This is a genomic window from Arthrobacter glacialis, from assembly GCF_002909415.1.
Taxonomy (GTDB): domain Bacteria; phylum Actinomycetota; class Actinomycetes; order Actinomycetales; family Micrococcaceae; genus Specibacter; species Specibacter glacialis.
In genome coordinates this window covers 1-57,671 of sequence record NZ_PPXB01000005.1, presented here as the reverse complement: position 1 = coordinate 57,671, position 57,671 = coordinate 1, and the positions used below count along the sequence as shown (strand labels likewise).

Genomic DNA, 57,671 nt, shown 5'->3' with positions numbered 1-57,671 from the left:
GGGAAAATGAAATGAGCACCACAACCTCAACCGTGGCGTCCCACACCGCTGCTGCCAAGTCGGTGGCCCGACGCCGGGAAACCTGGGCAAGCGCCCGCACGTACATCAGTGCCGCCGTCATCGTCATCTGGTGTCTGCTGCCTGTTTACTGGATGATTGTCACGGCCTTCCGCGAAGTTGGCTACACCTACGACTCGACACCGTTCTTTACGCACGTGACCTTGGACAACTTCAAGACGGCGTTCTCCTCTGAGATGGGCAACCACCTGGACCGGGCGCTGTTGAACTCGCTGTTCATTGCCGGTGTCACCACCATTGTGGCGTTGATCTTTGGTGTGTTCACCGCGTACGCGCTGGCCCGGCTGACTTTCCGGGGCAAGTACTTGGTGCTGGGCGTTATCCTCGGGGCATCCATGTTCCCGGGCGTTGCGATCGTCACCCCGCTGTTCCAGCTGTTTGGCAACATTGGCTGGATCGGCACCTACCAGGCTCTGATCATTCCGAACATCTCGTTTGTGCTGCCGCTGACCGTCTACACGCTGACGTCCTTCTTCCGGGAAATGCCCTGGGAGCTGGAGGAAGCTGCCCGCATCGACGGATGCACCCAGGGCCAGGCATTCCGGCGGATCATCATGCCGCTGGCGGCTCCGGCAGTGTTCACCACCGCGATCCTGGCCTTCATTGCGGCCTGGAACGAGTACTTGATTGCCAGCATCCTCTCCAATGACGCCACCCAAACGGTCACGGTTGCCATCGCTCGCTTTGCCGGAGCCGAGCCCCACCAGGAACCGTATACGGCAGTCATGGCGGCGGGCACCGTGGTCACCATTCCGCTGGTGATCCTGGTGCTGATATTCCAGCGCAAGATCGTGGCAGGACTGACCGCAGGGGCGGTGAAGTAGGCCATGGAAGGCACCACAGGCAAGCAGTCGAAGCAGCCGGAGAAGCGCGAAGGCCTGCACATCCCTACCAGCAAGCAAAAGAGTGCCGAAGACTTTGACATCATCATCGGCTTTCTCGGGTTTTGGGCGGTTGTGCTCTTTGCTGTGACGGTCTGGCTGGAGATCACGGGGGAGCCGGCACTCATGTGGGCGCTAGGATTGTTGCTGGTTTGTTTGGGACTGTGGGGCATGATCCGGCTTCGCCGGAAGCTGCCTGCACGGAGGGGCAGACGACCGCAGTAGCGCATGTCCGACGTCGGGCACTATTGCCGAGTGCCCGACGGCACCGGCTGGGGATGAGTGAAGGGAGCCAGGCATGAGAGTCAGCATTGACGACGTTGCAGCACGCGCGAAAGTCTCCACCGCCACAGTCTCCCGAGCACTGAGGGGCCTGCCGAAGGTCAACCCTGCCACCCGCGCGCGGGTCCTGGCCGTGGCTCAGGAAATGGGTTACGTGCCGTCGCCGTCGGCCACGAGATTGGCCACGGGGCGGACAAGAACTGTGGGAGTGCTGGTCCCGTTCATCGACCGGTGGTACTTTGCGCATGCACTGGAGGGAATTGACCAGGAACTGCGTGAACATGGCTACAACCTGCTGCTTTTCAGCCTGGGCGGCTACCGGCACGGCCAGCAGCGCCGCTTCACAGAGCAGATGGTGCGCAAGCAGATCGACGCCCTGGTGGTGCTGTGCCTGGGGCTTTCATCAGCAGAACTTGGCGAGCTCAAACTCACCCACGTGCCAATGATTTCGGTGGGGGGTCCGGTGGAGGGCTGCCACGGCGTTCACATAGATGACGCGGCGGCAGCCTCCGCAGCCACCCAACACTTGATTGACTTGGGACACAGGAAGATAGCGCACCTAAGTGGGGGGATCAACGACGAGGAGAATTTCGTGGTCCCCACCCTGCGCTCGGAGGCTTTCGAAGCAACCTTGCGCCGGGCTGGGCTGCAATTCCGCCCCGAATGGAATGTTGCCGGGGACTTCACCGTCGGTGAGGGTGCCGCTGCGGCCGCGCGATTGTTTGAGCTGCCCGGGGAACGACCCACAGCCATTTTTTGCGGCTCCGATGAGATGGCGCTGGGACTGATGTTTGAGGCCAAGCGACGTGGAATCCGCATTCCGGAAGACCTCTCCGTGATTGGCATTGACGACCACGATTTCTCCGCCCCTGCGGGGCTTTCCACCATGGCACAGCAACCCGTGCAGCACGGGTTGCTGGCCGCACAAATGCTGCTGGCTGAGCTGGACGGAAAGCCCGGTGCCATTCATGAGGAAAACATGCCGTTTAAGTTGATCCAACGCGACTCCACCGCGCCTCCAGCCTGAGATTCTGCCGTGGCTTATGCGCAGCGCCAGCAGCCAGGCAGGACGTGGAGGGGCCCACAACGCCGAGGGCCCCTGGCTGAGCGAAGCCAGGGAGGGGTTGGGTGGGCCCACAACCCCGAGGGCCCTTGGCTGAGCGAAGCGAAGTTAGGGAGGGGCTGGGGACTAGTTGGCTCGGGCCAGCTGCCTGATGGGCATCCAACGGTTGCTTAGTCTGCGGTACGCAGCAGCGGCGGCCGTGAAATCGCCGTCGGCCAGGCATTGCAGGCCCATGTGCACATCCGCGGGGGAATCGTCGGGGTGAAGACGGTTGGCCAGAGGTCCGTAGTCCAATTCCACCATGCCCGCCTCATTGAAACCGGACAGCCAGGTGTTAAGCTCGTCGAGCTCGCCGAAAAGCTCCAGATCCGGCGCCATGGCGGCCAGCATCCGCAGAGTCCGTTGCGCCCGGGCGGTGGCTACCGTGAGCGGCACCTGGGCTCGAACAGTCAGGATCCGCCCGTTGGATTCCACCACTTCCATGCGGTCATTGGCGTAGACCAGCACGAACCAACTAAAAGGTACTCCCCAGGTGGAGGTGCGGGTTTGCAACGGCAATTCCAGCAGCGGAGCGGCCGTGGCAGCACCGAGCCTTTCCGCCCACTCATCTTGGGAGAGCAGCAGTGTAGCCAGTTGGGACATGGTGCCACTGAGCAACTCTGCGGCGCCCGCAATAGATCTTGCAACCACCTGATTGGGTGCGTAAAGCAACGGCTCGCCCTCACCCAAGGTCAGGACGCGCACCCGCTCCCCGGCCGTCGTCGGAAGCGGATTGGGACCGGACCGGCTGACCCGGCCCAAGGAATCGGCCAATTCGGCGGCATCAACGCTGACAGCGTTTTGTTCGGCATCCAAATGGTCCTGCAGGTAGGCGAACTCGGCGCTGGTGTACGCCTCGCGCGGCAAATAAACGCGCAGGCTGGAGACAAAGGGGAGCTGCACCCCGCCCAAGTACAAGCCCGCCGCCATGGTTTAGTCCAGCTCCACAATGACCGGGGCGTGGTCCGAGGCGCCCTTGCCCTTGCGTTCTTCGCGGTCAATTTCAGCCGCCGTGACACGGGCCGCCAGTGCAGGGGAGGCCAGCACAAAGTCAATGCGCATGCCCTCGCGCTTGGGGAAGCGCAGCTGTGTGTAGTCCCAGTAGGTGTAGACGCCCGGACCCGGATTTGAGGGACGGACGACGTCGGCAAAACCTGCCGCTTCAAACGCTGAGAACGCTGCCCGCTCGGGTGCGCTGACGTGGGTCAGGCCCTGCTCGATGAAGAAGTCGATGTCCCAGACGTCGTCGTCCTGCGGGGCAATGTTCCAATCACCCATGAGCGCAATCTGGGCGTTGGGGTCCTCGGCGAGCCAGCCCGTGGCCTGGTTCTTGAGCTCATCGAGCCACTGAAGTTTGTACGGCATGTGCTCGTCATCCAGAGCGCGCCCATTGGGCACGTACAGGCTCCAGATGCGAACGCCGTTGCAGGTTGCGGCGATGGCCCGCGCCTCCTGGACGGGATCCTTGCCGCCCTTGCCGAACGCGGGCTGGTTCACAAAGGTGCGTTCTACATCCGCCAAACCCACGCGGGAGGCGATGGCCACGCCGTTCCACTGGCTGAAGCCAAAGTGGGCCACCTCGTAGCCGTTGTTTTCAAAGAGCTCCCAAGGGAAGTTCTCGTCCTTGCACTTGGTTTCTTGGATGGCCAGCACATCGGCATCGGTGCGGCGCAGCCACTCCTCCACACGGTCGGCACGGGCACGCAACGAGTTCACATTCCAGGTAGCAATCTTCACGTACCAAAGCTATCAAGTTAACCCGCCCAAATGGCCCGTACCGGCCCATTTGCCACGCGTCACGGTGCGCGGCAAGTGGTGGAAAAGGTGCTCAAAAGTGGGCGAAGACACCCTTGTTATACCCTGACAATCCAGTTTGATTGCCTAAGGTCACAAAGCCATAACGCTTGCCTCGTCCCGGCAGGGCGCGCGGACGGTACCAATGGAGGGTCGTCCGGTGCCCTAAAGCGGCGATTATTGCGCTGATAGTGAAAGTGTCTTTGTTAGCGTTGAAGACGAACCAGTACACCGACAAGCCTGCGGGCAACTGCTCACACTTTCGCAAAATACTTGCGAAAAATGATGCAGCCAGACTCAGGCGCTCGAACTGGCGGTAGGGATAGCTTCCCGTTCTCCGCACATTGAATGCGGAACCGTCTTTCCTTGCTGCTCCGGCCGGAGCATGCGTGGAAGCGAAGAGTTTGACGCGTAACAACGCCTGCAGCACGAGAACACCAATTGCGGCGCTGAAACCACCGAAGACGAGCGAAAGCTGAGTCGTTCGGGGCGGAGCGCTGCGTAGATGGGTACTACGTGTCCGAAGCAACACACAACGCAAGTCATCAAGAATCAACAACACAGGACGGCACCGAGGCAGAAAACGCCCTGAGCGTGCGCAACGTCTACAAGGTGTTCGGTAAGCGGCCAGCCGAAGTCATCAAACGCCTGAAGTCGGGCAAGAAGCGTGCCGAACTCACGGCGCTGGGCACAGCCGCCGTCATCGACGCCAGTTTTGACGTCAAAAAGGGCGAGATCTTCGTGGTCATGGGCCTTTCCGGCTCTGGAAAATCCACCTTGATCCGCACTCTGAACGGGCTGTGGGCACCCACCCAAGGTTCCGTGGTGGTTGGTGGAACAGACATTTCCGCCATCAGTGACAAGGAACTGCGCAAGGTCCGCCAAGAGAAGATCTCCATGGTCTTCCAGCATTTTGCCCTGCTCCCGCACCGCACAGTGATGGAAAACGCCGCCTACGCGTTGGAAATTCAGGGCGTTGCCAAGGCAGAGCGCACAGCCCGGGCCGAGAAGGTTTTGTCCATGGTGGGGCTTGGTGGATGGGGCGAAAAGTACCCCTCTGAGCTCTCCGGCGGCATGCAGCAGCGTGTGGGTTTGGCCCGCGCCCTGTGCGCCGAGACTGACATTCTGCTCATGGATGAGGCATTTTCCGCCCTTGACCCGCTGATCCGGCGCGAAATGCAGGAACAGCTGGTGGTATTGCAGGCTGAGCTTGGCAAGACCATTGTTTTCATTACCCACGACCTCAACGAGGCCATGTTCCTGGGCGATCGGATCGCCGTCATGCGCGACGGCGAGATCGTCCAGATTGGCACCCCGGATGAGATCCTGACCAATCCGGCCAACGACTATGTGGCCCAATTTGTGCAGGACGTGGACAGGACCCGTGTCCTGACTGCCGGTGTCGTCATGGAACCGCCGCTGGCTGTTGTCACGATTTCCGGCGGCCCCCGCAACGCCTTGCGAACCATGCGCGACCTGCAGGTTTCGGCGGCCTTTGTGGTGGACCGGCGCCGCAAATATCAGGGGATTGTCCGCGACCGCGATGTCATGGCACAGGTGGAAAAGCGTGCCACCGACTTGGCCGCCGTGGTGCGCAACGGCATTGAACCCGTCAGCCCCGAGACCGCCCTGAACGATTTGTTTGGCCGCGCCGTTGAGAGTCCCATTCCGCTGCCTGTGGTGGACGACGACGGCCGCCTGGTGGGTGCCCTGCCCCGGGTAACGCTGCTGGCGGCGTTGGGCAATGTGCCCTCAACAACGGGCGAATTCCCTGTGGTTGAGGTGGCTGTTGCGCCCATCCCGGAACAAATGGTGACGGCCGCTTTGGCTCAGTATGAAGGAGTGGCAAAATGACCCCCGATTTTCGGATTCCCTTGGGCGACTGGGTTGAGGTTGGCCTGGACTGGCTGACAACATCGCTGGAGGGCTTCTTCGCCCTGATTCGCAGTATTTTGGTTGGCGCCTATGACGGGCTTGAGTGGCTGCTTGCCGCACCGCCCTACTGGGCAGTCATTGTTGTTTTTGCCGCCATAGCCTGGTGGGCCAGTGGTTGGAAGCTCGGCGTGGGCACCATTGTGGGCTTTGCTGTGATTGTTGGCGTGGACCAATGGTCAAATGCTATGGATTCTTTGGCCCTGGTCATCATCGCAACCGTGGTGGCAGTGGCCATCAGTGTTCCGTTGGGCATTTGGGCGGCCAGCTCCCTGCGGGTGTCGGCGATTGTGCGGCCCATTATGGACTTCATGCAAACCATGCCCGCCATGGTTTACCTGATCCCGGCACTGGTCATGTTCCGGGTTGGCGTGGTGCCGGGCATCGTCGCCACCATCATCTTCTCCATGGCACCAGGTGTCCGCCTCACTGAGCTGGGCATCCGTGGCGTGGACAAGGAAGTGGTTGAAGCAGGGCATGCTTTCGGTTCCAGCCCAGGACGCATCCTGCGCCAAATCCAGCTTCCCTTGGCCCGGCCCACCATCATGGCTGGCGTCAACCAGGTCATCATGCTCTCACTGTCCATGGTGGTCATTGCCGGCATGGTCGGTGCCGGCGGCCTGGGTGGAGACGTTGTTGCCAGCCTGAGTCGCATCGATGCGGGACTGGGCTTCGAAGCCGGCATCGCCGTCGTGATTCTGGCCATCTTCCTTGACCGGGTCACAGCCAGTTTCGGCAAGAGCAAGACCCGCTCCAGCACCAAAGCCGCCTAACTGCGGCCACAAGAGTTTTACAAACCAATCGCGGCAGCAATGTGTTTAGCGCTGCCAATGAAAGGAATGAACAATGAACAAGAAATTTATGGGGTTCGCCGCCATCGCGGCAACACTGGCCTTAGGTCTGAGTGCGTGTGGATCGGGCGCTGAGGCGGCCACCGTGGAGAACGGTGACAAGAAGGATGTCTCCATTGCCGTCTTCAACGGCTGGGATGAAGGCATCGCGGCCTCGGAGCTGTGGAAAGTGATTTTGGATCAGAAGGGCTACGACGTCACCTTGCAAAGCGCCGACGTCGCACCCGTGTTCTCTGGCCTCTCCACCGGCGACTACGATCTGACGCTGGACACCTGGCTGCCTGTCACCCACGCCGACCTGCTGGAGGAATACGGCGAGAAGATCACCGAACTAGGGCAGTGGAATGACGAAGCATCGCTGACCATTGCCGTCAACGAAGACGCACCCATCAGCTCCCTCGACGAACTTGCGGCCAACGCAGACAAATTTGGCAACAAGATCATTGGCATTGAGCCCGCAGCCGGCCTGACCAAGGTCACCACCGAGGAAGTCATCCCCGGCTACGGCCTGGACAAAATGGAGTACATCACCTCATCCACTCCGGCCATGCTCTCCGAACTGAAAACGGCCACCAGCAAGGGTGAAAACATTGTAGTCACCCTGTGGCGTCCGCACTGGGCCTACGACGCCTTCCCTGTGAAGGATTTGAAGGACCCCAAGGGCGCACTGGGGGAGGCTGAAGGTATCTACGGTTACTCCCGTCTGGACTTCGACACGGACTACCCGGTTCTTGACGGTTGGTTGAAGAACTTCAAGATGGACTCGGAGACGCTGTATTCATTGGAGAACGCCATGTTCAACGGCACCGACACCAAGGATTACACGCCGATCATTCAGAAGTGGATCAGCGAGAACCAAGACTACGTTGACTCACTGACCGCATAGCGGCCAGCTGGCGCTACGAGCTATTTCCACCAGGAGTCAAGAAGTGTCACAGGCGTAGTGCGCTTGTGGCGGGACTGGCGGAAACGGCGCTCGATCGACTCGGCGGCTGCCTCGGGGATGTCTTTTCCCTCGAGGTAGTCGTCGATTTCGTCATAAGTGATCCCCAGCTCGTCTTCGTCGGTACGGCCCGGGCGGCCGTCCAGCAGATCGGCCGTGGGGACCTTGTTGTACAACTGTTCCGGGGCGCCCAACTCGTGTAGCAGGGCCCGGTTCTGGCGCTTGTTCAGGGTGAACAGCGGCAGGATGTCCGCCCCGCCGTCGCCGAATTTGGTGAAAAATCCGGTGACGGATTCAGCAGCATGATCTGTGCCAATGACCAGCAGGTTGTCGTGGCCTGCCAATGCGTACTGGGCGATCATTCGGGAACGGGCCTTGATGTTGCCCTTATTGAAGTCAGAGACATCCTCTGTGGCGGTCTTGGCGAACTCAGCCTCAAAGCCGTCCACAGCCGGGGCAATATTAAACGTCTGCGCCGTCTTGGGGTTGATGAATTCCAGTGCTCTTTGCGCGTCAGCTTCATCATGCTGAACACCGTACGGCAGCCGCACGGCAATGAAATTGGCGTCGATGCCCTCCGCCGCCAGCTCCTCAACGGCCAATTGCGCCAAACGGCCGGCCAAGGTGGAATCCAGCCCGCCACTGATGCCCAACACAAAACCCTTGGTGCCCGTGGCCTTGAGGTAATCCTTCAGGAACGTCACCCGCCGTGTGATTTCCGACTGGGGGTCGATGACCGCCTGGACGCCAAGTTCGCCAATGATCTGTGCCTGTAGTTCGCGCATGTGACTAGCGTAGCGTGCGCGTATTTCGGCGGTGTTGCGTGCGCGCAATTACAGTGACGCCGACGCCGCTCAGAACACCAACCCGTGCTTCTCCACGAGCGGCATGGTCCCCTCGAAATCCAACTCGCATCCGTACGCAGCGGCAATCGGGGTGAGCGTCTCAGGGTCGTATTCACCACCGGGCTCGCCGAGCCGCCGGAAAAGCTTCTCAAGTCCGCCCGGTGAGATGATCTCGAGCACGCGGAGGGTGTCGTCGCCGGCGTTCCAGAACGTGTGCCAGCGTCCTCGCGGTTTCGACACAAGGTCGCCGACGGTCGCGGTGATCTCCACCCCGTCTTCGATCACTCCAAGCGTGCCGTCGAGTACAAAGGTGTACTCATCCTCTCGGCTGTGCCGATGCAGCGGTGCGGCGAGGACCCGCGGCGCCAGCACGTGTTCGACCATCGTGACAAGCCCGCCCGACGCGGCACTTTCCAGGAGGTACCGATCAAGCAACCCGGGTTCGCCGGTGACGTCGCCCTCTCCGGCGCGAAGCACGTGAGGGCCGGGAGCTGGTGTAGTCATGACTCAGACTTTACGCCCACAAATCCGGCTCCGGAATAGCCGAAACAGGGCAAATTGCACCATCCGCCTAGGTCCAATGCCGAGGCCCGCGAACGCATTTTGGCTGACGTTTCGGGCAGCTGCCAGTTGCGCCCAAGCGTGCGTTCGGTGCCAGCGTGTACAGCTTGCCCAAACAGCCCCCGGTAGAATAGTTGCCATGACACAGACTCTCGCTGCCGATCGTGCCCGCCTGCTCGAACTCGTCAAGGAACTGGCCGTTGTTCACGGCAAAGTGATCTTGTCGTCGGGCAAGGAAGCCGACTACTACATTGACCTGCGCCGCATCACCCTCCACCACGAGGCTTCCCGTTTGGCTGGCCGCGTCATGCTGGCGATGCTGGATGACGCCGGCATCGAGTTTGAAAATGCCGGCGGCCTGACCATGGGCGCCGACCCCGTCGGCACAGCCCTCATGCACGCAGCTGGCGACGCTGGCCGCGCCATTGACGCCTTCGTGGTCCGCAAAGCCCAGAAGTCCTACGGCATGGGCCGCCAGGTTGAAGGCCCCAGCGTTGACGGGCGCAACGTGGTAGTCCTCGAGGACACCTCCACCACGGGCGGCTCCGCCCTGACAGCCGTTGAAGGCGTACGCAAGGCAGGCGGCAACATCGTCGCCGTCGCCGTGATCGTTGACCGCGACACAGGCGCCAAGGAACGCATTGAAGCCGAAGCCGGGGTTCCGTACCTGTTCATCTTCGGCAAGGACGAGCTCGGCCTGGACTAAGCCTTCCCACACGCTTCGGTGAGGCAACAGCGCAGGTGGCGGTCCGGCACCGAACCCAGCCCGTCCGGCAACCCGAACCGGCATCGAACATGAAGTTTGAAAGGATCCACGTTGGCCAAGCTTTACTTCCGTTACGGCGCCATGAACTCGGGCAAGTCCACGGGCTTGTTGCAGGTGGCGTTCAATTATGAGGAGCGGGGACAACGGGTCCTGCTTGCCAAGCCTGGTGTTGACACCAAGGGTGCGGGGGAGATTGTGTCCCGGCTCGGCATGTCACGTGATGTGGACTTCCTGCTCCAGCCCGGAGACGACGCCCGCGCCCAATTTGCCGCCCATGCTGCTGGCGATGACCCCGAGGCGCTCGTGCAGCATGTGGATGTGGCACCCGTGGCGTGCCTGCTCATTGACGAGGCCCAATTCCTCACCCCACAGCAGGTCGATGACCTGTTCAGGATTGCAGTGGAGGACGGCGTGCCGGTTATTGCCTATGGCATTCGCACGGATTTCAAAACTCGTGCTTTCCCGGGAGCGGCACGCCTTTTTGAAATTGCGCATGCTCTGGAAGAGCTCAAGACCATCTGCCGCTGCGGCCGCAAGGCCATCTTCAACACCCGCCGCGTGGGGCAGGACGTGGTGTTCGACGGCGAGCAGGTAGCCATCGATGGTGCCGACGTTTGGTACGAGTCGCTCTGCGGAAAGTGCTATTTGGAAGCGTCCGGCGGCAGGCTCTGATCCTCAGTTGGCCAAAAAATCCTGGTGGACGTGCACATTGCTGTACGCCCACCAGGATTTCTTGTGCACTTTTGAGTCAGCTGCTCACTTAGACCGCGTGGGCACTTGTCCCCATCGCGTCGACTTGCGCTGACGCATAGGCTCGGGACATGGCGCGGCCTGTCGAGGCCGTGCGACTGAAGGAGATCACCCCCATGTCAATGCAGCCGCCGTGGCCGGGCCAGCCCGTAGAGAATTCTGAGAACAACGCGCAGCTTGGGCAACCGGCGCAAAGTGGCTATCCGCAACCCGACAATCGTCAAAGCTACCCGCAGGGCCAACCCCATCCTGGTCAGTCGCAGCAGCCGGGCCAGTTCCCGCAAGGGGCAAACCCTTATGCGCAGCCATACTACGGAGCCCCTAGTGGCATGCCGCCATTGCCCAAGAAGAAGTCTGTGCTGCCTTGGATTCTTGTTGGTGGTGGGGTGGCGGTTATGGCCGTCACGATTGTTGTGGTGGTGTTGATCGCTGGCATGTTTAGTGGAGGTAAATCAGCAAACGTGGTGGAGGCCACCACCACTTCCGCCTACTTCCAGTATCCAGAGGGCTGGATTCAAAACAGTCAAAACGTCACCGTAATCAATGAGGACGGCAGCAAGCCCGCAGAGCGTTTCAGTGCCATCAACACCGAAAAGGATGCATCAGCCCTTTTTGTCTATGAGGCAGGAGCCCGTCCGGAGGGCGCCGTCACTCAGGAGAAAATTCACAAGGCAATTGACCAGGGCTTTGCGGCCCAGCTGGACGCCTCGCAGGATGAGCTCATCTACATGCGCGGCACCTCCGGCTTTGGCTGCGTGGGGGACTTTGCATACACCCAGGAACCTGCCACCGTCGAGCGAGATGGCATGTACGGCTACAGCTACGGGTATACGTGCCTGAGCTACAAGGGAGCCATTGAAGGCGAATACTTTGTTGCCTACGACAATTCAGGTGTTTCGCACAGGCTTACAGTAGAGGCCCTGGCTTCCGAATGGAACAACAACAAGCAGGCCTTGACGGCCATCATTGCTTCATTGAGGCCAGCAGCCTAGTCAGTCTGTGCGCGGCCGCCCAGCAACCATGTGAGGATGGGCGGCCACGTCAAGGTGGGGGAGGGGCTAAATCTCCGAGATGAGATCCGCCACGGAGTTCATGACCTGGTCCGGACGGAACGGGTACGCGTCAATGTGCTCGGGCTGGGTGATCCCGGTCAAAACCAGCACCGTGTGCAGCCCGGCCTCCATCCCCGCGATGATGTCCGTATCCATGCGGTCACCGATCATGGCTGTGGTTTCCGAGTGGGCCTCAATCCTATTCATCGCGGAGCGGAACATCATGGGGTTGGGCTTGCCCACAATGTACGGTTCCCGGCCTGTTGCCTTGGTGATCAAAGCAGCAACGGCGCCGGTGGCGGGCAGCGGACCCTCGCGGGACGGGCCGGTGGCGTCCGGGTTGGTGCAGATGAAGCGCGCACCATTGCCAATGAGGCGGATGGCCTGGGTGATGGCCTCGAACGAGTAGCTGCGGGTCTCACCCAACACCACATAGTCCGGGTTCTGGTCGGTGAGAATGAAGCCGGCCTCGTGCAGTGCCGTGGTCAATCCGGCCTCGCCAATGACGAAGGCGCGCCCGTGCGGCATCTGCGATTTCAAGAACTGGGCTGTAGCCAGGGCCGACGTCCACAGATTCTCTTCCGGAACTTCAAGCCCCGAGGCTTTCAACCGGGCGGCCAGATCCCGAGGGGTGAAAATGGAGTTGTTGGTCAGCACCAAAAAGCGCTTGGACGTGTCCACCCAACGCTGGATCAGCTCGGCTGCACCGGGGACTGCCTTATTTTCATGGACCAGCACGCCGTCCATGTCCGTGAGCCAGCACTCGATGTCTGCGGGCTGGCGATTCTGCGCCTTGCTCATAGTTCCTCCTGATGGGGGATGGATCTCTCTAGCACCAGTCTTGCAGATTCGCCCGTATACCGTGGAAACAGCGGCTGGGGAATGCGCCGGCGGCGCAGCGGCTAAAGTTAACCGGTGAGTAATTCCAGCGACACCACTTCCCCCGCGCCCGAGAACTCAGCGTCCACCGAGGCGCCTGAATATGTTGAACCGCACCACGAAGTGGGTGTTGGGCCGTGGGAAGGAGAGCTGCCGCAGGGGGACCATTGGGATCCGGAACTGTTGGCCGGGGGAGACCGCCGCAACGTGCTGGATCAGTACAGGTACTGGACCATGGAAGCCATTGTTGCCGAGCTGGACACCCGGCGCCATGACTTCCATGTGGCCATTGAAAACTGGCAGCATGACATGAACATCGGCACAGTGGTGCGCACGGCCAATGCGTTCCTGGCCAAGGAAGTGCACATCATTGGCAAGCGCCGGTGGAACAAGCGTGGCGCCATGGTCACCGACAGGTACCAGCACGTCCGCCACCACCCCACAGTTGCGGACTTTGTGGCCTGGGCGCAGGGTGAGGGCCTGGCCATCATCGGCATCGATATTTTCCCGGACTCGGAAAAGCTGGAGACTTACGAGCTTCCCCGGAACTGTGTTTTGGTGTTTGGCCAGGAAGGCCCAGGGCTGAGCGAGGAAGTTCACGCGGCGGCCCAAACCACGCTGTCCATTGAGCAATTTGGTTCCACCCGCTCCATCAACGCAGCGTCCGCGGCTGGCATCGCCATGCACGCTTGGGTGCGCCGACACGTGTTTAACCAGCCCGTCTCCTAGGTGGGCCGGGCCGGCGTCGTACGGCAATAAATGTCCACAAGCTGGGCGGTAACTTCATCTTCTTCGACACCGTGAGCGCAATCGCTAAGATGGGAGAAGCCATGCGGGAGGCTGGCCTGTCGTCAGCCTCTTAGTACCGTTCAGCCCATAGGAGCTCTCAATGCCCATTGCAACACCGGACAAGTATGCCGAAATGATCGACCGCGCCAAGGCTGGCGGCTTCGCCTACCCGGCGGTCAACGTGACGTCATCCCAGACGCTCAATGCAACCCTGCAGGGCTTCGCCGACGCCGGCACCGACGGCATCATCCAGGTTTCAACAGGTGGAGCAGCCTACTGGTCCGGCGCCAGCGTCAAGGACATGGTTGCCGGTTCCTTGGCCTTCGCCGCGTTCGCACGCGAAGTTGCCAAGAATTACCCGATCAACGTGGCCCTGCACACCGATCACTGCCCCAAGGACAAGTTGGATGGCTTTGTGCTGCCCTTGCTGGAAGCTTCCGAGCGTGAAGTAGCCGCCGGCCGCGACCCCATCTTCAACTCCCACATGTGGGATGGTTCCGCCGAGACCCTCGAAGAGAACCTGCGCATTGGCCGCGAACTGCTGGCCCGCACCCACGCAGCCAAGATGATCCTTGAAGTTGAGATTGGTGCTGTTGGCGGCGAGGAAGACGGCGTCGAGAACGCCATCAACGACAAGCTGTACTCCACCATTGAAGACGGCCTGGCCACTGTTGAAGCCCTGGGCTCCGGCGAGAACGGCCGTTACATCACGGCCTTGACCTTCGGCAACGTGCACGGCGTTTACAAGGCCGGCAACGTGAAGCTGCGCCCGGAGATCCTGAAGGAAATCCAGGCAGCTGTTGGCGCCAAGGTTGGCAAGGCTAGCCCGTTCGACTTGGTCTTCCACGGCGGTTCCGGCTCCTCCGACCAGGAAATTGCTGACGCTGTTGCTTACGGTGTCATCAAGATGAACATCGACACGGACACCCAGTACGCGTACACGCGCCCCGTGGTTGACCACATGTTCTCCAACTACTCAGGCGTCCTGAAGGTTGATGGCGAAGTCGGCAACAAGAAGCTTTACGATCCCCGCGTCTGGGGAGCCTCGGCCGAAAAGGGCCTGGCAGCACGCGTTGTTGAAGCTGCTTCGCAGCTCGGCTCCGCAGGCAAGACGTTCAAGTAAATGTCGGACGATTTCCGCAAGAACCTCCTCGGCCCGGAGCCCACATTGCTCCCGGTCGAAGAAGATGTCCAGGCACGTTTGGATGCGGGGGATGAGGCAGTGGATTTGGCTGCCGCCAATCCCACGTCCTCGCTTTTGTGGGCCATTTTGGCTGACGAGGCGTATGCGGAGGGACGGACCATTGAGTCCTACGCGTACGCACGCACCGGTTACCACCGCGGCCTGGATTCGCTGCGCCGCAATGGCTGGCGCGGCACCGGCCCGGTGCCGTACGCCCACGAAGGCAACCGCGGTTTCCTGCGTGCGCTGTACGCGTTGGGTCGTGCAGCGGGAGCCATCGGCGAGTCCGATGAAGCAGCCCGCATTGCTACGTTCCTGAACGACTCCGATCCGCTGGCAACCGCCGCGATCGAGGCCGCTCTGTAGCGTTTCGGTTCAAGGCATCTAAAAATGCCACCGATCCCGCTTTATGCCACCGATATACCGGTGGCATTTTGCGGGATCGGTGGCATTTTTGTTTGGTGACTGGGGCAGCTCGCGTGAGGGACGGTGGTTAGTCCCAGATGTTGTCCCCGCGCAGTGTTGCGTCAACGCCGCCGTCGATGTAGATGGTCTGCCCGGTGGTGTGCGTGTTTTCTACGCTGGTCAGCCAGGCGAGCAGCCGGGCCAGCACGATGGCCTCCGAATGGTAGTTCAACGGCATGGGCATGCTGTCATCAACCATCTTCCGGCCCTCTTCGGTGGCGAGCATCTTCTCGGTCATCGGCGAGATGACTGTGCCCGGGGCAACGGCGTTAAGCGGGATACCAGCCCCGGCCCACCGCTTGGTGATGGATTCGCGGCGCACCCAGCGGCTCAGGGCGCGCTTGCTGGAGGGGTAGTTCAAGTATCCGGAGCGGGGGCCCTCGGCGGCCAAAGCGGCGCCGATTTCCAAGGCTTTGGCTTCGTCTCCTGACAGCAGAGCCTCGACGAGTTCAGGAGAGTTGGTCTGCAGGGACGCAGCAGAGCTGACGACGGCGGCACGCGGCGCCGGGCTTTTGGCCAGGACGGGGGCCAGATACTCGAGGAATTCGGTGACGCCGAAGTAGTTGACGCTTACTGTCAAGGGGATCGGTGCTGCGATACCGGCACAGGCGATGACGGCGTCAATGCTGCCCCCGGCCAAGTCGATGGCACTTTCGGCGGCGGACTTACGGCCCGCAGCTGTGCTGAGGTCGGCTTCAACTTCGGCGCCCTTGAGGTCAACGCCGATAACTGTCTCGCCGCGTTCACGCAGCAGGGCAGCGGTTGAGGCGCCGATTCCAGATCCTGCGCCGGTGACAATGTATGTGCGGGGAGTGGTGGTGCTTGTCATATCAAAACTCCTTGGGAGTTGTTGCTTGGATAAAAATTAGGGCTTGTTGCCCAGCCGTGCGGACAACACGATGGTGGATTTCTCGAATTTCGCCAGGAGGCGCGTGAACTCTGCGCGGTCCGGTTCCGGCCAGCCGTCCAGGAGCTGGTCAACCAAACCATTGCCGGCCCGGACCAACGCAGCGGCAACTTTGTGACCGGCAGCGCTCAACTGCACCCGTTGCGCCCTGGCATCGGCGGGGTCGGCGACTCGCTCCACGAGGCCAGCGCTGGAAAGCCGGCCAACAATTTTGCTGATATTCGAGGCTCCGGTCACCATGCTGGTCGCCAGGTGGGAAGGTCGCAGTGGCCCGTTGTGCGAAAGCATGGTGATCATGGTGATGGCGCCTGGATCAAGGGCCACGCCTTCGCGTGCGGCCACTGCCGTGAGAAATTCCGGCGCCGTCCATTCGGCCAGCACGCGACTCAGTGAGGCGATGAGCGCGGCACTGTCAGCGGTGACTTGCGTGCTCTTGTCGTTGGAAAGCACTTTTCTCCTTAAACGGCCATGGATATAATGTCCTGAAGACAGTATATCGCTTAAGATGCCGCAAGAACAGCACTGCTGTGCCATGGCGTTCTCGCAGCGGAAAACAATGCGGGGAGGCTCCGGCGTCGTCCACCCAGTGCGGTCAATGTGCGTGAGCTAGAGCATTCCGGTAAACTCAGGAGGTAAGACCCCCTTGACTGACTGCCTTCTTCAGCAATTGCAGAGGAAGGCCGGTGGTTTCCAAGGGGCATTTTCGTGCCCGGACACTGCACGGTGGAACAACCACCGGCCTCTGCAGTGCCCGGCTCAACTTATGAGCAAGGGGGAGGGTCCCATGCCAGCAATCGTAATCGTCGGCGCCCAGTGGGGTGACGAAGGTAAAGGCAAGGCCACAGATCTTTTGGGTGGTTTGGTCGACTATGTAGTGAAGCCCAATGGTGGAAACAACGCCGGGCACACAGTGGTCGTAGGCGGTGAGAAGTATGAGCTCAAGCTCCTTCCTGCCGGAATTTTGAGCCCCAACGCAACACCCATTATTGGCAATGGCTGTGTTGTGAATCTCGAGGCGTTGTTTGAGGAAATCGAGGGCCTTGAGGCCCGCGGCGCGGACACGTCCAAGCTGCGCATTTCCGCCAACGCCCACCTGGTGGCCCCGTACCACCAGGTATTGGACAAAGTCACTGAGCGTTTTCTGGGCAGCCGCGCCATTGGCACCACGGGCCGCGGCATTGGCCCGGCGTACATGGACAAGGTGGCCCGCCTTGGTATCCGGGTTCAGGACCTCTTTGACGAGTCGATCCTGCGCCAAAAGGTGGAAGGCTCCCTCAAGCAGAAGAACGAGCTGCTGGTGAAGGTCTACAACCGCCGCGCCGTGGAAGTTGACGAGGTGGTGGAGTACTTCCTGGCCTTCGCCGAGCGCGTGCGCCCCATGGTTATTGACGCAACATTTGTGCTCAATGAGGCCCTTGATCGCGGCGAAGTAGTGCTCATGGAAGGCGGCCAGGCAACGTTCTTGGACGTTGACCACGGCACCTACCCGTTCGTGACCTCCTCCAACCCGACCGCCGGTGGCGCGTCAGTTGGTTCAGGCATTGGCCCCACCCGCATCACCCGCGCCGTGGGCATCATCAAGGCTTACACCACGCGTGTTGGTGCCGGCCCGTTCCCCACGGAACTCTTCGATGACATGGGCCTGTACTTGCAGACCACCGGTGGCGAGTTTGGTGTGAACACCGGCCGCCCGCGTCGTTGTGGCTGGTACGACGCCGTCTTGGCTCGCCACGCTTCCCGCGTCAACGGCTTCACGGACTACTTTGTCACCAAGCTTGACGTGCTGACAGGCATCGAGCAGATCCCCGTTTGTGTCGCTTACGACGTTGACGGTGTCCGCCACGATGAAATGCCCATGACGCAGACCGAGTTCCACCACGCCAAGCCCATTTTCGAGTACTTCCCAGGCTGGACCGAGGACATCACCACGGCCCGCACCCTTGAAGACCTGCCCGAGAATGCACGCAACTACGTGCTGGCGCTTGAAGCCATGTCCGGCACCCGGCTCTCGGCCATTGGTGTTGGCCCGGCCCGCGACCAGACCATCGTGCGCTACGACCTCATCAAGGACTAATAGCCACTGCCAAAAGGCGTGTTCGACGGACGGAACCCAAGTTCCGGCGTCGAACACGCCTTTTGTTTTGCCCAGCTTTGCCACTCCCCGTGGTCTGCCGGGCACCAACACGACTAGGCTTGATGGCAGATGGTGTTGGCTGGTCGAAGGAGATGTCATGAAGGTCAGCGTTGGGCAGCTCAATCCGGGCGGCGAAGTTGCACAGAACCTCGCCACCATGCGCCGACTCTGCGTTGCTGCGGCACAGGAGGGCAGCAAGCTGATCCTGTTTCCGGAAGAAGCCATGTTCTCCGTGGGCCGGGTATCCGGGGACTTTGCCACGGCCGTTGACGCCCACTGGACCACCTTTGTGCAGGGCATATCCATGATGGCCGCCGACGCCGGCATTGCCGTCATTGCCGGCGGCTATGAATCCAGTGGGGAAGCGCGCCCCTACAACACCGTTGTGGCGGTGGATGACGACGGCGGGATCCTAGGCACATACCGCAAGCTGCACCTTTACGATGCGTTCTCCTACCAGGAATCGTCAAGGATCAAGCCCAGTGACCGCGGCATCACCGTGGTGGACATTGGTGGATTCAAGGTGGGCCTGATGACCTGCTATGACCTCCGATTCCCCGAGCTGGCCAGGTCCTTGGCCGTGGCCGGGGCGGAGCTGTTGTGCGTTTCGGCGGCCTGGTTCAAGGGCGAGCACAAGGTTGATCATTGGGAGACGCTGCTGAAGGCCCGCGCCATTGAAAACACGTGCTGGGTTGCCGCGGCTGGAACCTCCAGCGATCACTGTATCGGCCATTCCGCGATCTTGGACCCCATGGGCATTCCGGCCGACTTCCTCAACGAAGAACCCGAAGGCATTGCCACAGCAGATGTCACGCATCGGCGACTAGAGGAAGTCCGCGAATTCCTGCCCGTTTTGCGCAACCGGCGTTTTGAAAGCAGCACATTGGTGGTCCCGGCGGGCTAAGTCACCGTTGACGAAAGATATCGCTGTGATTAGTGTCGGGACTAAGGGCAGGAGGAAATCATGAACGACTCCAAGATTTGGGCGGTGTTGGAAACCATGTTTCCAGTGGCGTTGGAAGACGTGCCGCTGGACGGGCAATGGCTCAAGCCACCGTTCGCCGATGACGCTGCCGGCCGGGCAGTTGTCTGCAATGATGGTGACTTTCAGTTTGTGGTGGTGGACCGTACCAACGGATCGGTGCGCTACGTCTGCGAGGACGACGAATCACTCATAGCGTCGTCTCTGGAAACACTGCCAAAGATTGTGGCTGCCTGGGGCGCCATTGACAGGGACACGGTGGGGCCCGAGGATGACGAGGACTTTTCAGCCGTCAAGAAGTCCTTTGAACAGCAACTGAAGGTGCTGGATCCGCCCGCTGCGGCGCCCAATGAATTCTGGGCCCTGTATGCCGAGGAACTCACCAGCGATGACTATGTGGATGTTGATGAGATCGAAGAAGACGACGACAGTGACTTCTTCGAAGAGGTGGAAGAAGTCCGCTCCGACGCTTAGTTCCCCGTGCGCGAACCGCCGTAACCTTCAGCCACATCTGCCCCCGCAGCCACTAGGCTCAAAGCATGGCTCAGCTTAACGACCCAGACGTGATCCGCCGGCTCCTGACTACTCCGGGCCGGTGGGCGGTGGTGGGCCTGTCCAACAATCCGTTGCGCGCTGCTTTGGGTGTTTCCCATTTTCTCCAGCAGCATCTTGGCCAGGAGATCATCCCCGTGAGCCTGAAGGGCGACGACGTTCACGGCGCCAAGGGCTACACGAAGCTTTCCCTGGTCCCCGGAACCATTGACGTGGTGGATTGCTTCGTCAATTCCAGCAGGGTTGGTGCCGTGGTTGATGAGGCCATTGCCGTTGGTGCCAAGGCTGTCTGGCTGCAATTGGGAGTTGTGGATGAGCAAGCAGCGCAGCGCGCCCTGCTTGCCGGGCTAGATGTTGTCATGGATACCTGCCCCAAAATCGAGTCAGCAAAGCTGGGCCTCTAAGCCGCAAGCCCCGAATCCCAGGAAGAACTGTATGCCTCGCCACCTTGACTATTCCCGCCACCAGGGCCGTTTGATTGCGCTTGTCATTCTTGTACTGGCGCTTGCCCTCGTGGCAACAGGCGTCTGGTGGGTGACTACCATGCCTTCCAGGCAAGCCAGTGTCACGCCAGCGGGTCCGGCCTCTTCAGATCCGGCCGCTTTAGCTACTGCCGCTTCGGGTACTGCCCAAAGCGCCTCGGCGAAAAGTGCCACGCCAAGCCCAACCTCAGCTCCGGCGTCGCCCATGCCAACAGCAGCCCCCGCCATCAATCCGGCAACCGGGCGCGTTGACACCTTGGATGGACTCGTCCCGGACTATGTGCTGCCGCCCATTGAAAACGGCATGGTTCCTGTGCTGACAAAGGTTCCCACAGAGCAAAAAGTGGTTTTCTTGACCATTGACGACGGCGCTGTGAAGCGGGACTCGGACCTGGCCTTGTTGGAGAAAAACGGCATCAAGGCCTCACTTTTTCTGGCCAACACGTTCGTTGCCGGGGATCCGCAGTTCTACAAGAAATACACTCAGGCCGGGCATCTGATTGAGAATCACACCATGAGCCACAACCTGGCCTTCATTCACCTGAGCTACGAACAGCAAAAAGCCGAAATTTGTGGCATGGCGGACTTTGCGGAACAGCAGTATGGGCGCCGTCCGGTGTTCTTTCGCCCGCCGGGCGGTCCCTACACGAACTCTGTCCGCCAGGCCGTGGCTGAATGCGGCATGAAAGCCGTGGTTGATTGGGAAACCAAGGCAAATTCCGGCGGAATGGACTATCAGGTGGGTGCTGGGCTGCGCCCCGGAGACATTGTGCTCATGCACTTCCGCCCGGAATTCCCGGCGGACCTTGACGCATTCTTGAAGGCTCAAAAGGCTGCCGGGCTCAAGGTTGTGCTGCTGGAAGATTACCTGGCCACGAAGTAGTCGGCAGCAGGTAGCGTTAACACCATGACGCGCATTGTTTACTACACGGCCTCAACGATCAATGGTTATCTGGCGGACCAGCACCACTCCCTTGACTGGCTGTTTGCCGTTGAGGGGGAGGAAGGGCCGGACATCGCCGCGTTCATGGACACCATGGGTGTTTTTGTGGAAGGCTCGTCCACTTACGAGTGGGTGCTCAAGCATGAGAACCTGCTCGCCGAACCGGCCAAATGGCGGCAGTTCTACGGCACCAAGCCCACCTACGTGTTCACCTCGCGGACCCTGCCCGTGCCCGAGGGGGCTGACGTGCGCTTCGTCAACGGCCCCGTTTCGGCAGCGCTTGAGGAGATCAAGGAAGCCTCCGGGGACCTCGACGTCTGGGTTGTGGGCGGTGGAGACCTCGCCGGGCAGTTTCTGGACATCAACGCCTTGGACGAACTCGTCATCACCCTGGCCCCCGCCACACTGGACGGCGGCGCGTTGCTACTGCCGCGTACCGTTGGCTCCGACAGGATCAAGTTGCGCAGCGCGGCGCAGCACGGCCCATTCGCCATGCTTCACTATGACGTTCTGCCGTCCGGCGGCGGTTCCTCCGCGGCCGGTTCCTCCGCGGCCGGTGCCGGGCAGTGAGCCTGCGTGCGGCGGAGCTACGGGCTGCGGCGCTCGCATTGACCGGCTGCTTTGAAGACTTTCCCTTCGGTGAGGACATCAGCGTCTTCAAGGTCAGGGCGCCCAGCAGCGGCGGGGAGCAGTGGACAGCCAAGATTTTTGCGCTGGGCAATTTGGATGCCACGCCGCTGCTGATCAGTTTCAAATGTGACCCCGAGCTGGCGCCGGCCTTGCGCGCCGCCAACCCGGGAATCACCGCCGGCTACCACCTGAACAAGCGACACTGGAACACTGTGGACACCTCTGCCGTAGATGCGGTCATGGTGTTGGAGATGATGGAAGACTCCTACGATTTGGTGGTGGCGGGCCTGCCTAAGAAACAACAACTTGCATTGGAGTGGAGCGCATATGTCGCCAAAAGCTAGTCGCGGCACCCTTGACTACCCGTATCTGGGGCTGACTCGTTTGGTGGCGCAAAAGACCGCTGAGTCCGCGCACTGGCCAGCAGGGTTTGCCCATGTGGACAAGACCCTCGCCGTGGGTGCCGGGCAGGAGGCCTTTGTGGCGCTGACCGAGGGGATTATGACTTGGCAGATCCAGCGCCGGTCCGGCCTGCAGGTCAGCGCTCCGCCGCGCGCAGTGGCGGGTGCCACGGTGGTGAGTGGATTTGGCGTGGGAAACCTTCGCCTCCCGGTGCCGTGCGAGGTGGTGTGGGCCATGGAACCGTGCACCGTCCAAGGCCCCGATGGGTCTGACATTCAGATGGCCGGCTTTGGCTACGGCACCTTGCCGGGGCATCCGGCGCTGGGTGAGGAGGCCTTTATTGCCATGAAGACCTCCGACGGCGGCGTCTACTTTAGGCTGTTGGCCTTCAGCAAGCCGGCTGGACTCATCTACGCCTTGGGCTCCCCGGTGACCAAGCTGACCCAGGCGGGCGTCACCCGATCCTACCTGCAGGCTGCCCGTGGGCTGGTGGGCGGCTTCTAGAGGCTCTTCACCTCGCGGGCTAGTGGGGCGTAACAATTCATCGGACATAGGACATCCACGTTTGGCATGGATAACATGGACTAGCCGTTCGGTGAGGTAAGTCACATGCCCTAGTTCTGGGGCCGTGCGGATCCGTCTTCCTTCTTGAGGAGTATTTGATGCGCAAACTAACCATTGCCGTGGCCGTTTCGGCCCTAGCGCTTGCCGGGGCGGTGGTTCTTCCTGTGGGTGCTCAATCGGTTCAGGCGGCAGCCTTGCCCACGGCTGTTGCACCCGGCGCCTATTCCCTGACCAACGTTTCAACCGCAAAGAACCTCCACGTCAACGGCGTCTCCATCTCTACCGGAGCCAAGATTGTTGAGGATGCCCCGCGGGGAACTGCCGGCCAGTCGTGGTGGGTGGCGCAGACTGCCCCCGGTGTGTACAAGCTCAGCAGCAACAACAGCGGATTGTGCCTGCAGGATGCAGCAACTGCCGGAGCCGCACTGACACAGGAAAACTGTGCCGAAATGCCCAGTCAGCGCTGGCGGATGACCGCCGGGGCGGACGGCTACACACTGGTCAATGTTGCTTCGGGGCGGGCCGCAGATGTTGCCGATGCGGCGGCGCTTGATGTGGTTTCAAATGTGGCAGGAGCTGCCGCCACTCAACGCTGGGCGCTGGCAAAGAACAGCATCACCCGTGTCACGGCATGGGGAACAGCCTTAACCGATGGTGGCCCGTCGCTGACGGACAAGACCATCCGCATGGTGGTCCGGCCCAACTTGGCCGGCAACGCGCAGCGGATCACTTTGTCCAACCGTTTTGGCACGGCACCACTGGTGGTCGGCTCGGCAACTGTTGGCTATCAGGGCACCGGGCTCACAGCCACGGCAGCCCCGTCCGCGTTCAAGTTTGGCGGTGCCACCACAGTCACCATCCCCGCCGGTGGGGAGGTTGTCAGCGACGCGTTGAACGTGCCGGTGAAGACCGACACCAACCTGTTGGTCAGCGTTTTTGTTTCCGGGACCATTCCGGTATCCACCTATCACAACCTCGGAATCGTCTCCAACGGCATTGCTGACGGCAACCACGCTGCGGACACCGCCAACGCCAGCTTCACCCAGGGAGCCTCGCAGTATTTCTTCCTCAAGGGCATTGACGTCATTTCCGCAACGGCGAAGGGTTCCACGGTTGCCTTGGGGGACTCCATCACCGACGGTTGGGGGTCCAGCACCAACGGATTTAACAACTGGCCGGCGCAGCTCGCCGACAAGATCAACGCCCGTGATTCGTCCATCGCCATGGTCAATGCAGGCATCAGCTCCAACCGGGTGACCTTTGAGGCTGGCGGTGCCAAGAACCGAGGCATGGCCGCCACCACGCGGTTCGCCTACGACGTGGCCGCCGTTCCTGGCGTGACATCCGTGTTCCTTTTTGAAGGCATCAATGACATTCCCGACGGCGCCAACAGCGATCGCCTGATCGCGGGGTACCGCAACATCATCGCGCAGGCGCGTGCCGCAGGATTGAAGGTGTACGGCGCCACCATGACACCCACCAAGGGTGTGGCCTCCTTCACCGCAGCCCGCGAAATGGTGCGCACCACCACCAACAACTGGATCATGACCAGCGGAGAGTTCGACGCCGTGGTGGACTTCTCCGCGGCGGTCGCCGACCCGGCCGATCCCGAGCGCATCCTTCCCGTCTACGAGAGCGGCGACAAGATCCACCTGAGCGTTGCCGGGTACGCGGCACTGGCCAAGGCAGTTGACGTTGCGCCATTCACCCAGGCGTTCGCGCCAGCGGCGACAGGCCCGGCGGTTGCAGTTGCAGCCGGTTCTGCGGCATTGATCACTGGTTCGGGTTTTGCCGGCGGTGAGGAAATCAGCTTTGCCGGTGGTTGCGTGGCAGTTCCGGCCACCGTCAAGGCCAACGCGGCCGGGGTTTTCGCGGCCAACGTCAGCATCGCGGCAAGCTGCCCCGCTGGCACTGTCACGGTGGCTGCAACAGGTGCCGTCTCAAAGGCGCCGGTGGTGGTGACGTTTGCCGTGACCGCCGCCCCGACGGTTGATCCCACTGTTGATCCCACTGTCGCGCCGACTGTGGCTCCCACCGCCACCCCGACTGTTGGCCCTACGGTGGCTCCCACTTTCACAGCGACGGTCGCGCCGACTTCCGCTCCTTCGGCCCCGGTGGTCGGTGAGCCCACCGTTTCATTGAGTGGCACCTCGGCGGTTGCCGGAGGTGAGTTGACGATGACAGGAAGCAACTTTAAGCCGGGCACTACTGCTACATTTACCTTGCATTCGGACCCTGTTGTCTTGGGAACCGCGGTGGTGGCCCCCAACGGCGTCGTCACATTGACGGCGAAGCTGCCAACCGCCGTTCCCGCCGGTGTGCATACGCTGATCATTACCGGCACCGATGCGAATGGTGAAACAGCTGAAACCAGCGCCGAGTTGACGGTTGCCGCAGCTGTTGGCACGGCATCGGCAACTGGTGCATCCACAGCCAGCACCACCATGGCTGGAAACCAGAGCGTCAGCCACCAGGCTGGCAATAACCTGGCCACGACAGGTGCAGGAACCACCCCGTTTCTGCTCGGTGGCCTAGCAGTCCTGCTGGCCGGTGCCCTGTCGGTCGTCAGCCGACGCCGGAACTCTTCCCACGCCTAATCGGCGCAACACACCGACTATCCAGAATATGAAACCCCGGTCATCTCTCGTGAGATGACCGGGGTTTTGGGTTCCTCGGGCGCGTGGGCCCAGGATCGAGAAACGTCCTCCCCGCTGAACGGGCAGTAGTTGTTGATGTTTTTGAAAAACATCAACAACTACTGCCCGTTCAGGATTGTTGCTGTGCGGAGGCCGGCAGTTCCTTTATGCTGAGCGGCGTCGGCGGGCGGTTGTCAGCAGGATGAGCATGGCTCCCGCCATCAAGACGATGCCTGATCCGGCCAGCCACGGCAGGGCGTCAATTCCAGTCTCCGCCAGAGGTGCTGCGGGGGAGTGCTTGACGGTGGCGGCCGGTGTCGGGCTGGTGGTGGCCACAGGTGCCAGGCTCGTCACGAGGGTGAACTCCTTGGCGTTGCTGCCTGCCACGTTCGTTGCGGTGATCGTGAAGGTGGCCGAAGCAGCCGCGGTGGGGGTTCCCGCGATCTCGCCTGTAGCGGCATCCAGTGTCAGCCCTGCGGGCAGCTCGCCTGCGGAGACAGTGAAGGTCAACGGTGCGGTGCCCGTTGCCTCAAGCTTTGCTGAGTAGGCAGTGCCGACCGTTGCGCCAGCGAGTGATTCGGTGGTGATGGCTGGTGTCAGGCTGGTGGTGATCGTGAATTCTTTGGCGTTGCTGCCTGCCACGTTGGTTGCGGTGATGGTGAACTCGACAGAACCGGCGGTGGTGGGTGTGCCAGTGATGGCGCCTGTTGCGGCAGCCAATGAAAGTCCTGCGGGCAGCTCGCCCGTGGAGACAGTGAAGGTCAGCGGTGGGGTGCCCGTTGCTGCAATCGTTGCTGAGTAGGCCTCATCAACCGTGGCGCCGACGAGGTCTTCGGTGGTGATCGTCGGTGCCTGAACGGTCGTGATGGTGAACGTCTTGGCGTTGCTGCCCGCCGCATTCGTGGCGGTGATGGTGAAGGTTGCGTCACCGGCTGTGGAGGGTGTTCCCGTGATGGCGCCTGTTGTGGTGTTCAGGGTCAGTCCGGTGGGCAGGCTGCCTGTGGTCACAGCGAAGGTGATGGGACCGGAGCCGGTTGCAGCGACCATAGCGGAGTACGCTGTGCCGACGGCAGCTTGGGCCAAGGAGGTGGCAGTGATGGCCGGCGCTACCGAAAGTACCGCTAACTTATTGTCTGCCCGGGTGGCATAGACGGTGTTGGTGGCTGTGTTCAATGCGATGGCACGCGTCTTCGCACCCAAGGGGACCGTAGTAGCCAGTGTGTTGGTGGCCCCATCGATCACCGACACCGAGCTGCTTTCGCCGTTCGCGACAAAGACAGTATTTCTTCCTTCATCCACCTGGATGCCGAATGGTCCAGCGCCCACGCCTATGGTCTTGACCACTGTGCGGGTGGCACCATTGAACACCGCAACCGTGTTGCTGCCCAATCCGGTTGCGTACACGGTGTTCGTGGTCTCGTTGATGGCAACTCCGAATGGATTGGTTGCCACGGTGATGCCGGGTTTCACCGCGCGCGTTAGGCCGTCGATTTCAAACATCTGACTACCGACGTAATCGACGGTGTAAATGGTGTTCGTGGTCTCATTCACCGCAATCGCGGTGGGTTGTGTTGGCCATCCGCCCACAACGATGTTTGTCACAGCATGCGTCAAACCATCGATCTGCGACACCGAAGAACTCAGATTGGCCACATAAATCTTGTTTGTTTTCTCATTCACGGCGACCGCGTAGGGCCAAAGTCCAGCGCTGATGGAGGTCACCGATCCCGTCGCCCCATCGATCTCCGACACCGTGCCATCGCTCGTATTGACAACGTAAATCTTATTGGTGGTCTCGTTCACTGCCATCGAATTGGGCTGATCGCCTACGGGAATGGTGGAGGCCACAGCTCCAGTCGCCCCGTCGATCACTGACACAGTGTCGTCGATTGAGTTGCCGACATATACCTTGCCGGTCTTTGAATTCGTTGCAACAGCCCACGGCAGGGTTCCGACATCGATGATTGAGCTGAGCTGATAGCTCGACGGCGCAGCCTGAGCTGGGAGTGGAACGAGGGCTGCAAGGAGGACGGCGCCCGCCACCGCAAACGCGGACAATCGGGGCAGGGACAAGCGACGGGTTCTCATGGGGCTCCTGAGCAGTGGTGAGTGAACCCACAGCGGGCCGTTCTAATACTAATGTACGATTCACGCCCCTCGTCAGGCTTGAGTCCTAACATGTCAACGAGAAGAACCCCGGCCAGCTCAATGAAGAGGTGACCGGGGTTCGTTTCGTTATAAGTGTTAGCCGAAGTACTTCGGCAACGTGCCCTCATGTGCTTCGCGGAGCTCGTCCAGCGGGGTGCTGAACAAGCCCTGCAGATCCAAGGCGCCGCCGGCTGCGTCAACAACACCAATGCGGGCAACCGGGAAGTTCCGGGCCGTGCACATGTCGTTGAAGCGAACCTCTTCGCTACGGGGAACGGACACAATGGCCCGGCCCTGTGTTTCGGAGAACAGCAGAGTGAAGGTGTCAACGCCGTCGCGCTGGGCAACCTCATCCAGGGCCACGCGGGCACCGGTGTTGAAGCGCAGTGCCGACTCCACCAGGCCGGCTGCAAGGCCACCCTCGGAGAGATCGTGTGCGGAGTCGATCATGCCGTCGCGGGAAGCATTGATCAGGATTTCGCCCAATTCACGCTCGCGTTGCAGGTCAACCTTCGGCGGGAGGCCGCCCAGGTGGCCGCGCATGTTGGCCCACTCGGAACCATCCATCTCATCAGCCGTGGTGCCCAGCAGGTAGATGGCCTGGCCATCTTCCTTCCAGCCCGACGGCGTGCGGCGTGCCACGTCGTCGAACTTGCCCAAAACCGCAACAACAGGGGAGGGGTGGATGGGCGTGGTGCCCGTCTGGTTGTACAGCGAGACGTTGCCACCGGTGACCGGGATGCCCAGCACCATGCAGGCGTCGGACAGGCCGCGGATGGCTTCGGCCAGCTGCCACATGACATCGGGATCCTCGGGGGAGCCGAAGTTCAGGCAGTCGCTGACGGCCATGGGCACGGCGCCGGAGGTGGCCACATTCCTGTAGGCCTCAGCCAATGCCAACTGGGCACCGTTGTACGGGTCAAGGTAGGTGTAGCGGCCGTTGGCGTCGGTGGCCAGGGCAACGCCCAAGCCTGTTTCTTCGTCCACGCGGATCACACCGGCGTCGTCCGGGAACGCCATGGAGGTGTTGCCACCCACGTAGCGGTCGTACTGGTTGGTGATCCAGTCCTTTGAGCACATGTTCGGGGACGCAATGAGTTCCAGCACTGCTGCCTGCAACTCATCGGCGGTTGCCGGGCGGCCAGCATCCTGGACGGAACCAGTGAAGGCGTCGGCCTGGAGGGCGTCCTGCCATTCCGGGCGGGCGTACGGGCGGTCGTAAACTGGGCCGTCGTGTGCCACGGTGCGCGGGTCGACGTCAACAATGACTTCGCCTTCCCACTTGATGATCAAGCGGCCGGTGCCGGTCACTTCGCCGAGCCAGGAGTACTCCACGGCCCACTTTTCCATGACAGCTTCAAACGCCGCCATGTTCTCCGGCGTAACAACGGCCATCATGCGTTCCTGCGACTCGGACATGAGGATCTCGCCCGGGGTCAGGGTGGGGTCGCGCAACAGTACGGAAGTCAGTTCAACTTCCATGCCGCCGTCGCCATTGGAGGCCAGCTCGCTCGTGGCGCAGGAAATACCTGCGGCGCCGAGGTCCTGGATACCTTCAACCAAGGAGCCCTTGAACAGTTCCAGGCAGCACTCGATCAGGATCTTCTCGGCGAAGGGATCGCCCACCTGCACTGCGGGGCGCTTGGAGGGCTTGGTGTCATCGAAGGACTCCGAAGCCAGCACCGAAGCGCCGCCAATGCCGTCGCCGCCGGTGCGCGCACCGAACAGAACAACCTTGTTGCCCTTGCCGGACGCGTTGGCCAGGCGGATGTCCTCGTGGCGCATGACGCCAACGGCCAGGGCGTTAACCAACGGGTTGCCTTGGTAAATGGCGTCGAACACCATTTCGCCGCCAATGTTCGGCAGGCCCAGCGAGTTGCCATAGCCGCCAATGCCGGCAACGGCACCATGCATGACCCGGGCGGTGTCCGGGTGGTCGATGGCGCCGAAACGCAGCGGATCCATCACGGCCACCGGGCGCGCGCCCATGGAGATGATGTCACGGACAATGCCGCCGATGCCTGTTGCGGCACCCTGGTAGGGCTCAACGAACGACGGCGAATTGTGGGACTCGATCTTGAACGTCACGGCCCAGCCGTCGCCCAAGTTGGTGACGCCGGCGTTCTCGCCGATGCCCACCAGCATGTCCTTCTTCATTTCCTCGGTGACCTTTTCGCCAAACTGGCGCAGGTGGTTCTTGGAGGACTTGTAGGAGCAGTGCTCGCTCCACATGACGGAGTACATGGCCAGCTCGGCGCCGGTGGGGCGGCGGCCCAGAACCTTCACGACGTCGTCGAACTCGTTTTGCTTCAGGCCCAGCTCGGCCCACGGCAGTTCGACGTCGGGGGTCACGGCTGCGTTGGCAACGGTGTCGATATTGAACTTCTTGGCTGACTCGGTAGTCGAGGTCTCAGACATTTATTTGCCTCCCAGAAGCGTGTTCAGGACAGAGGTGAAGAATCCCAATCCGTCGGTGCCGGTGTGGCCGGGGCCGTAGCCGTTTTCGATGGCGTGCTCGGGGTGCGGCATGAGGCCCACCACGTTGCCTGCGGCGTTGGAGATGCCGGCAATGTCGCGGCGCGAACCGTTCGGGTTGGTGCCAACGTAGCGGAAGGCCACCCGGCCCTCAGCCTCGAGGGCGTCAAGAGTCTTCTCGTCCGCAATGTACTGGCCATCCTGGTTTTTCAACGGGATGGTGATTTCGGCGCCTGCTGCGTAGGCGTTGGTCCATGCGGTGGAGTTGTTCTCCACGCGCAGGACCTGGTCGCGGCACAGGAACTTCAAGTGATCGTTCTTGATCATCGAGCCGGGCAAAAGGTGCGCCTCGGTGAGGATCTGGAAACCGTTGCAAATACCCAAAACAGGCAGCTTGGCAGACGAGTTGGCGGCATCAACGATCTGGCCCATCAACGGCGCAAAACGGGCGATGGCGCCGGCGCGCAGGTAGTCGCCGTAGGAGAATCCGCCGGGGATGACCACAGCATCAACGTCACCAAGGGTGGTGTCGGCATGCCACAGGGACACGGGGGTGGCGCCTGAGGCGCGCACTGCACGGGCGGCGTCGCGGTCATCCAGTGTTCCGGGGAACGTGACAACGCCGATCCGTGCCCCTGCCAAACGGGAATCGACGGGGGCCAGAGTGGCCCCGCCAATCAAGGGGGTTTCAGTCATGGCTAGTCCGCCACTACTTCAACGTTGACCACGTCTTCGATGACAGGGTTGGAAAGCATGGTCTCCGCGGCATTACGGGCCTGCGCCAGGATTTCTTCTGTCACCTCGCCGTCAACAAAAAGTTCAAAGCGCTTGCCCTGGCGCACAGCGGAAAATGCTGTGAAGCCCAAGCGGGGAAGAGCGCCAACAATGGCCTTTCCCTGCGGGTCAAGGATTTCGGGTTTGAGCATGACATCGACAACGATCCGGGGCATCCGGGGACTCCTGATGTGAAAAAGGGGTGGCCACGGATTGCCGTCTTACGCCGTCTTTTGGGTCAGGAGGTCAAGACCTGAAAACCGGTGAGTCGAAGCGCTCCGCGAGCTTGCCTCTCCATTCTACGCAAGTGTTTGCGAACTCCGGAATTTGCGTGGCGCACGTCGCATCTGGGGCTCGGCGCCGAACGCGGCACCTTGGCCATTGGCGCGTCAGCCACCTTCATGGAAACCCGTGAACTGACGACGGCGGAAATTGCCGCAGGTGCCGTGGCAGAGCGTACCGTTGCGCTCGCAGCAGTCAACGGCGCCAAGGATGCGGCACAGGACGTCGTCGTGCAGGCAGTAGAGCTGCCCGTGCTCCCGGCGATGCCTGACTTTGAGCCGTCCGCCGAGCGCGTGCAGCTGAAGGGCCAGCCTCCCGTTGACCTTGGCATGAACACCGGCAAGTACACTGTCGGCGACACCGTCACCATCAAGAATGTCCCCGCCAATGAGTGGGCCTACGTGCACATGAACCAGCACGGTGCCCGCATTGGCTGGTTCCTGGCTGATGCCCAGGGGGCCGTCACCTTCACGGTTCCGGAGGGAACCAAGAATGGCAAGGATGCCCTGGTGGTTTCGGACCGGAACGGGGTGTTCCTGTCATTTGGCACCTTCCACGTAACGCCGTAGTAGGCTCCTGACCCCGCCCCCGCGCCACTTCGGCGCAGGGACGCGAACAGGTGCAGTTGAGGGGTGGATCCGCCGTTGGCGGGTGCACCCCTCAACTGATTAACGCGGCTGGGCAGGAAATTTGGCTGGCAGCGCGTCCCGTTGCGTCCCATTCCTCGTGTGACTGGACAGATAATGACGCTTTGCCGTCGGTAAGCGGCGTGATCTGTCCACTGACCAGCCAGTCAGGGGGCCAATAGCCTCCCCTCACAATCTCAGGCGGTAACAGTGGTGCATTGATGTGACACATATCCCATTAGTTATGGATAACACGCTAGTGTGGGGTAGGTCATCCTATGTCCGAGGTCCTGGGGTCAAGGGATGTTGATGCAGTGCATGCAATTTTTTGATGGCCAGCTTGGCCACTTGAGAGGAATCGATGAAATCCACCGATACGGTGCTCCGCTTCGCGCGCGGGCACAAGGCAGCTACCGCGGGGGTGTTGGCCGCCGGGTTGTTTGCATCCATGATGGGCCCGGCTTTCGCGCTGGCTACGGCCCCGCAAGCTGCTGCAGCAGTCGGCTCCTATGCCGAACAGGTCCTGGCCACGCCCGGCGACATGGCCACTGTCCCGAACCAGGCCTGGTACCGCATCCCGGCCCTGGCCGACTTGGGCGGCGGCGTGGTTTTGGCCTCCTACGATGGCCGTCCCGACGGCGGCGACTCGCCTTCCCCCAACTCCATCATCCAGCGCCGCAGCACCGACGGCGGGCAGACCTGGGGTGCCCCCACCTTTGTTGCCCGCGGCCAGGTTGGCACGGGCGGAAACCTGCGCTACGGCTTTAGTGACCCCAGCTACGTGGTGGACAAGATCACCGGCAGCGTTTTTGCGTTCTTCGTATACTCAAAGGACCAAGGTTTCCACGGAAGCACCTTTGGCGCTGACGACGCCGACCGCCAGGTGGTCAGTGCTGCCGTTGCCGTTTCCACGGACAAGGGTTTGACCTGGTCCATGGACCCGGGCAACATGCCCACCCTGCCGGTGGCTCCAAACTATGCTGCGGGCTCCAAGTACGCCGAGTTCGACGGCCCCCTGGTCACCGACGTGGCCAAGCCCGTCGGAGATGCGACTAACATTGGCGGCGTGGCTGGCTTGTTCGCCGCCTCAGGCGAGGGCATTCAGCTGCAGTACGGCCCCAACAAGGGCCGCCTGATCCAGCAGTTCACTGGCAAGGTTAAGCAGCCTGCCGGCGGTACTGACATGCGTTCATACAGCGTCTACTCCGATGACCACGGCAAGACGTGGAAGCGCGGCGCCTTTGTAGGTACCGGCATGGATGAAAACAAGACCGTTGAACTCTCCAACGGCGACGTTATGCTGAACTCCCGCGCCAGCAGTGGCGGCAACGGCGGCCGCAAGGTGGCCATCTCCAAAGACGGCGGCGAGACGTACGGTCCGGTAACCATCAACACCGTTTTGCGCGACCCGGTCAACAACGCTTCCATTGCGCGCATGTACCCGAATGCGACTCAGGGTTCGGCAGAGGCGAAGATCCTGCTGTTCTCCAACGCCAATGCCACCTCCCGTACCAACGGCACCATCCGCTACTCCTGCGACGATGGTGCAACATGGAGTGCCGGCAAGCAGTTCAAGGACGGCTACATGGCCTACTCCACCGTGACTGCGCTCAGTGACGGCAAGTTCGGCCTGCTCTACGAGGGCAACAGCAACGCCATCACCTTTGGCAAGTTCGACGCCGATTGGCTGGGTGTTGATTGCATTGGCACCATGACTGCGGCGCTCACCGCCGCCAACACCTCGGGCGCCAACGGTTCTACCGTTGATGCATCACTGACAGTGACAAACAATGGCACCGAAACTCTCTCCGGCGCCGTTGCTTCCATTACGGTTCCTGCGCCAGGCGCAAGTGGCAAATACGCAACTAACGCCGGGTGGACTCTTGGCACAGTTGCTGTGCCCGATGTGGCTCCCGGGGCTTCCGCGGTGGTCAAGGTTCCTGTTGGCATTCCCAGTTTCGCTAAAGTCCGGGAAGCCACCTTTAACGCCAATGTAAGCCAAGGATCGGTGAAGGTGACAACAACTGTCAAGGTTGCGGTTACCGGTGGCGCTACTGACACCGTCGTCGATCTCGACGGCACGGGCTTGCTGAGGGCACCGCTGCGCGATGTGGCCACTACCCCTTATGCGGTTGGGGACAGGGTTGGCTATAACTTCCAGATCCGGAATCTCGGCAATATTGCAGCTGAAATTTTCCCCACAGCCGGTAATTTTGATCCACTGCGCCGCACCACTGAGGGTGGCAGCACCAATACCGGAAACTGCCGCTGGGGTTCTCTTCCGGTTGGTGAAGGTTACACCTGCACTACCCCCGAGCATGCAGTGACGGCCGAGGATTTGGCAAACGGCTTCTTTGCTCCTCTGACCACGTGGAAGGCCACAGCTGGGGCCCTTACCAAGAGCTACACCATCACTGGTGCGGAAGTTGATCTGCTGGTCCGCAAGCCGTCACTGACTGCGACCCACACCGCCGGTGCGCTGGTGGATGTTGATTCAAGCGGCTTTGCAAGCGTGGGCGACACCGTCAGTTACACCTCGGTGGTCACCAACAACGGCAACGTTAAGGTCTCTGGTGTGACAGGGGCCGGTGCAGAAAGCTTTGACCTCGCTGTGGCAGAAAGCAAGACCATCGCCTCCGTCTACACCGTCACGGCGGCGGATGTTACTGCCAACAATGTTGCGGCCAAGGGCCTTGTGGTCAGTGGCAAGAACGGTCAGAAGATTGCGGCAACCTCAGTGTCCTCTGCAGCCGTCAAGGCCTGCGGGGACGAGCTCTGCGGTGCCGAGCCTCCCATGGTGAACCAGATCGCCAAGAGCAGTCTCCGCATTGAATCCGTATCCTCCGAGCAACTGACGGGTGAACCCGCCCCCAGTGGACCGGCAGCGGCCCTGATCGACGGCAGTCCCGAAACGTACTGGCACACCAGGTGGACCGGCACGCCCGCTGTATTCCCGCACTCGGTTGTCATCGACCTGGGCAAGAGCCACCATGTCTCCGGTTTTGAGTACACCCAGCGCCAGAACGGATCCAACGGCCGTATCAAGGACTACGAGATCTTTGTTTCGGACAGCCCCACGGAGTTCGGCACCAAGGTCGCCAGCGGTGCGTTCACGGCCGCCCTCGAACGCCAGCGCATCACCATTGCCGGCAACAAGGCCGGACGCTACGTCAAGCTGGTTGGCCTGACCTCAATCGCCAGCAACGAATTTGGTGGCGGCGCGGAAGTCAACATCGCGGGCCTGCCCGCGATCCCCTCGGCTGCTTCAATCACCGCTACACCCGGCTCGGTTGAGGCTGGCAATGACATCTCGGTCTCGCTGACAGCCTTCCCGGCCAGCAGCGCCGTTGTGTTGACGCTCGACGGCGGCGCCTCCTTGGGCAGCGTCACCACCGACGCTGCCGGCAAGGCCACCAAGACCGTCACGGTTCCGGCAGGCACGCCTGCTGGCAACCGGACGGTAACGGCTACATCCGGTGCTGTTACAGCTACAGTGACTTTGGTTGTCACGGCACCCGCGCCGGTGCTTTCAGCCACCATCACGGGTGCACGCAACGATGCAGCGCGCGACCTGACGGCCAACCCGTACATGGTCGGCCAGGAATTGCCGTACAACTTTGTTGTCAAGAGCACCTCCAATGCCGTCACCACCGTCTTCCCGACTGCCGGCGAATTTGCCGGCTTCAACATCGACGGGACGCCCAACTGCCGCTTCCGCAACGTCCCGGCACTTGGGGGCTACACGTGCACCTCGGCCAAGCGCGTCATCACCGCTGACGATGTTGCCAAGGGCTTCTTTGTCCCTGTGACCAAGTGGAGCGTTGAAGGAACCGGCGCCGCAACCGTCAACTACACCGTCACCGGTGGCGAAGAGGATGTTTTGATCCGTAAGCCGTCTGTGGCTGTGAGTGTTGCTGCGGGTGTTCTTGAGGATAAGGATGCCAGTGGTTTTGCCAGTGTGGGTGATGTTGTGAGCTTTGCTGTGACTGCCAGGAATGACGGAAACGTTGCTTTGACGGGTGTTTCCTTGCCTGGCACCACGGGTGCTGGGGCTACCTTGGCTGTTGGTGCCAGCACTGTGGGGACGCTGAAGCACACGGTGACCGCTGCTGATGTGACTGCCAAGCAGGTTGCTGCGGTTTCTGTGGCGGGTGCTGCAAAGAATGGTGTCAAGGATGTTGCCAAGACGGGTACCGGTGTTGCGTTTGCTTTGACGCTGGCTCCGGAACCGACACCGTCGGCCACTCCCAGCCCGTCAGCGACACCGTCAGCGACACCGACGGCCTCGCCGTCCGCCACACCGTCAGCGACGCCGTCCGCAACGCCGTCGGCTACACCGACAATGAGCCCGTCAGCAACGCCGTCGGCAACAGCGTCAGCGAGCCCGTCAGCAACGCCGTCAGCAACGCCGTCGGCCACGCCGACTGCGTCGACTCCGGCAACCACGGCTCCGGCAACTGTTGCGCCGTCCGGTTCGTTGAGTGATGACACGGTTTCTGTTGGTGGATCGTTGACGGTTACCGGCAAGAACTTCAAGCCGGGCACCATCGCCACGTTCACCCTGCATTCGGATCCGGTGGTTTTGGGAACGGCAGTGGTTGGTGCTGATGGCACGGTGTCCTTGACCGCCAAGGTGCCGGCGAATGTTCCTGCCGGTGCCCACACAGTGGTCATCTCAGGAACTGGCACCAACGGCCAGGCTGTTGAAGTCAGCATCGATGTAGAGGTAGGTGGCAGCAATGTCACCGCCAGCGGCGCGGCAACAACCTCGGCAAGCTCCGCGCCGTCGGACTCCCTCGCCAACACAGGAGCCAATGGCGCCCTGCTGGGCGGGCTTGCCATGGCCCTTGTCCTGGGTGGCTTGGTCCTGTTCGGGGCAACTCGACGCAGGGCAGCCAATCACTAAGACTGGCTAGCACCTTGGGGTGGGTTTCGGAAGATCGCTTCCGAGGCCCACCCCAAGACGTTTAAGTACAACGACGCCAGCCCGTAACCGAATGCACGATTGCCCGCAGTCGGCGTAACAGTTGGAAGATATCTTCTTAAGTGATCCATAACACGCTACTGTGTTGTAGGTCATCCTATGTCCTAGGTTTTGGGGCGCCTTTCGTGGGGTGCGTGCTTGTCCGAATTTGACGGCCGTTGCCGGCCACCGAGAGGAATCGATGAAGTTCACCGATAGGAAAAGCCGCTCCAAGAGCAGGCACGTGGCTGCTGCGGCAGGAGTGCTCGCAGCTGGACTCCTGACGTCCATGATGGGCCCTGCCTTCGCCCAGGAAGCCGCGCCGGCCACCGCAACATCTGAGGCCCCCAGCTACACAGAGCAGTTTTTGGCAAAGAGGGGCGACAATGCCATCAGTGCATCCCTTGCGCCCTTCTACCGGATTCCGGCCCTGGCCGACTTGGGTGACGGCGTCGTTCTGGCTTCCTACGACGGCCGCCCGAACGGCGGAGATTCGCCGGCACCAAACTCCATCATCCAGCGCCGCAGCACCGACGGCGGCAAGACCTGGGGTGCCCCCACTTTCATTGCCCGCGGCCAGATCGGCTCGGGCGCAAACTTGCAGTACGGCTTCAGCGACCCCAGTTATGTTGTGGACAAGGAGACCGGAAATGTCTTTAATTTCTTTGTCTACTCCAAGAATCAGGGGTTCTTTGGCAGCGTTCTGGGCACTGACGACAGTAACCGCAACGTCACCGGCACGGCACTGTCCGTGTCCACCGACAAGGGCCTGACCTGGTCCACCGACCCGAGCAACATTCCCACGCTTCCCGCGCCGCAGAACTATGCACCGGGTTCCAAATACGCGAACTTTGACGGCCCCTTGGTCACCGATGTGGTCAAGCCCGTTGGTGTGACAGTTGGCGCCGTCAACAACGTGGGCGGCGTAGTGGGTCAATTCGCCTCTTCCGGTGAGGGCATCCAGCTCAAGTATGGCGTGCGCAAGGGGCGGTTGATTCAGCAGTTCGCCGGCCGTGTTCGCAACGCTGCAGGCACTGAAGTCATCCAGGCCTACAGTGTGTACTCCGATGACCACGGCCAGACCTGGAAAAAGGGTGCCGACGTTGGCAGTGCCATGGATGAGAACAAGGTGGTGGAGCTCTCAAATGGCGATGTCATGCTCAACTCCCGTGACAACGCTGGCGGTGGCGGACGAAAGGTTGCCATCTCCAAGGACGGTGGCGAAACTTGGGGACCGGTAACCTACAACACCGTTCTGAAGGATCCCCGTAACAACGCCGCAATCGCCCGCATGTACCCGGACGCGGCCCAAGGTTCGCAGCAGGCGAAGGTGCTGTTGTTCTCCAACGCGAATGCTAGTACCCGTTCCAACGGCACCATCCGCTACTCCTGCGACGACGGCGCCACCTGGAGCGCCGGCAAGCAGTTCAAGGACGGCTACATGGCCTACTCCACCGTAACTGCGCTCAGCGACGGCACCTTTGGCCTGCTCTACGAAAGCGACAGTGAAAACATCGTCTTCGGCAAGTTCAACGCCGAGTGGCTCAACCCGTTCTGTGGTGCGCAGGTAACCGCCCCGGCCTTGAGCGGTGCCAACGGTACAACTGTGCAAGCACAGATTTCCGTCAAGAACATTGGCGACACCGTCCTTGAGGGCAGCACGGCTACGTTCGCCCCCCAGGCTGGTTGGGTGTTTGGTTCAGTTGCCGTACCCGCTGTTGCTGTTGGCCAGACGGCTCAGGTGACCGTTCCCGTGAGCATTCCCAGCTACGCCAAGGCAGGCACCTTCAACCTCACTGCAAAAGTGTCGGTTGGCGAAGAATCAGCATTGGGCAGTGTTCCTGTCACCATCACCGGAGGCGCAAGCACTAACATCGTGGGCCTTGTTATAGAAGGTTCAGCAACTGACAATGCCCGCAACCTTGCAACCAATCCCTACGCCGTTGACAGCTTGGTTCCCTACCAGTTTGTGGTGAACAGCCTCAGCAATGTCACAGCTGCTTCAGTGCCGGTGTCAGGTAACTTCACACCCTTTATTCCTGCGGATGGAGCCGGCAACTGCCGATTCTCTGCCGTGAATGTATGGGCCGGTTACACCTGTTCCACTCCCAAACACAAGGTAACCGCTGCTGAACTGGCGGATGGATTCTTTGTCCCATTGACTACATGGCAGGTAACAGGCACGGGCGCAACAACTCAGAACTACACCATCAAGGGCGATGAAGTTAACCTTGTCGACCGCAAGCCGTCTGTTGCTGTGACTGTTGCTCCTGGTGTTTTTGAGAACAAGGATGCCAGTGGTTTTGCCAGTGTGGGTGATGTTGTGAGCTTTGCTGTGACGGCAAGGAATGACGGAAACGTTGCCCTGACGGGTGTTTCCCTGTCTGGTGCCACGGGTGCTGCGGCTACCTTGGCTGTTGGTGCCAGCACTGTTGGGACGTTCAAGCACACTGTGACGGCTGCTGATGTGACTGCCAAGGCTGTTGCCGCTGTTTCTGTGGCTGGTGTTGCAAAGAACGGTGTCAAGGATGTTGCCAAGACGGGAACGGGTGTTGCGTTTGCTTTGACGCTGGCTCCGGAACCGACCGCTCCGGCGACGACCGCTCCTGCCACGACTGCTCCCGCTACGACGGCGCCTGCTACGACGGCGCCGGCAACGACTGCTCCGGCCACCACGGCTCCCGCTACGACGGCGCCTGCTACGACTGCTCCGGCCACCACAGCCCCGGCTACGACTGCGCCTGCTACGACCGTTCCGGCAACGACTGCGCCGGCAACGACTGCGCCGGCAACGACTGCGCCGTCCGGTTCATTGAGTGATGACACGGTTTCTGCCGGTGGTGAGTTGACGGTGAATGGAAAGAAATTCAAGCCGGGCTCCACGGCAACGTTCACGCTGCATTCGGATCCTGTGGTTCTGGGTACGGCTGTGGTGCGTGCTGACGGAACGGTTTCCCTCACAGCCAAGCTGCCGGCAAATGTTCCGGCCGGTGCCCACACTGTGGTCATCGCGGGAACGGGCACCGATGGCCAGGCTGTCGAAGTCAGCCTCGCCGTGACAGTTGCCGCAGTCGATGGCGCAGCGACCTCCAGTGCCTCGGCCGCGTCAACAACGGCTGCCCCAACCACTGTTGCCGCAGCGGCTGATGGTCTGGCAAACACGGGCTTCGGCCTGCTGCCGCTGGGCATGGTTGGCGGCCTGCTGCTCCTGTTAGGCGGCGTGCTGGCCGTGCGCAAGATTTCCATCCGAGGTGCCCGCCACTAGCAAGTAGCGGTCCCTTAAGCACAGGAAGCGGGGTTGTTGGTGCCACCGGCGCCAACAACCCCGCTTCTTTTATGGCCGGTAACGGCCATCCCTGTGATAGCCGTGGCCAAGGAATTGCCCACATTTCGATAGGATTCAGACATGGTTTCAGTTGCTGCGCAGTGGTCGGGAATGTTCCGCATCGAGGTTTCCGAGGATGGTGAGCAACGATTTCTGCGACTGGATACCACTGGTTTCCTGCCACCCTTTACGGATTTGTTGGCCAACCGTGCTGCCATGGCGGCTGGCGTCCGAGCTGGCTGGCGCGCTAGCGGCGGCACCCTGAACATTGCTGGCCAGGGCTCGCCGGACTGCGCCCCGTACGACATTCTGATCAACGGCCAGCGCAGCCACCGTTTGCCGGCCGTGGGCCCGCATAGCCACACTGTTGTCCTGGACGGCCTGGAACCCAACTCACTTATCCAGCTGTGGCTGCCGCACTATGGCGACTTCACCCTGGCGCACGCTGTGTTCGACGGCGACAACGTCGCCGCTGCCAGCGACGCCGGACCACGTTGGCTCACCTATGGCAGTTCCATCACGCACTGCCAGCAGGCTGACGGCCCCACCCAAAGCTGGCCGGCCCTGGTTGCGCGTGAGAATGGCTGGCAGCTGGTCAATATGGGATTGGCAGGGGAATGCCAGCTGGATCCGGTGGCTGCCAACACCATTGCCCAAACCCCTGTTGACCTGATCTCCCTGTGCGTGGGCATCAACAGCTACAACGCAGCAACGTACTCCGAGCGGACGTACGCAGTTACCTTGCAGGGTTTCCTCAACACTGTTCGCCGCGCGCATCCGCACGTGCCCATAGTTGTCATCACAGCCGTGCTGTCCTTGCCACGCGAAGACAAGCCCAACGCTGTTGGCTGGACCTTGCGCGACTACCGGGCGGCCACAGCCCAGGTGGTCAAGGCTCTCCGGAACAAGGGGGACAGTAAACTGCACCTCATCGACGGCGCCACCGTCCTGACCGAACAAGAGGCCATGGACAGGCTTCCCGACACCCTTCACCCTGACACCGCCGGATACGCCATCATGGCGAAACGCTTGGCACCGCAGCTGGCCGCCGCCCTCCTCTCGAGCGCCTCGTGAACGGGCAGTAGTTGTTGATGTTTGCCTCAAACATCAACAACTACTGCCCGTTCACGAGGCCTAGATCTGCCTCAAAGGAGGCAGCAGCCAAGCGGGCGGTCACAGTTTGCAGGAACCGGCCCGCGTCGGCACCATCAACCAAACGGTGGTCGTAGGTCAAGCAGAGATACATCATATGGCGGATGGCCAGCAGGTCATCACCATCCGGGCCGGTGACCACCATGGGGCGTTTGACGATGGAGCCGACACCCAAAATTCCAACCTGGGGCTGGTTGATGATGGGCGTGTCAAAGAGTGCACCCACCGAACCAATGTTGGTGATCGAGAACGTGCCACCATTGAGTTCCTCGGCCTTGATGGAGCCGTCCCGGGTGCGGGCAGCCACATCGGCAATGCCGGCGGCCAGACCGGCCAGGTTCAATGAACCCGCATCACGCACCACCGGAACCATCAGGCCCTTCGGCGCGTCCACGGCAAAGGCAAGGTGCTCAGCGTCGTGATAGTTGATCGTGCCGGCAGCCTCATCGAAGGCTGCGTTGAGCATGGGATGCACCTTCAGTGCCTCGGCAACAGCCTGGGCAATGAACGGCAGGTACGTTAACTTCACGCCATGAACTGCCGCAAATTGTGCCTTGGCCTTCTCCCGCAACCGGACAATGCCCGTCACGTCCACCTCGTGCACCTGAGTGAGCTGCGTTGACGTGTTCAGGGATTCGCGCATGCGCGAAGCAATCACGGCACGGATCCGCGGCGCCTTCACCACAGTTCCACGCAAGCCAGTTGTTGCGGCGATGACGGCAGGCGCTGCCGCAGCCCTGACGTCGTCGCCGCGAACGCGTCCGCCAATGCCAGTTCCCGCCACAGATGCCAAGTCGACCTTGAGCTCGCGTGCCAGCTTGCGCACCAGGGGCGTGAAGTAACGTCCCGCCACCTGCGTCGCGACCGGCGGTGCCTTGGTCTCGACAGGCTCGACAACCGGCGGAGCCGGGGTTTCCGTAGGCGACGTCAGTCCCCTGTCCCTCCCAGAACTCGCAAGCTCGTTCTGGGCCCCTCGGGACAGTGGGCCCCTGGCCGAGGCCGTCCGCGGCCGATTGGCCGGAAAGTCGCCGAGGGAATCCCGGTCTGCCGGCGGCTCGACGGCCGCCGTTTCAGCCGTAATGACCGCCAGAACCGCGCCAATGTCAGCGATGTGGTCCTCCGGCACCAGGATGCTGGCAAGGATGCCAGCAAACGGGGACGGGATTTCAGTGTCCACCTTGTCTGTGGACACCTCTACCAGTGGTTCATCGATGGAGACGCGCTCGCCCACGGCTTTCAACCACCGGATGACAGTGCCTTCGGTGACGCTTTCACCCAAGGCCGGAAGCAGCACGGACTCAGACAAGGCTCTCCCGTTCCACTGTGATCTCGCCGCGGCGCAACAATTTGCCGGTGGGTGTCACGAAGTCAACTTCCTGCCCGCGCAGGAAGGTGCGTCGAACCACGCCGGAGAGGGCACGCCCGTCGTAAGGGGTAATCGGGTTCTTGTGCTTGAGCTTGGAGACGTCAACCACGAACGCGTCGTCAGCGGCAAAGACAGCAAAGTCGGCATCGTAGCCCGGAGCCAGCTTGCCCTTCTTGTGTAGGCCAACCAACTCTGCCGGGGCCGTGGACATCCATTTGATGACCTGTTCCAGGGCGATGCCGCGGTGGCGTGCCTCGGACCAGATCAGCGACAAACCAAGCTGCAGCGAGGACACGCCGCCCCATGCCACGGCAAAGTCGCCGTTTTCCAGGTCTTTCAAGTCCAAGGTGCTGGGGGAGTGGTCGGTGACGATGCAATCAATGGTGCCGTCCTGCAGGCCCTCCCACAGCAGCTCCCGGTTGGAAGCCTCACGGATGGGAGGGCAGCACTTGTAAGCGGTGCCGCCGTTGGGAATCTCTTCTGCCATGAGGGTCAGGTAGTGCGGGCAAGTCTCAACAGTCAGCCTGACGCCGTCACGGCGTGCGCTGGCAATCATGGGCAGGGCGTCGGATGAGCTCAGGTGCAGGATGTGCGCCCGGGCCCCAGTCCAGCGGGCCCGTTCAATAACCTCTGCAATGGCCAAGTTCTCCGCGCCGCGGGGGCGGGATGCCAAGAACTTGTCATAGTGGTCGCCTTCGGCGGTGGGCGCCCTGTCGATGGCCCGTGAATCCTCGGCGTGAACAATCATGATGGAGTCGAAGGACTTCAACTCAGCCATGTCCACTTCCATCTCATCCGCGTCGAGGGGCGGGAACTCGTCCACACCCGAGTGCAGCAGGAAGCACTTGAAGCCGAACACGCCGTCGTCGTGCAGGGGGCGCAGATCCGCCTTGTTGCCGGGGATGGCCCCACCCCAGAATCCAACGTCCACAAACGCCTGGTCCAGCGCGACGCTGCGCTTCAACTCCAGGGCTGCAACATTGGTGGTGGCCGGAATGCTGTTCAGGGGCATGTCGATGACGGTTGTCACGCCACCGGCGGCAGCGGCACGGGTGGCGGAGGCAAACCCCTCCCAATCCGTGCGGCCGGGTTCGTTGATGTGCACGTGGCTGTCAACAAGTCCCGGAATCAGGGTTTCATCATCTGCCAGTTCAATGACTTCAAGGCCCTGGAGATTGTTGCCGAAGGGCTCCAGGGCGATGACGACGCCGTCGCGGACACCCACTTCACGCGGCACAATGCCGGCCGTGGTGAGCACGCGCTGGCCGCGAAAAACGAGGTCATAGACGGCGCCGTGCGTGGTGTTATCTTCGGTGCTAGACATAAGAATTCTCCTGTTCGTGGCCGGTGCGGGCCAGTTCTGCGCCAATCAGCGCACCAATCTGTGTAAGTAGACTGCCAGCGTTGTTCATGCAAAGACTGGTGTCGGGTTCAATATCGGTTAGAGCGTGTGTGTGGGCAAAACCGGCGCTTTGAAGAGTCTCAGTGTCCAAGGTGGTGCGTCCGCAGACGGCAACCACGGGAACTCCGGCTGCGCGGGCTGCGGATCCCACACCCATGGGAGCCTTGCCGAAGAGGCTCTGCTCGTCGAGGCTGCCTTCGCCGGTGATGACCAGGTCGGCGCCGTGGAGCCTGTCCGCCAAGCCTGTCAGGCCAAGGACAACGTCAATGCCGGAACGGCGTTTGGCGTTCAAAACGGCCAATGCCGCGTAGCCGGTGCCACCGGCCGCGCCGGCGCCCGGGGCATCGATGGCATCCACGGCGGCGGTGCCCAGGGCATTGGCCATGATCCGGAAATACCGTTCCAAGGCGTTTTCCAGCTGCACCACGTGTTCCGGGGTTGCACCCTTCTGGGGCCCAAAAATGGCTGCCGCGCCTTCCGGACCCAGAAGTGGGTTGTCCACATCGCTGGCGAGGGTGAAGGCGACCCCACCCAGACGCTTGTCCAAGCCCGTGACATCGATGTTTGTCACGGCGGAGAGGGCCCCGCCGCCGGGCAGCAAATGCCGCCCGGCAGCGTTCTTGAACGTAACACCCAGGGCTGCGAGCATTCCTGCCCCGCCGTCGGTGGAGGCGCTGCCGCCCACGCCAAGCACAATGTCTGTGCAGCCGTGGTCCAGGGCGGCACTGACCAGTTGGCCCGTGCCGAAGGTGGAGGCGGCCAACGGTGACAGCCGGCCAGCTGGCAGCACTGCCAGCCCGGAGGCCGACGCCATCTCAATCACTGCAACATTGCCACGAATGGCGAAGTCTGCTTCCACAGCCTGACCCGTGGGGCCTTGAACCGTTGCGCTGACCCGGGTAAATCCTGCGGCGACGACGGCGTCAATGGTTCCCTCGCCGCCGTCGGCCACTGGCATCAGCTCAATGTCCAAGCCTTGGTGGGCGGACCGCAAGCCAGCTGCCAGGAATTGGGCAACCTCGGGAGCCGACAAGGACCCTTTGAACTTGTCAGGGGCGAGGATGACTCGCATGAGTCCGTCCTAGCCCTGCAAGGTCAGGATGGCTGTGGGCGCATCCGTGGCGTACTCGGCAATGTCCTCGATCTCGGTGACGTTGTCCAGCTCGGTGCCCATGGAGATGTTGGTGACCTTCTCCAGGATGGCCTCAACAACAACCGGAACCCGGAACGCTTCCATGAGCTTCTTGGCTTCGGCGAAAGCGGCCGCCATGTCCTCGGGGCGCTCAACGCGGATGGCCTTGCAGCCGAGGCCCTCGGCAACCTTGATGTGGTCAACGCCGTAGCCGTTGGTCTCGGGAGAGTTGATGTTCTCGAAGGCCAGGGATACGTGGTAGTCCATCTTGAAACCGCGCTGCGACTGGCGGATCAAGCCCAGGTAGGAGTTGTTCACAACAACGTGGATGTACGGCAGGTTGAACTGCGCGCCAACGGCCAATTCCTCAATCATGAACTGGAAGTCGTAGTCACCCGAGAGGGCCACAACTGTCGCTCCGGGCTTGCCGCGGACAACGCCCAGTGCAGCCGGTCCGGTCCAGCCCAAGGGGCCGGCCTGACCTGCGTTGATCCAGCGGCGGGGGCCGAAGACGTGCAGCATCTGTGCACCGGCAATCTGGGACAGACCAATGGTGGAAACGTAGGTGGTGTCCTGGCCGAAGGCCGTGTTCATCTCCTCGTAGACACGCTGCGGCTTCATGGGCACGTTGTCGAAGTGAGTCTTGCGCTGCAGGCTGCCCTTGCGGGTGGCGCACTCATCGGCCCACTGGCTGTAGTCCGGAACGGTACCCGCCGCCATGCGGTCGCGGGCAGCTTCCAGCAAAACGTCCAGGGCTGCGCCGGCGTCGGACACGATGCCCAGGTCCGGGGAGAACACGCGGCCGATCTGGGTGGGCTCAATGTCAACGTGAACGAACCTGCGGCCCTTCGTGTACGTGTCCAGACCACCTGTGTGGCGGTTGGCCCAGCGGTTTCCGATGCCGATGACGGCGTCGGACTCCAAGAAGGTTGCGTTGCCATAGCGGTGCGAGGTCTGCAGGCCAACCATGCCGGCCATCAGGGGATGATCGTCCGGAATGGAACCCCAGCCCATCAGTGTGGGGATCACGGGGATGGAGAGCAGTTCAGCCAATTCCACCAGGCGCCCTGAAGCCTCGGCGCTGATGACACCTCCGCCGGCAACAATCAACGGGTGCTTGCCGGCCAACAGGATGTCCAAAGCCTTCTCGGCCTGCTTGCGCGAGGCGGCCGGCTTGCTGGGGGTCATCGGCTCGTAGGCGTCGATGTCGAATTCAATCTCAGCCATTTGAACGTCGATGGGCAGATCCAACAGGACCGGGCCCGGACGGCCGGAGCGCATCAAGTAGAAAGCCTTTTGGAAGGCTCCCGGGATCTGGCCGGGCTCCTTGATGGTCATGGCCATCTTGGTCAATGGTGCGGCAATGGTCTCAATGTCCACGGCCTGGAAATCTTCCTTGTGCAGCTTGGCAACAGGAGCCTGGCCGGTGATGCACAGGATCGGCACGGAGTCTGCCCAGGCGGCGTACAAACCGGTGATCATGTCGGTGCCTGCGGGGCCCGAGGTTCCGGTACAAACACCAATGTTGTCCTTGGCTGCGCGGGAGTAGCCGTCAGCCATGTGCGAGGCGCCCTCAACGTGGCGGGCCAGGGTGTGGTTGATGCCTCCGTGGTCGCGCATGGCTGCATAGAACGGGTTGATGGCTGCGCCGGGGAGTCCGAAGACCTCTGTGGCGCCTTCCTTTTCCAGGATCAGAATAGCGGCGTCAACGCTGCGCATTTTAGTCATTGTGTACTCCTTGAAAGTCTGTGGTGGGGCCCTGGTGGGCGGTGCTGCTTGAGGGAGTGGGCTATTTGCGCCTGGAGAGTGCGGCGGCCTGCTTGAAGAGGCCGGAATGGTCAAGGGCGCCGTCGCCCTGGGCCACCATTGCTGAGACGAGCTGTGCAACTGCTGCGCCGAGGGGGACGGTGACGCCGGCTTCGCGGGCGGCTGCTGTGACAATGCCCAGATCCTTGTTGTGGAGGGCCAGTCGGAATCCGGGGTCGAAGTTGCGGTCAAGCATTTTCTGGCCCTTCTGATCGAGGACCTTGGATCCGGCGAGTCCGCCGCCAAGGACCTTCAGGGCGGCGTTGGTGTCCACGCCGTAGGCCTCGAGGAAAACGATTGCCTCGGAGAGTGCCTGGATGTTGACGGCCACGATCAGCTGGTTCGCTGCCTTGACTGTCTGGCCTGAGCCGGAGGGGCCCACATGGACAATGGTTTTGCCCACTGCGCCGAGCACTTCACCGGCGTCGGCGAAATCCTTTGCCTCGCCCCCGACCATGATGGAGAGTACGCCGTCAATGGCGCCCTGTTCGCCACCGGAAACCGGTGCGTCCAAGGGGCGGATGCCCGCGGCAACGGCGTCCCCTGCCAGACGCTTGGAAACATCGGGGCGGATGGAGCTGGCATCAATCCACAGGGCACCTTTGCGGGCGTTGGCGAAGACGCCGTCGGCGCCGCTGACAACTGCCTCTACGTCGGGGGAGTCCGGGACCATGGTGATGATCGCGTCGGCGTCCTTGACGGCGTCGGCGATGCTGGCGCCACCCAAGCCGCCTGCGGCAACCAGCTTGTCAATGGCGCCCTGGCTGCGGTTGAAACCGGTGACCGTGTGGCCGGCCGCAACCAGGTTGATGGCCATGGGAAGACCCATGATTCCGAGTCCGATCACTGCAACGTTTGTCATGATGAATCCTTTGGGTGGTGTAAGTGTGTGTGGGAGTTTTAGGCGGGCTGGCGGATGGCCCAGGCGAAGGCTTCTGCCTGCGGTGACTTGTACTCCAGGCCGATGGCTCCCGTGTAGCCAAGTGCGCGGCTGCGGCTGATCCACTCGCCGAGGGGCAGCTCGCCCGTGCCCGGTGCGCCGCGGCCGGGGTTGTCGGCAATCTGGATGTGCCCGAAATCCTTGGCATGCTTTTCAATCACTGCGGCCACGTCGTCGCCGTTGACGGACAGGTGGTAGAAATCGGCCAGCAACTTGACGTTGTCGACGCCGGCTGTCTGGGTCTTGGCGATGACGGCCAAGGCATCAGCGGCTGTTTTGATCGGGTAAGCCGGGGTTCCGGAAACGGGTTCCAGCAAGACGGTTCCGCCAATGCTTGCAATGCCCTGGGCTGCTGCCACTAGGTTTGCCACGGCGAGTTCGTCCTGGGCTTCGGGGCTCTGGCCGTCTTGGCGGTTGCCGTACAGGGCGTTGAATGCCTTGCAGTCAAGTCGGCCGCCGATCCCTGCAACAACATCGATGTTGTCCTTGAATTCGGCGTCACGGCCAATCCAGGAGACCAGTCCGCGGTCGCCGCCCGGCATGTCACCTGCATTGAAGTTCAGGCCCGTCAGCTGCACGCCGGCTTCGGTGATGGAGCGCTCAAACGCGGCGACTTCTGCATCGCTGGGAACAGAGCTGGCAAACGGCCACCAAAATTCGACGGCGTCAAAGCCGGCAGCCTTGGCTGCGGCCGCGCGCTCCAGCAAGGGCAGCTCCGTGAGGAGGATGGAGCAATTCACTGTGTACGTCATCGTAAATCCTTCCGAAGGAACGTCCATGTCCCCTGTGTGCGTCATTCCACATTTTCACCCTATGGAAATTAGTTTCTGCTTTATGAAAAGTTTAGGCAAGGTGGGGCCAGTAGTCAAGAGGGCTTGGAGGGTTTGGGTGGCGCGGGACACAAAAGGCGCCCGGTCCCGCTTTTCGCACCCCGTCGACGGGGTGCGAAAAGCGGAACCGGGCGCCGCGATTGCAGTGCGCTGGCGCTTAGCTGCCGGAGATGGGGCCGCTGCCCAGCAAGCTTCGGGTGAGCGCTGCGCCGTCGTCCATGAGTTGCTTCACGGCATCGGCCAGGTGGGAGTCGCCGGGATCTTCCCCCGCCAACGAGGCTGCCACCACTGCCCGCCGGATCAGTTCCTTCGCCAGGGAGGCGGTGGTGCCTGCCGTCTGCGCGGCAGCGGCCGCCAATGCCGGGCTGGAAAAGTTCAGCATGCGTGAATACAGCTGCAACAGCTCCAAACGTTCGTGCTCGGAGGGTAACGGGATCTCCACCGCCAAATCAACCCGGCCGGGCCGCTGGGCCAGCGCCCGCTCCAACATGTCAACACGGTTGGTGGTCAGCACAAAGGCAACATCGGAATCGCTGTCTAGGCCATCCATGGCATCGAGGACCTCAAACAACAGTGGTTGCGGGCCATGGCCAAAACTCCTGTCCTCGGCGATGAGGTCGCAATCCTCCAACACCACAATGGACGGGGCCAGGGCGCGGGCCAATTTGGCGGCCTCCGAAATGCGGGCCAGGGCGCCGCCGGAGAGGAGCACCACTGTGGTACCGGCACTTTGGCTCAACAGGTAGCGCACTGTGTGTGTCTTGCCGGTTCCCGGCGGACCGTAGAGGAGCAGGCCTCGCTTGAGATGCTGCCCGTGAGCCACCAACGCCGGTCCCTGGCGACCTATCCCCAAGGTGTGGTCCTCCACGCGGGCGAGCAGACCGAGGGGCAGGATGACGTCCGCGCGGGCCAGTTCGGGGCGGCGGATAAAGGTCACTCCGCCCATGCTGGGGCCGTATTCACTGACTTGGAGGGAAACGATCTGGCCCTTGAACAGACTTTCGTGTTCCATCCGACGGCGTACCTCGGCCAGGAATTTCGCTGCAGTCTCAGGTGTCGCAGCCATGACCTCGGCGGTGGCGAACTGGCGGCCAAAGGTGGGCTTTGCCTCGCGTTGGAGAACGGCAGCAGCTACGCCGTCGTAGTGGAAAAGGCGCAGTCCCAAGGCAACTGTTTGACGGTGCTCATCCGGGCCAACGGGCTGGTTGGTGTAGTCCGGCGGGGAAAGCGGGAAGGCTGCCTGCATGGCGGCATGCTGGACCATGTCGCTGAGGGACAGGTGGTTGCGCTGTTCACCGCCCCCAATTCCCACAAGGCGGGCCCTTGGGTCGCGGCTGGCGATGGCCTCCAGCAGGATGTCCAAATCCGCCTGACGGTGGGGAGGAACCTGCTCCACCACTATGGGAAGGTCCACGGGGGCAACACCCAGATGGCTGGACAGCGTTCGCAGCAGCTCATCGCCGCCCTCGACCCGGTCAATACTGGCCAGCGCCAGCTGGGCCAGCGCGCCAAAATCCTTGATGAACGTCCCCAGTTTTTCATCCATACGCTGACCCTAACAGGACTGTCAATGCCTCCTGCAGACATTTGCGGGGACAAAAGGCGCCCGCCTGCACCTTCCACACGCCGTTCGTCAACGGGGTATGAAAAGCGCAAGCGGGCGCCTTTTTCGTACCGGCCCCACGCGGTCGTAGTGGCGAGAGAGTTTGGCCGGAAAACTTCCTAGGTGAGGCGGATCTGCCGGTTCATGTCCTTGTACAGCAGGTAGCGGAACTGGCCGGGGCCGCCGGCGTAGCAAGCCTGCGGGCAGAAGGCGCGCAGCCACATGAAGTCGCCGGCCTCCACCTCAACCCAGTCGTTGTTGAGCAGGTACATGGCCTTGCCCTCCAACACGTAGAGTCCGTGTTCCATGACGTGGGTCTCCGGGAACGGGATGACCCCGCCCGGCTGGAACGTCACAATGTTCACCTGCATGTCATGGGCCAGATCGGCAGAATCCGTAAAACGGGTGGTCTTCCAGGCGCCGTCGGTATCAGGCATGGCAGTGGGCTCAACTTCAGCGTCACTGGTCACGAAGGACTTGGCCTCGTAGCCCTCGAGCCGCTCATAAGCCTTGCGGATCCACTGGAAGGAGACCACCTCGTCCGAGATGTTTTCCAGACCCCAGATGGAACCGGCCGCCAGGTAGGCGTAGCCGCCTTCCTCCAGCGCGTGCAGTTCGCCGTCAAGGGACAGGTTGACCTTGCCCTTGGTGACAAAAACAACGCCTTCAACACCGGGCTCAAATTCGGCCTGGGGTGCGCCGCCACCCGCGCCGATCTCAACGATCAGCTGGGAGAAGGTGGTGGAGAACCCGGAGATGGGGCGGGCGATGATCCACGCGCGGGTCTTGTTGAAGCCCGGCAGGGTGCTGGTCACGATGTCAGTCATGACGCCCTTGGGGATGACCGTGTAGGCCTCCTTGACGATGGCCCGTTCCGTGGTGAGGTGTGTTTGCGGCGGCAGGCCGCCCTGTGGGGAGTAATACTTGCCAGTCATCGTTGACTCCTTACTTGGAAGTGGATAGTGCCAGCCGCGGGTGCGCCAAGACGGTCAGCTGGGGAATGTCGAGTCCTGTCAGCGCCGCAACTTCGTCGGCACCAACGGCGCCGCAGACTACTCCGCGCAGGACGAAATTGGCCAGCGCCTTGGCCGTTGCGGGCTCGTCCATGACGGCACCTGGGGTTTGTTCAACGTAGTTGCGCAAACGGGCAGCTGACGCCGGCAGGCCCTGACGGTAAAACGCGTAGGTGGCGCTGAAGCGGCTGGGCAACTGGGCAGCGTGCAAGTCCCAGCCCTGGTAGTAGCCGCGCTCCAGGGAACGGCGCACCAGGCGGCCGTGCAAGGCCCACGCTGATTCGACGCCGTCGCCCATGGGGATGATATTGGTTGACCCGTCGGAAAGCCGGATCCCGGTTCCGGCCACAGCCAACTGCATGACTTCCTTGGCGAAATCCGCTACCGGGTGTTCCATCGACTGGTACTCCGCGGAAACCTCCAAGGAGGCGCTGTAGTCATAGGTGCCGTAGTGCAGCGCGCTGATTCGGCCAGGAATCTCGTGAGCCAATCGTGCCACCGGAGAGGTGCCGTCCGCGCCGAGGATGAGCTGAGGGGTTTCCACCTGCACCTCAAAACGAAGCCGGCCGGCGGCAAGGCCGTGGATCTGCTCCAGGCGGCTGACGGCAAAGTCCATGGCCCGGACCTGGTCAACCGTGGTGACCTTGGGCAGCGTCAGGACCAACCCGTCGGGCAGCCCGCCGGTCTCCACCAGTGTGGAGACAAACAGGTCAAGGGTGCGGATGCCGCGGGCCCGGGTGGGGGCTTCAAAGCACTTGAAGCGGATGCCGATGAACGGCGGCGCCGTGCCCTGAGAAACTGCCGTGTTCACGGCGCGGGCGGCGGTGATGGCGGCTGCATCCTCCGCATCATCACCGCGATTCCCGTACCCGTCCTCAAAATCCAGGCGCAGATCCTCAATGGGCTCCGCCGCCAACTTGGTTGCGACCCGGGGGGCCACGGCGGCGGCCAGTTCGTCATCCTGGCCCAACAGGGAACCCAGACGCTCCAGCCCGCCGTGGTTGCTGGCCAGGGACCTGGCCTCATGTCCCCAATCAGCGGCAAGGGTGGGGGTGAACTTGTCCGCCGGCACATAGACGGTGTGCACGGGTTGGCGGCTGCCGTCGTCGCCCGGGTAATTGCGGTCCAGCAACGCATCGGTGGCGCTCAGTGAATCTTCAATGTGCGCCAGATCCGCGGCGGAAAGTGAAAGGTGGGCAGCCATTTCTAGCCCACCAATTCGTAGGCGGGGATGGTCAGGAAGTCTGTGTAGTCCTCGGAGAGGCAGATGTCCGCGATCAGGTCGCTGGCCGGCTTGTAGTATTTTGCAAACGCTTCTTCGCCAACTTCGCCGCGCAACTTGGCCGTTTCCTCGCCGAGGATCCGCGCCACGAGTTCGCGGGTCACGGTGTTGCCGGTGTCCGAGAGTGTTACTTCGTTGCGGATTTGCTGCCAAACCTGCGAGCGGGAGATTTCCGCTGTTGCGGCATCTTCCATGAGGTTGTGGATGGCGACTGCGCCGTTGCCGGAAATCCAAACAGCCGTGTAGGCGACGGCGACGTAGAGGTTCAGGCGCAGGCCTGCCTCGGTGGCATCCCCGCCAGCCGAGGCAACATCCAGCAGCTGATCTGCCGTGACGCTAACCTCGGGGCGCTGCTTGTCCAGCTGGTTGGGACGATCGCCCAGAACAGCGTCGAACACCTCCTGGCAGATGGGTACCAGGTCCGGGTGGGCCACCCATGAACCGTCAAAACCATCATTGGCTTCGCGGGTCTTGTCATTGCGGACCTTGGCAAAGGCGGCAGCCGTGACTTCAGGTTCCCGGCGGTTCGGGATGACGGCAGCCATGCCACCCATGGCGAAGGCGCCACGGTGATGACAGGTCTTGACCAACAGCTCCGTGTAGGCGCGCATGAACGGTGCCGTCATGGCCACCTGGGCGCGGTCCGGCAGGGTGAAGGCGCTGCCTGCGTCGCGGAAGTACTTGATGATGCTGAAGAGGTAGTCCCAGCGGCCGGCGTTCAAGCCCGAAGCGTGGTCGCGCAGCTCGTAGAGGATCTCGTCCATCTCAAAAGCGGCCGGAATGGTCTCAATCAGCACAGTGGCGCGGATGGTTCCCTGGGGAACGCCGAGGTAGTCCTGGGCGAAGACAAAGATGTCATTCCACAGGCGGGCCTCGAGGTAGCTTTCCATCTTCGGCAGGTAGTAGTACGGGCCGTGGCCGTTGGCGATGAGTGCCTTGGCCGTGTGGAAGAAGTGCAGGCCAAAGTCCACCAGTGCACCCGAGGTGGGTTCGCCGTCGACTAAAAGGTGGCGTTCCTCCAGGTGCCAGCCGCGGGGGCGGGTCACCACAACTGACAAGGGAGCGTCCGTGCGAAGACGGTATTCCTTGCCTTCGGCGGAGGTGTATTCCAGGGTGCCCAGGGCGGCGTCGCGCAGGTTGAGTACGGCGTCCACAACATTCGCCCACAGTGGTGTGCTGGCGTCCTCAAGGTCGGCAAGCCACACCTTGGCGCCGGAATTCAGGGCGTTGATGGCCATTTTTGCCGGTGAGGCGGGTCCCGTCATCTCAACGCGGCGGTCGGTGAGTGCTGCCGGGGCGGGGGCTACTTTCCAGTCACCCTGGCGTACCTCAAGAGTTTCCGGCAGGAAATCGAGCTTGCCGGTCTCGGCAACCTTGGCACGCTTGACGCTGCGCTCCGCCAGCAAGTTCTGCCGTGTCGGGTTGAAGCGGCTGTTCAGCGCGGCCACAAAGTTCAGGGCTTCGTCGGTGAGGATTTCCCCTGCCCGGGGAATGGGGGTTGGGTCCGTAACGGTGACGGTTTGCGTGCTCAAGACTGGGTCCTTTCGGTGGTGTTGCTTGCAGCGGCGGCAGCAACTGCAGAAGCGACGTCGCCGGCCACGTGCGGGTCGAAAACGCTGGGAATGATGTAGCTGGCGTTAAGTTCGTCATCAGAGACTCGGTTGGCGATGGCCTCTGCTGCTGCCACAAGCATATTCGGTGTGATGTCCGACACGCCGGCATCCAGGAGTCCGCGGAAGAAGCCGGGGAAGGCCAGCACATTGTTGATCTGGTTGGGGAAATCGCTGCGGCCGGTGGCGACGACGGCGGCGTGCCGGGCTGCGATGACCGGGTCAACCTCGGGCGTGGGGTTGGCCATGGCGAAGACGATCGCGTTGCTGGCCATGGCGGCAATCTGCTCTTCGCCCAAAACATTGGGTCCGCTCACGCCAATGAAGACGTCGGCGTCGGTCATGGCCTCGTGGAGGGTGCCGTCGAAGTTGTCCGGGTTCGTGTTCTCAGCCAACCAGGCGCGGTGCTCATCGATGTGGGTCTCGTTGCGGTGAACGGAACCGTTGCGGCCACACGCCACAATGTTGGTGGCACCCTGGGCGATGAGCAGCTGGATGATGGCGTTGCCGGCAGCGCCGACGCCGGCGACGACGATCTTCACGTCCTGAATCTTCTTCTCCACCACCTTTAAGGCGTTGCGGAGGGCTGCCAGGGTCACGATGGCCGTGCCGTGCTGGTCGTCGTGGAAGACGGGGATGTCGAGTTCTTCGCGCAGGCGCTTTTCAATTTCGAAGCAGCGCGGTGCCGCGATGTCCTCAAGGTTGATGCCGCCGTAAACGGGGGCCATGGCCTTGGCAATCATGATGATTTCCTCGGTGTCCTGGGTGTCCAGGCAGACCGGCCAAGCGTCGACGTTGGCGAACTGCTTGAAGAGCGCGGCCTTGCCCTCCATGACGGGAAGTGCAGCGGCCGGGCCAATGTTGCCCAAGCCCAGGACGGCCGAACCGTCCGTCAGTACTGCGATGGTGTTGCGTTTGACAGTGAGGTTGCGTGCGGCTTCGGGGTCTTCAAAGATGGCCATGCAGACGCGGGCGACGCCGGGGGTGTAGGCGCGGGAGAGGTCGTCACGGTTGCGCAGTGCAACCTTGGGAACGACTTCGAGTTTGCCACCGAGGTGCATCAGGAAGGTCCTGTCGGAAACGTGCAGGACTTTGACGCCGTCGAGTGCGTCCAGGGCTTCCTTGACGCGGTCTGCATGGGCGTCGTCGGTGGTGTTGGCGGTGATGTCAACAACAATGCTTTCGTGGCGGGACTCGGTGACGTCCAGCGCCGTGACGGCCGCACCTGCGGCGGCGACGGCGGTTGCCAATTCGCTGGTGACGGTGAAGTTTGAGGGAGCCATGACTCGCAAGGTAATCGAGTTGCCGGGACTGGGATTCGCCATTGAAATTCCTTCTCTAGGGCCCGGGGAGGGCTGTCGACATTTACGATTGTTTTCGTATTATGGATATTATTATCTATCTGGTGGAATTTCAAGCCCATCGCCAATTTCCCTGCGGTGTGCCGCCATGCGGTAAGTTGGATTATTGAAATATTCGTGTCACCATGCGGATATCAGGCGGCACCATCAAATACCTAGGAGTCGGGCCCATGGCTGCAAAAGCGAGCGGCGGCGTACAGTCCGTGGAACGTGTCTTTGAACTGCTTGAACTCATCACCGAGGCAGGCGGAAACGTGACACTCAGTGAGTTGTCATCTTCGACTGACCTGCCGCTGCCCACCATCCACCGACTGTTGCGAACGCTGGTCTCACTGGGCTACATTCGCCAGCTCCCGAGCCGCCGCTACGCCTTGGGGCCGCGGTTGATCCGCTTGGGTGAAGGTGCCACCAAGCAGTTGGGGGCACTGGCGCAGCCGCAACTGAAATCGCTGGTGGACCAGCTGGGCGAAACAGCCAATATGGCGGTTCTGGATGACGACATGGTCATTTACATCGCCCAGGTGCCGTCCCCGCACTCCATGCGCATGTTCACCGAGGTGGGCCGCCGGGCGCACACACATGACACAGGTGTGGGCAAGGCCCTGCTGGCGCAGCTCGACGACGACGTGGTGCGCGGCATCATCGCCCGCCAAGGGATGCCCCGACCCACCAACAAGAGCATCGGGACCATCGAAGAATTGCTGGCTGACCTCAAGCTCATCCGTGAGCGCGGCTACTCCATTGACGAGGAAGAGCAGGAACTGGGTGTGCGGTGCTTCGCCATGGCTGTACCCAACTCGCCCACACCCACGGCCATCTCCGTCTCCGGTCCCGTGCAACGCGTGGATTTGGCCTTCTCCGAGCGTGCCATTCCGGTGCTGCGCCGGGCCGCTCAGGTGATCTCTGACGAGCTCAACCGGAACTAGTTTTCCGCAGCAACACAAAAGCCCAGCCGCTGATGCAGCTGGGCTTTTGTGTTGCTTGGTGGCGGGAAGCGCGCCATGAATTTCCCGTGCCAGACGGCGTCATGATTTCCCGGTTCAGTACTCTCTATGGATGTGTGGTGCTGCGGACAGCATTGCACTGTCCTGCCCTGCCGTTGTCCCCCAGCGACGGCAGAGCAGCTCCTCGATTGGCCCTAGGAAACGTGAGACCCCTCCTGGGGCTAATCGAATGAAGGCTGGGTCGCTGCCATTCCCCCCGATACGGCACCGGCCCAGCCTTCAACCTTTTCACGGGAGGGCGTGGGAGGAGCTGGGGATCAGCCTTCGCCGCCTGTGTTGCCGGTGGTGCCGGCGTTGACGTTGAGGAGGTCGTATTTCGTGGCTGCCTGGATGGCTGCGTTGGGGTCGATTTTGCCTTGTTTGGCGAGCATTTGCAGGGTTCGGACGACGACTGAGTGGGAGTCGATTTTGAAGTATCTGCGGGCTGCTTGGCGGGTGTCGGAGAAACCGAAGCCGTCGGCACCCAACGTGGCGAAGTCGTTGGGCAGGAATTGGCGTACCTGGTCCGGGACGGCTTTCATGTAGTCGGTGACGGCGATGACGGGTCCTTGTGCATCAGCCATTTTGGCGGTGATGTACGGGACACGTGCTTCGCGTTCGGGGTGCAGGAAGGTTTCTTCCTCGGCAGCGAGACCGTCGCGTCGGAGTTCGGTCCAGGAGGTGACGGACCAAACATCGGCGGCGACTCCCCACTCGGTGGCGAGGATGTGTGCTGCTTCCAACGCCCAGGGAACGGAGACGCCGGAGCCCAGCAGTTGGGTGCGGGGCCCGTCGTGTTCGCTCTTCTTGAGTAGGTAGATGCCTTTGGTGATGCCCTCGACGTCGATGTTCTCGGGTGCTTTGGGTTGGCTGATCGGTTCGTTGTACACGGTGATGTAGTACATGACGTTGGGATCGGTTGAATCCGGTCCGTACATGCGTTCGATGCCGGCGCGCATGATCGCACCGATTTCGTAGCCGTAGGCGGGGTCGTAGGTGATCACGGCCGGGTTCGTGGCGGCCAGGATCGGGGAGTGCCCGTCAGCGTGTTGGAGGCCTTCACCAGTTAATGTGGTGCGTCCTGCTGTGGCGCCGATGATGAAGCCGCGGGTCATTTGGTCTCCGGCGGCCCAGAAGGAATCACCGGTGCGTTGGAAGCCGAACATGGAGTAGAACACGTAGAACGGGATCAACGGTTCGCCATGGGTGGCGT

The 57,671-nt window shown here is 61.7% G+C and carries 51 protein-coding genes (1 of these 51 running past the window's edge); 27 read left to right on the top strand and 24 right to left on the bottom strand.

All coding sequences use genetic code 11. The features are described 5' to 3' along the window. The 4 genes from CVS28_RS07180 to CVS28_RS07165 all read left to right on the top strand — a co-directional run. Positions 1–15: the 3' end of a carbohydrate ABC transporter permease gene (locus CVS28_RS07180; RefSeq protein ID WP_103465331.1), read on the top strand. Its footprint begins 1,017 nt before the window's first position; 15 of the gene's 1,032 nt are visible here — the last part of the coding sequence; the start codon falls outside the window, past its left edge; its stop codon occupies positions 13–15. Next, entirely contained in the window at positions 12–902 is an 891-nt protein-coding gene (locus CVS28_RS07175; protein ID WP_103481120.1) for a carbohydrate ABC transporter permease, read from the top strand. The genes CVS28_RS07180 and CVS28_RS07175 overlap by 4 nt, the downstream gene beginning before the upstream one ends. A gap of 3 nt (positions 903–905) precedes the next feature. Beyond that, on the top strand, positions 906–1,184 hold the full coding sequence (locus tag CVS28_RS07170) for a hypothetical protein (protein WP_243399746.1): 279 nt from the start codon (positions 906–908) through the stop codon (positions 1,182–1,184). Between the two features lie 73 nt (positions 1,185–1,257). Next, positions 1,258–2,268, top strand: a complete 1,011-nt coding sequence (locus tag CVS28_RS07165; protein ID WP_103481119.1) for a LacI family DNA-binding transcriptional regulator — start codon at positions 1,258–1,260, stop codon at positions 2,266–2,268. Positions 2,269–2,430: 162 nt separating this feature from the next. On the opposite strand, the gene CVS28_RS07160 is transcribed toward CVS28_RS07165, so the two are convergent. The 3 genes from CVS28_RS07160 to CVS28_RS19390 form a co-directional block, all read right to left on the bottom strand. Beyond that, positions 2,431–3,273, bottom strand: a complete 843-nt coding sequence (locus CVS28_RS07160) for a DUF8083 family protein (protein ID WP_103465334.1) — start codon at positions 3,271–3,273, stop codon at positions 2,431–2,433. 3 nt (positions 3,274–3,276) lie between these two features. Beyond that, a complete protein-coding gene (locus CVS28_RS07155) occupies positions 3,277–4,080 on the bottom strand; it encodes an exodeoxyribonuclease III (protein ID WP_103465335.1) in 804 nt (267 codons plus the stop codon). A gap of 91 nt (positions 4,081–4,171) precedes the next feature. Further along, complete coding sequence (locus CVS28_RS19390) at positions 4,172–4,567, bottom strand: hypothetical protein (protein ID WP_133159077.1); 396 nt, start codon at positions 4,565–4,567, stop codon at positions 4,172–4,174. Positions 4,568–4,653: 86 nt separating this feature from the next. Between CVS28_RS19390 and CVS28_RS07150 the strand changes: the two genes are divergently transcribed. The 3 genes from CVS28_RS07150 (at position 4,654) to CVS28_RS07140 (ending at position 7,806) form a co-directional block, all read left to right on the top strand. Further along, positions 4,654–5,991, top strand: a complete 1,338-nt coding sequence (locus CVS28_RS07150) for a quaternary amine ABC transporter ATP-binding protein (RefSeq protein ID WP_423716388.1) — start codon at positions 4,654–4,656, stop codon at positions 5,989–5,991. Continuing rightward, positions 5,988–6,842, top strand: a complete 855-nt coding sequence (locus CVS28_RS07145; protein ID WP_103465336.1) for an ABC transporter permease — start codon at positions 5,988–5,990, stop codon at positions 6,840–6,842. Before CVS28_RS07150 ends, CVS28_RS07145 begins: the two co-directional genes overlap by 4 nt. Before the next feature lie 73 nt (positions 6,843–6,915). Beyond that, positions 6,916–7,806, top strand: coding sequence for a glycine betaine ABC transporter substrate-binding protein (locus tag CVS28_RS07140; protein ID WP_103465337.1), 891 nt, complete (start codon positions 6,916–6,918; stop codon positions 7,804–7,806). A 20-nt stretch (positions 7,807–7,826) separates the two neighbouring features. Here CVS28_RS07140 and nadE read toward each other — a convergent pair whose 3' ends face one another. After that, a complete protein-coding gene (gene nadE / locus CVS28_RS07135) occupies positions 7,827–8,648 on the bottom strand; it encodes an ammonia-dependent NAD(+) synthetase (RefSeq protein ID WP_103465338.1) in 822 nt (273 codons plus the stop codon). A 69-nt stretch (positions 8,649–8,717) separates the two neighbouring features. Continuing rightward, complete coding sequence (locus CVS28_RS07130; protein ID WP_207767481.1) at positions 8,718–9,212, bottom strand: cupin domain-containing protein; 495 nt, start codon at positions 9,210–9,212, stop codon at positions 8,718–8,720. 196 nt (positions 9,213–9,408) lie between these two features. Between CVS28_RS07130 and pyrE the strand changes: the two genes are divergently transcribed. The 3 genes from pyrE (at position 9,409) to CVS28_RS07115 (ending at position 11,777) form a co-directional block, all read left to right on the top strand. Further along, positions 9,409–9,975, top strand: coding sequence for an orotate phosphoribosyltransferase (gene pyrE, locus CVS28_RS07125; RefSeq protein WP_103465339.1), 567 nt, complete (start codon positions 9,409–9,411; stop codon positions 9,973–9,975). 111 nt (positions 9,976–10,086) lie between these two features. Next, a complete protein-coding gene (locus CVS28_RS07120) occupies positions 10,087–10,707 on the top strand; it encodes a thymidine kinase (protein WP_103465405.1) in 621 nt (206 codons plus the stop codon). Between the two features lie 407 nt (positions 10,708–11,114). Further along, a complete protein-coding gene (locus CVS28_RS07115; protein WP_103465340.1) occupies positions 11,115–11,777 on the top strand; it encodes a hypothetical protein in 663 nt (220 codons plus the stop codon). Positions 11,778–11,843: 66 nt separating this feature from the next. Here the strand turns inward: CVS28_RS07115 and CVS28_RS07110 are convergent, their stop codons facing one another. Beyond that, the gene (locus tag CVS28_RS07110) at positions 11,844–12,638 is read right to left on the bottom strand and encodes an HAD-IIA family hydrolase (protein ID WP_103465341.1); all 795 of its coding nucleotides are present in this window, start codon (positions 12,636–12,638) and stop codon (positions 11,844–11,846) included. Positions 12,639–12,839: 201 nt separating this feature from the next. Between CVS28_RS07110 and CVS28_RS07105 the strand changes: the two genes are divergently transcribed. The 3 genes from CVS28_RS07105 (at position 12,840) to CVS28_RS07095 (ending at position 15,054) form a co-directional block, all read left to right on the top strand. Then, complete coding sequence (locus CVS28_RS07105) at positions 12,840–13,445, top strand: TrmH family RNA methyltransferase (RefSeq protein WP_207767488.1); 606 nt, start codon at positions 12,840–12,842, stop codon at positions 13,443–13,445. A 160-nt stretch (positions 13,446–13,605) separates the two neighbouring features. Next, positions 13,606–14,628, top strand: coding sequence for a class II fructose-bisphosphate aldolase (fbaA, locus tag CVS28_RS07100; protein ID WP_103465343.1), 1,023 nt, complete (start codon positions 13,606–13,608; stop codon positions 14,626–14,628). After that, positions 14,629–15,054: a DUF3151 domain-containing protein gene (locus tag CVS28_RS07095; protein WP_103465344.1), complete on the top strand. Its 426-nt coding sequence runs from the start codon at positions 14,629–14,631 to the stop codon at positions 15,052–15,054. 127 nt (positions 15,055–15,181) lie between these two features. Here CVS28_RS07095 and CVS28_RS07090 read toward each other — a convergent pair whose 3' ends face one another. Together CVS28_RS07090 and CVS28_RS07085 are read right to left on the bottom strand one after the other, a co-directional pair. Continuing rightward, positions 15,182–15,982, bottom strand: coding sequence for an SDR family oxidoreductase (locus CVS28_RS07090; protein ID WP_103465345.1), 801 nt, complete (start codon positions 15,980–15,982; stop codon positions 15,182–15,184). Positions 15,983–16,018: 36 nt separating this feature from the next. Continuing rightward, the gene (locus CVS28_RS07085) at positions 16,019–16,510 is read right to left on the bottom strand and encodes a MarR family winged helix-turn-helix transcriptional regulator (protein WP_165788096.1); all 492 of its coding nucleotides are present in this window, start codon (positions 16,508–16,510) and stop codon (positions 16,019–16,021) included. 334 nt (positions 16,511–16,844) lie between these two features. Between CVS28_RS07085 and CVS28_RS07080 the strand changes: the two genes are divergently transcribed. The 9 genes from CVS28_RS07080 to CVS28_RS07040 all read left to right on the top strand — a co-directional run bounded on the left by CVS28_RS07080 (position 16,845) and on the right by CVS28_RS07040 (position 25,346). Then, entirely contained in the window at positions 16,845–18,134 is a 1,290-nt protein-coding gene (locus CVS28_RS07080) for an adenylosuccinate synthase (RefSeq protein WP_103465347.1), read from the top strand. 157 nt (positions 18,135–18,291) lie between these two features. Then, the gene (locus tag CVS28_RS07075) at positions 18,292–19,098 is read left to right on the top strand and encodes a carbon-nitrogen hydrolase family protein (protein WP_103481117.1); all 807 of its coding nucleotides are present in this window, start codon (positions 18,292–18,294) and stop codon (positions 19,096–19,098) included. Positions 19,099–19,158: 60 nt separating this feature from the next. After that, a complete protein-coding gene (locus CVS28_RS07070; RefSeq protein WP_103465349.1) occupies positions 19,159–19,650 on the top strand; it encodes an SUKH-4 family immunity protein in 492 nt (163 codons plus the stop codon). A 65-nt stretch (positions 19,651–19,715) separates the two neighbouring features. Then, positions 19,716–20,132 carry a CoA-binding protein gene (locus CVS28_RS07065; protein ID WP_103465350.1) on the top strand — a complete coding sequence of 139 codons (417 nt, stop codon included), beginning with the start codon at positions 19,716–19,718 and terminating at the stop codon, positions 20,130–20,132. A 283-nt stretch (positions 20,133–20,415) separates the two neighbouring features. Further along, complete coding sequence (locus tag CVS28_RS07060) at positions 20,416–21,093, top strand: polysaccharide deacetylase family protein (protein ID WP_243399745.1); 678 nt, start codon at positions 20,416–20,418, stop codon at positions 21,091–21,093. 24 nt (positions 21,094–21,117) lie between these two features. Beyond that, positions 21,118–21,723, top strand: coding sequence for a dihydrofolate reductase family protein (locus CVS28_RS07055; protein WP_103481115.1), 606 nt, complete (start codon positions 21,118–21,120; stop codon positions 21,721–21,723). Then, positions 21,720–22,127 (top strand): MmcQ/YjbR family DNA-binding protein, encoded by a 408-nt coding sequence (locus CVS28_RS07050; RefSeq protein WP_341476401.1) that lies wholly within the window; start codon positions 21,720–21,722, stop codon positions 22,125–22,127. The genes CVS28_RS07055 and CVS28_RS07050 overlap by 4 nt, the downstream gene beginning before the upstream one ends. Next, a complete protein-coding gene (locus tag CVS28_RS07045; protein ID WP_103481114.1) occupies positions 22,111–22,689 on the top strand; it encodes a DUF1990 family protein in 579 nt (192 codons plus the stop codon). Before CVS28_RS07050 ends, CVS28_RS07045 begins: the two co-directional genes overlap by 17 nt. A 158-nt stretch (positions 22,690–22,847) precedes the next feature. After that, entirely contained in the window at positions 22,848–25,346 is a 2,499-nt protein-coding gene (locus tag CVS28_RS07040) for a GDSL-type esterase/lipase family protein (RefSeq protein WP_103481113.1), read from the top strand. Between the two features lie 204 nt (positions 25,347–25,550). On the opposite strand, the gene CVS28_RS07035 is transcribed toward CVS28_RS07040, so the two are convergent. The 4 genes from CVS28_RS07035 to purS all read right to left on the bottom strand — a co-directional run bounded on the left by CVS28_RS07035 (position 25,551) and on the right by purS (position 30,958). Continuing rightward, positions 25,551–27,473, bottom strand: a complete 1,923-nt coding sequence (locus tag CVS28_RS07035; protein ID WP_103481112.1) for a putative Ig domain-containing protein — start codon at positions 27,471–27,473, stop codon at positions 25,551–25,553. A 156-nt stretch (positions 27,474–27,629) separates the two neighbouring features. Then, positions 27,630–29,951 carry a phosphoribosylformylglycinamidine synthase subunit PurL gene (gene purL / locus CVS28_RS07030; protein WP_103481111.1) on the bottom strand — a complete coding sequence of 774 codons (2,322 nt, stop codon included), beginning with the start codon at positions 29,949–29,951 and terminating at the stop codon, positions 27,630–27,632. Beyond that, entirely contained in the window at positions 29,952–30,704 is a 753-nt protein-coding gene (gene purQ / locus CVS28_RS07025) for a phosphoribosylformylglycinamidine synthase subunit PurQ (protein WP_103465357.1), read from the bottom strand. A gap of 2 nt (positions 30,705–30,706) precedes the next feature. Further along, entirely contained in the window at positions 30,707–30,958 is a 252-nt protein-coding gene (gene purS, locus CVS28_RS07020; RefSeq protein WP_103465358.1) for a phosphoribosylformylglycinamidine synthase subunit PurS, read from the bottom strand. A gap of 135 nt (positions 30,959–31,093) precedes the next feature. Between purS and CVS28_RS07015 the strand changes: the two genes are divergently transcribed. From CVS28_RS07015 to CVS28_RS06995, 4 genes are all read left to right on the top strand, one after another. Then, positions 31,094–31,633, top strand: a complete 540-nt coding sequence (locus CVS28_RS07015) for a hypothetical protein (RefSeq protein WP_103481110.1) — start codon at positions 31,094–31,096, stop codon at positions 31,631–31,633. Between the two features lie 418 nt (positions 31,634–32,051). After that, on the top strand, positions 32,052–36,596 hold the full coding sequence (locus CVS28_RS07010) for a discoidin domain-containing protein (protein ID WP_103481109.1): 4,545 nt from the start codon (positions 32,052–32,054) through the stop codon (positions 36,594–36,596). 259 nt (positions 36,597–36,855) lie between these two features. Continuing rightward, positions 36,856–39,918: a sialidase family protein gene (locus CVS28_RS19635; RefSeq protein ID WP_165788095.1), complete on the top strand. Its 3,063-nt coding sequence runs from the start codon at positions 36,856–36,858 to the stop codon at positions 39,916–39,918. Between the two features lie 141 nt (positions 39,919–40,059). Continuing rightward, a complete protein-coding gene (locus tag CVS28_RS06995) occupies positions 40,060–41,052 on the top strand; it encodes a GDSL-type esterase/lipase family protein (RefSeq protein ID WP_103481108.1) in 993 nt (330 codons plus the stop codon). A 40-nt stretch (positions 41,053–41,092) separates the two neighbouring features. Here the strand turns inward: CVS28_RS06995 and CVS28_RS06990 are convergent, their stop codons facing one another. The 11 genes from CVS28_RS06990 to CVS28_RS06940 all read right to left on the bottom strand — a co-directional run bounded on the left by CVS28_RS06990 (position 41,093) and on the right by CVS28_RS06940 (position 55,439). Further along, the gene (locus tag CVS28_RS06990) at positions 41,093–42,436 is read right to left on the bottom strand and encodes a 2-oxo acid dehydrogenase subunit E2 (protein ID WP_103481107.1); all 1,344 of its coding nucleotides are present in this window, start codon (positions 42,434–42,436) and stop codon (positions 41,093–41,095) included. After that, on the bottom strand, positions 42,429–43,820 hold the full coding sequence (allB, locus tag CVS28_RS06985; RefSeq protein WP_103465364.1) for an allantoinase AllB: 1,392 nt from the start codon (positions 43,818–43,820) through the stop codon (positions 42,429–42,431). Before allB ends, CVS28_RS06990 begins: the two co-directional genes overlap by 8 nt. Beyond that, positions 43,813–44,970, bottom strand: a complete 1,158-nt coding sequence (locus tag CVS28_RS06980; RefSeq protein ID WP_103465365.1) for a glycerate kinase — start codon at positions 44,968–44,970, stop codon at positions 43,813–43,815. The genes allB and CVS28_RS06980 overlap by 8 nt, the downstream gene beginning before the upstream one ends. A 9-nt stretch (positions 44,971–44,979) precedes the next feature. Continuing rightward, the gene (gene gcl, locus CVS28_RS06975) at positions 44,980–46,758 is read right to left on the bottom strand and encodes a glyoxylate carboligase (protein WP_103481106.1); all 1,779 of its coding nucleotides are present in this window, start codon (positions 46,756–46,758) and stop codon (positions 44,980–44,982) included. A gap of 61 nt (positions 46,759–46,819) precedes the next feature. Then, positions 46,820–47,698, bottom strand: coding sequence for a 2-hydroxy-3-oxopropionate reductase (locus CVS28_RS06970; protein ID WP_103481105.1), 879 nt, complete (start codon positions 47,696–47,698; stop codon positions 46,820–46,822). A gap of 38 nt (positions 47,699–47,736) precedes the next feature. Beyond that, positions 47,737–48,528 carry a hydroxypyruvate isomerase family protein gene (locus tag CVS28_RS06965; RefSeq protein ID WP_103465368.1) on the bottom strand — a complete coding sequence of 264 codons (792 nt, stop codon included), beginning with the start codon at positions 48,526–48,528 and terminating at the stop codon, positions 47,737–47,739. 235 nt (positions 48,529–48,763) lie between these two features. Beyond that, positions 48,764–50,152 carry an ATP-binding protein gene (locus CVS28_RS06960; RefSeq protein WP_103481104.1) on the bottom strand — a complete coding sequence of 463 codons (1,389 nt, stop codon included), beginning with the start codon at positions 50,150–50,152 and terminating at the stop codon, positions 48,764–48,766. A gap of 176 nt (positions 50,153–50,328) precedes the next feature. After that, on the bottom strand, positions 50,329–51,144 hold the full coding sequence (locus tag CVS28_RS06955) for a bifunctional allantoicase/(S)-ureidoglycine aminohydrolase (protein ID WP_103481103.1): 816 nt from the start codon (positions 51,142–51,144) through the stop codon (positions 50,329–50,331). Positions 51,145–51,154: 10 nt separating this feature from the next. After that, a complete protein-coding gene (locus tag CVS28_RS06950; protein ID WP_103481102.1) occupies positions 51,155–52,426 on the bottom strand; it encodes a DUF6986 family protein in 1,272 nt (423 codons plus the stop codon). Positions 52,427–52,428: 2 nt separating this feature from the next. Then, entirely contained in the window at positions 52,429–54,036 is a 1,608-nt protein-coding gene (gene aceB / locus CVS28_RS06945) for a malate synthase A (RefSeq protein ID WP_103465372.1), read from the bottom strand. Beyond that, positions 54,033–55,439 (bottom strand): NAD-dependent malic enzyme, encoded by a 1,407-nt coding sequence (locus CVS28_RS06940; RefSeq protein ID WP_103465373.1) that lies wholly within the window; start codon positions 55,437–55,439, stop codon positions 54,033–54,035. Before CVS28_RS06940 ends, aceB begins: the two co-directional genes overlap by 4 nt. Before the next feature lie 206 nt (positions 55,440–55,645). Here CVS28_RS06940 and CVS28_RS06935 point away from each other — a divergent pair, with 206 nt between their 5' ends. Then, positions 55,646–56,401 carry an IclR family transcriptional regulator gene (locus CVS28_RS06935; RefSeq protein ID WP_103465374.1) on the top strand — a complete coding sequence of 252 codons (756 nt, stop codon included), beginning with the start codon at positions 55,646–55,648 and terminating at the stop codon, positions 56,399–56,401. 335 nt (positions 56,402–56,736) lie between these two features. Here CVS28_RS06935 and CVS28_RS06930 read toward each other — a convergent pair. Further along, positions 56,737–57,671: transketolase-like TK C-terminal-containing protein (locus CVS28_RS06930; RefSeq protein WP_423716387.1), on the bottom strand; the 935-nt coding region annotated here is incomplete at its 5' end.

Bases quoted from the DNA above. Each gene is read 5' to 3' on its own strand.
- CVS28_RS07175 (WP_103481120.1), top strand. From the start codon at position 12: ATGAGCACCACAACCTCAACCGTGGCGTCCCACACCGCTGCTGCCAAG.
- CVS28_RS07170 (WP_243399746.1), top strand. From the start codon at position 906: ATGGAAGGCACCACAGGCAAGCAGTCGAAGCAGCCGGAGAAGCGCGAA.
- CVS28_RS07165 (WP_103481119.1), top strand. From the start codon at position 1,258: ATGAGAGTCAGCATTGACGACGTTGCAGCACGCGCGAAAGTCTCCACC.
- CVS28_RS07160 (WP_103465334.1), bottom strand. From the start codon at position 3,273: ATGGCGGCGGGCTTGTACTTGGGCGGGGTGCAGCTCCCCTTTGTCTCC.
- CVS28_RS07145 (WP_103465336.1), top strand. From the start codon at position 5,988: ATGACCCCCGATTTTCGGATTCCCTTGGGCGACTGGGTTGAGGTTGGC.
- CVS28_RS07140 (WP_103465337.1), top strand. From the start codon at position 6,916: ATGAACAAGAAATTTATGGGGTTCGCCGCCATCGCGGCAACACTGGCC.
- nadE (WP_103465338.1), bottom strand. From the start codon at position 8,648: ATGCGCGAACTACAGGCACAGATCATTGGCGAACTTGGCGTCCAGGCG.
- CVS28_RS07130 (WP_207767481.1), bottom strand. From the start codon at position 9,212: ATGACTACACCAGCTCCCGGCCCTCACGTGCTTCGCGCCGGAGAGGGC.
- pyrE (WP_103465339.1), top strand. From the start codon at position 9,409: ATGACACAGACTCTCGCTGCCGATCGTGCCCGCCTGCTCGAACTCGTC.
- CVS28_RS07115 (WP_103465340.1), top strand. From the start codon at position 11,115: ATGCCGCCATTGCCCAAGAAGAAGTCTGTGCTGCCTTGGATTCTTGTT.
- CVS28_RS07110 (WP_103465341.1), bottom strand. From the start codon at position 12,638: ATGAGCAAGGCGCAGAATCGCCAGCCCGCAGACATCGAGTGCTGGCTC.
- fbaA (WP_103465343.1), top strand. From the start codon at position 13,606: ATGCCCATTGCAACACCGGACAAGTATGCCGAAATGATCGACCGCGCC.
- CVS28_RS07095 (WP_103465344.1), top strand. From the start codon at position 14,629: ATGTCGGACGATTTCCGCAAGAACCTCCTCGGCCCGGAGCCCACATTG.
- CVS28_RS07090 (WP_103465345.1), bottom strand. From the start codon at position 15,982: ATGACAAGCACCACCACTCCCCGCACATACATTGTCACCGGCGCAGGA.
- CVS28_RS07080 (WP_103465347.1), top strand. From the start codon at position 16,845: ATGCCAGCAATCGTAATCGTCGGCGCCCAGTGGGGTGACGAAGGTAAA.
- CVS28_RS07075 (WP_103481117.1), top strand. From the start codon at position 18,292: ATGAAGGTCAGCGTTGGGCAGCTCAATCCGGGCGGCGAAGTTGCACAG.
- CVS28_RS07070 (WP_103465349.1), top strand. From the start codon at position 19,159: ATGAACGACTCCAAGATTTGGGCGGTGTTGGAAACCATGTTTCCAGTG.
- CVS28_RS07065 (WP_103465350.1), top strand. From the start codon at position 19,716: ATGGCTCAGCTTAACGACCCAGACGTGATCCGCCGGCTCCTGACTACT.
- CVS28_RS07060 (WP_243399745.1), top strand. From the start codon at position 20,416: ATGCCAACAGCAGCCCCCGCCATCAATCCGGCAACCGGGCGCGTTGAC.
- CVS28_RS07055 (WP_103481115.1), top strand. From the start codon at position 21,118: ATGACGCGCATTGTTTACTACACGGCCTCAACGATCAATGGTTATCTG.
- CVS28_RS07045 (WP_103481114.1), top strand. From the start codon at position 22,111: ATGTCGCCAAAAGCTAGTCGCGGCACCCTTGACTACCCGTATCTGGGG.
- CVS28_RS07040 (WP_103481113.1), top strand. From the start codon at position 22,848: ATGCGCAAACTAACCATTGCCGTGGCCGTTTCGGCCCTAGCGCTTGCC.
- CVS28_RS07035 (WP_103481112.1), bottom strand. From the start codon at position 27,473: ATGAGAACCCGTCGCTTGTCCCTGCCCCGATTGTCCGCGTTTGCGGTG.
- purL (WP_103481111.1), bottom strand. From the start codon at position 29,951: ATGTCTGAGACCTCGACTACCGAGTCAGCCAAGAAGTTCAATATCGAC.
- purQ (WP_103465357.1), bottom strand. From the start codon at position 30,704: ATGACTGAAACCCCCTTGATTGGCGGGGCCACTCTGGCCCCCGTCGAT.
- purS (WP_103465358.1), bottom strand. From the start codon at position 30,958: ATGCCCCGGATCGTTGTCGATGTCATGCTCAAACCCGAAATCCTTGAC.
- CVS28_RS07010 (WP_103481109.1), top strand. From the start codon at position 32,052: ATGAAATCCACCGATACGGTGCTCCGCTTCGCGCGCGGGCACAAGGCA.
- CVS28_RS19635 (WP_165788095.1), top strand. From the start codon at position 36,856: ATGAAGTTCACCGATAGGAAAAGCCGCTCCAAGAGCAGGCACGTGGCT.
- CVS28_RS06995 (WP_103481108.1), top strand. From the start codon at position 40,060: ATGGTTTCAGTTGCTGCGCAGTGGTCGGGAATGTTCCGCATCGAGGTT.
- allB (WP_103465364.1), bottom strand. From the start codon at position 43,820: ATGTCTAGCACCGAAGATAACACCACGCACGGCGCCGTCTATGACCTC.
- CVS28_RS06980 (WP_103465365.1), bottom strand. From the start codon at position 44,970: ATGCGAGTCATCCTCGCCCCTGACAAGTTCAAAGGGTCCTTGTCGGCT.
- gcl (WP_103481106.1), bottom strand. From the start codon at position 46,758: ATGACTAAAATGCGCAGCGTTGACGCCGCTATTCTGATCCTGGAAAAG.
- CVS28_RS06970 (WP_103481105.1), bottom strand. From the start codon at position 47,698: ATGACAAACGTTGCAGTGATCGGACTCGGAATCATGGGTCTTCCCATG.
- CVS28_RS06965 (WP_103465368.1), bottom strand. From the start codon at position 48,528: ATGACGTACACAGTGAATTGCTCCATCCTCCTCACGGAGCTGCCCTTG.
- CVS28_RS06960 (WP_103481104.1), bottom strand. From the start codon at position 50,152: ATGGATGAAAAACTGGGGACGTTCATCAAGGATTTTGGCGCGCTGGCC.
- CVS28_RS06955 (WP_103481103.1), bottom strand. From the start codon at position 51,144: ATGACTGGCAAGTATTACTCCCCACAGGGCGGCCTGCCGCCGCAAACA.
- CVS28_RS06950 (WP_103481102.1), bottom strand. From the start codon at position 52,426: ATGGCTGCCCACCTTTCACTTTCCGCCGCGGATCTGGCGCACATTGAA.
- CVS28_RS06940 (WP_103465373.1), bottom strand. From the start codon at position 55,439: ATGGCGAATCCCAGTCCCGGCAACTCGATTACCTTGCGAGTCATGGCT.
- CVS28_RS06935 (WP_103465374.1), top strand. From the start codon at position 55,646: ATGGCTGCAAAAGCGAGCGGCGGCGTACAGTCCGTGGAACGTGTCTTT.